Raw genomic sequence first — 55663 nt, 5'->3', positions numbered from 1 at the left:
CCCACTTTTTGACTTATGAGCGAATCCACAGAAATCACCGCGCATGCTGTAAATGACAGCGTCGACCTTGAAGCCTACGCAAAGAGCGCATACCTGGACTACGCGATGAGCGTGGTCATGGGGCGCGCCCTTCCGCTTCTGCCCGACGGCCAAAAACCGGTACAGCGCCGCATCCTGTTCGACATGTACCGACTGGGCCTTACCGAGCGCGCCAAGCCCGTGAAGTGCGCCCGTTTTGTGGGTGATGTGCTGGGTAAGTACCACCCCCACGGTGACAGCTCGGTCTACGACGCTGCCGTACGGATGGCCCAAAGCTTCTCCCTGCGCTACCCCCTGGTAGATGGTCACGGCAACTTCGGATCCCGGGATGGGGATGGTGCGGCCGCGATGCGATACACCGAGGCGCGCCTGACGCCCTTTGCCGAGTTGCTGATGGGCGAACTGGACATGGGCACGGTCGACTTCCTGCCTAACTACGACGGGACCACGTCCGAACCGAGCCTTCTGCCGGCCCGCTTGCCGGTGCTTCTGCTCAACGGCGCCAGCGGCATCGCCGTGGGCCTGGCAACGGAGATCCCGAGCCACAATCTGCGCGAAGTATCCCTGGCCTGCGAGCACCTGATCCGCAATCCTGAGGCAACGCTCGAGGACATCCTCACGATCATGCCCGGGCCCGACTTCCCCTGCGGCGCCCAGATCATCTCCTCCCCTGATGAACTGGCCAAGGCCTATGCCACTGGCCGCGGCTCGATGCGCACCCGTGCCCGGTGGACGGTGGAGAACCTTGCGCGCAGCCAATGGCACATCGTGGTGACCGAGCTTCCGCCTAACACCTCCACTGCCAAGGTAATGGCTGAGATCGAGGCGATCACCAACCCCCCGATCAAGGCCGGCAAGAAGGGGCTCTCACAGGAGCAGTTGAACCTGAAGGCGCTCGTGTTGGGCGTGCTCGAGCACATCTCTGACGATTCGGACGAAGCGCATCCTGTGCGCCTGGTGATCGAGCCGCGTTCCTCCCGCCAGAATCCAGAAGAGTTGATGCAAGTGCTGCGTGCGCACACCTCTCTGGAAAGCAACTTTCCGCTGAACCTGGTCACGATCGGCCAGGACATGAAGCCGCAGCAAAAGGGGCTGCTCCAGGTGCTTCAGGAGTGGGTGGCGTTCCGCTTCGAGACGGTGACTCGGCGCACTGTGCACCGCCTGGGCCAGGTCAAGGAACGCATGCATGTGCTGGACGGCCGCATGATTGCCTTCCTGAACATCGATGAGGTGATCGAGATCATTCGCGGGGCGGAGGACCCCAAGCAAGCTCTGATGGACCGGTTCGGGCTTTCCGAAGTCCAGGCGACGGATATCCTGGATATTCGTCTGCGCCAGCTGGCCAACCTTGAACGCATCAAGCTGGAGTCGGAGCTGGCCGACCTGCGCGCAGAGGCCGATTACCTCAATGGGCTGCTGGGCGATCGCAGCAAGATGACCGCCCAGATCCTGAAGGAGATCGAGGCCGACCGCGCGAAGTTTGGCGATGACCGCCGCACGCTCATTGAGGCGGAGGAGAAGGTAACGACGAGCACGGTGGTGGCGGTAAGCGACGATCCGGTGACCCTGGTCGTGTCCAAGCAGGGATGGCTGCGCGCGCGCACGGGCCACAAGGTGGATCTGTCGTCGATCGGCTGGAAGCCGGGGGACTCCGCTCAAGCGGTCTTCGAGACTCGCACCAGTGCGGTGATCGGCTTCATGACCACGGCGGGTAAGGTCGTGAACGTATCGGCGAGCGCTTTCCCCACGGGGCGCGGCGATGGGGTTCCGCTGTCGTCGCTTGCAGATCTGGGGGCGGCCAAGGTCGCGCATGTCCTGGCCATCGACGAAGCCAGCCTCTACCTGCTCGCAAACTCCGCTGGTTACGGCTTCCTCTGCCCAGGGGCGGACCTGCTGACCAGGCAGAAGGCGGGCAAGCAGGTGATGACGCTCAATGCGGGCGAAACGATCCTGGCGCCAACCCAAATGCCGGCGAACTCCAATGGCGGCACGATCTGCTTGGCCACCAGCGCGGGCAAGATGCTGACGTTTACCAGCGCGGAAATGAAGGTGCTGGGCAAGGGCCGTGGGCTAAAGCTGGTTTCGCTTCCGTCGGGTGCGAAGGTCAGCGCTATCGCCCTCTTCGACGGCGACGTCCAAAAGCTGACGCTGACAGTAGAGGTCAAGGGCAAGATGACGGAGGTCCTGCTCGAAGGTACGGAGTTGGCGAAATACAAGTTGTCGCGAGCGCTGGTGGGAATTTTCCTGCCAGGCAAGGCCGTGGCCAGTGAGTTTGCTGCCACCTGCGAGCCGTTCGCAGAGCCGTTGCGGTCCGCTGAGGCATCGGATTCGTCCGAAGCGGATGCGGGAGGTGAGGCGCCGGCGAATGCTGAGCCGCCGGCGCCGCCGGAGACACCCTCTCCGAGCTCCCCCGGAGTCTATGATGACGGGGATCTGATCTGAAAGACGAGGCCGGGCAACCGGCCTTTTTTGTGCCTTGGACGCCGTCAAGGAAGGAAGGGGTAGGAGAAAAAACCCTTTCTGTAGTGGCAAAAAGCAATAAACAAGATATACTACGACCTCGAACAAACCCTCTCGAGGACAACCGTGGAATTCTTGCAAAGCTTGGAATGGGGCGCCATTCTGAAAATCATCGGCATCGACATCATGCTCGGCGTTGACAATGCGATCGTGATCGCCTTGGCCTGCGCCGCGCTGCCATCGCATCTGCGCCGTAAGGCCATCCTTTGGGGTACGGCTGGCGCCGTCGGCTTGCGCGCCATCCTGTTGGTGTTTGCAGGCTTCCTGATGGGCGTGCCGTACATCAAGGCAGTCGCTGGCGCCTACCTTCTGTTCCTCGGCTACAAGCTGCTGGTCGAGAACGACGAGGAATCCCATGCTGTCGCTCCTGCTGATCGCGTGTGGACTGCCGTGAAGACCATCCTGATCGCCGACTTCATGATGAGCCTGGACAACGTCCTGGCCGTGGCTGGTGCCGCAGAGAGCGCTGGCGCCCACAGCACCCTGTACGCAATCGCCGGTATCGTGCTGAGCATCCCCGTCATCATCTTCGGTGCCACAGGCCTCATGGGCATCATGAAGCGATTCCCCGTGATCGTCTGGGTGGGCGGCGGACTGCTGGGCTGGGTTGGTGTGGAAATGGTCATCACCGACATCGTCATGTCCAGCGTCATCGCGTCCGTCGATGCTGTGCTCGGCTCCTACAGCCATCTGATCCTCAAGGCCGTCGGTTTCGCCGCGGTGGTGAGCATCGCCTACTTCATGCAAAAACGTGCAGCCGATGGCGCTGCGGTGAAGGCCTGATCCATGTCGCAACAACTGCAACCCATGATCGCAACGACTCAACCCACGGGCGCCCTGGCTACGGACACGGCCGCTCCCCAGCAACTGCTGGCAGGCCTCTCGGCTCCTGCAACCTTCCAGGTCGTGCTCGACGTGCAGCGCCAGCAGCGCGCACTGGATCGCCTCAATGCCACCCAGGTGTTCGAGATGCCAACGCAGGAGATCGCCCTGATCGGCGTGGAAGCTGCCACCGAACTGAACAAGACCCTGGACGGCATTCTGTCCCGCGTGGATCAGCAGAACTCGCCGCAGTTGTTCGCGCTGATCGAGCAGCTCGGTGACAAGGTCGCCGAAGAAGACCTGCCCGCGCTGGCCGAGCGTATCCGCAACGCCAAGCCCCCGCTGATGGCCCGCTTGCTCGGCGTCCTGAACGCCAAGAAGCTGCGCGACGCGACCAATCGCGCTGTGGCCGAGGTGTCGCGTTCGGTGCAGGGCAAGTCCAAGAACCTGTCGACCGTGGTCCTCGCGATGGAGCAGCAGCTGCGCGGCGAGATGACGCGCCTGGCCGACGAAGTGCGCCACATGGAAGCCATCAAGGCGAGCTACCGCCACCACTTCGAGTCCTTCGCCGAGGAAGCGCTCTTCCTGCACAGCCTGGTGGTCAAGGCCCGCGAGGAGTTTGTTCGCCGCGAGCCCGAGCTCAAGCAGGATGTCCAGCGTTACCACGAGGCCCAGGACAAGCTGCAAGCGCTGGAATCCCGCGCCCTGGCCGTCGAAGGCACCTTCACTCGTCTGCCCGCAGATCACGAGGCGATTCGCCTGCTGCAAAACGCCGGGGTGGCCACGCTGCAAGAACTGGCGACCACCGCGCAGGATCGTTTCGCTTCGATTCGCATGTCGCTGATCAAGCTGCAAGGCGCCGACCTGGTCAAGGGTGTGCAACGACTTGCCGCCCAGGGCGCCGCGCTCGATGCGAACCTGAACAAGATCGGCAATCAGCTGATGGCCGAAGTGACCACGACGGCCATGAATGCCGCCGGCGACAACCGCGTGGCGCAAGCCGACCAGGTCGCCTCCATTGTGGCCACCACGAAGGAGCTGCGCGTCATCGCCCAGACCGCCCGGGACGCCAACACCCGCAAGTTCCAGGAAGCGCGCGAGAAGCTCTCGAAGTCGCGCCAGGAGCTGCTGGAGCTGGACCGGCCCGCCCCCGCAAGCTCGGCACGCGCCTACTGATTTTCAACGGATGCCGGCGGATGGTCTGCCGGCACCAATACCCAGAAGACCCTGAAAGGAATTTTCCATGTCTGCTTTGACCCTGAACCTGACCAAGCCCGGCGACACCGCCGCCAAGTTCTCCCTGAACCTGAACAAGGGGGAGCAATTCAAGGCGCGCCTGTCCTGGGACGGCGGCGCTGACCTCGACCTGCATGCCCTGGTGGGCGTGAACCGTGGCGCCGGCGCCAAGGTGAGCTCGCTCGACGACATCCTGTCCACCTACAACGTGCAGCGCGTCATCCGCGGCCAGACCCAAGGCCACCTGCCCCTGGCCGCTGACAAGACCTTCTCCGTGCATGGCGGCGCGCTGGTGCACAGCCCCGATGCCACCGACGGCCACTCCGACGGCGACGACGAATACGTGCTGGTGAAGCCTGATCGCCTGACGCCGCCCGCCCAGGGCGTGATCGAGATCCCGCTGGTCGCCACGATCCACCCGCAGACCGCGGGCAAGAAGTTCCGCGACGTGCAGAACGCCCATGTGGTGATCGAGAACGCCGCCGGCCAGGTCCTGCTGGATGTCAGCCTGTCGGGCCAGTTCGGCGACTTCGTCGGCGTGCAGATGGGCGCCATCATGGTCGAGCCATCCGGCGCCTCGTTCGTGGCCATCGGCACGGGCTTCAACAGCGACTTCAACGAAGTCCTGAGCCACTTCTCCTAAGCAAAGGCCTGCCCTCGCATGAACGCCTCGATCACCGTGATTGGCCAAAAGCCCGCCGGCTTTGAGCCGACGAGGATCGGCCAGGCGCCCGGCGAGGGCATTAAGCCGACGATGTCGATCCAGCCTACCGTCATCAAGAGCAGCCCCGAGCCGGCACCCGCTGAAGCCGCGGCACCGGCTCGGGCGCCTACCCCCACGGTCATTGCGCCAACGCGGATCGCGCCGACTGCAATCGGAACCTCGGTCAGCGGCCCGCGTTTTGCTCCCACGGCAATTCCGGCCAGCCCCGCAGCACCTGCACCTGCTGTCCCGCCGGTTTCTCGCGCGCCGATCGCACCGTCCATCCTTCCGGGGACGCACGTCGCGCTCACGCAGATCGCGCTTGCTGACTTGGTCAGCCGGTTCCCTGGAGAATCGGAACAGGTTCTTCAGCGCGCTCGAGGCCTCTTGGCGGGGATCTCGTTTGCGAGCGAGGGAGCCTCGTTCTGGCTTGGGTTTGGCGTTCGTCCGCAGGAGGACCTGGCCAACGAGATCAAGGAGCGCCTGGCGCTGCTGGACAGTCCAACAGTGCGCTCGGTGAGCCAGCACATGGCCCGGCTGCAAGCGCTGCTCAAAGACGTGGTGGACGCCATGGAGGGGGGCTTTCTCCGGAAGCCCGCGCACAAGGTATGGGCCGACTGCCAGGCCGAGGTTCAGCAGCTGGAAGGCTTGCTGCGCAACGGAGCGGGCACTATCGGCACGCTGATCGACAAGCTGGGCCGCCTCATTGCTTCGAGCACAGAGATCGGCGTACAGCTGGCGGTCAATGCCCGTGTCCTGGAGTTCTCCATGGATAAGGTTCCCGATGCCCTTGGCAGCGTGGTCCTCGGTCGGTTGACTGCGATCTCCAGCTCTCAAGCGATGCGGCTTGAGCACCTGGCACACACGGAACTGCAAATCCAGCAACTGCAAGAGCTGGTGTCGCTGGTCCAAAACGGGATCTTGGTGAAGCTGCCGTCCCTCTACTCGAGCCTGGCCGCTTTGCCTGCGAAGCCCACCGAAACTCAGCGGTTCCTTACCGTCGAAAAAATCAACGAACTCTCTCAACTCCTCACTCGATAAAATCATGTCCCTGAAACTGAATCTCGAAAAGTCCGCCGGCAGCCTGACCCTGAACCTGGAAAAAGCCGGTATCGTGAAGCCCCCCGTTCTGGAACTGGGCTTCGCCCTGGATGTGTCCGGCTCGTTCGACGACGAGCACCGCGACGGTGTGACCGACAGCCTGCTTACGCGCCTGGTGCCCTGGGGCCTGGTCTTCGATCCCGACAAGAAGCTGGACGTCTTCACCTTCTCCGATGGCGCCGGCCGCGTCGCCCAGCCCGGCCACGTGGATGCGTCGAACCACTATGAGTACGTGCAGCGCAACATCATCGACCGCGTCACGGGCTACAACGGCGGCACGACCTATTCCCACGTCATCGAGCGCTCGCTTCAGCATTTCGGCTGGGCCGGCAGCGTGGTGAAGAAGGCCGGGTTCTTCGGCGGCCTGATGGGCAAGAAGGACCAGGTGATCGAGGGCGCAAAAAAGCGCTCGCTGGTCATCATCGCCACCGACGGGGATTGCCATCCGTCCGACAAGCCCCGCGTGGAGCAGGTCCTGAAGGACTCGCAGGATCGCAAGGATCAGGTCTACTTCCTCTTCCTGGGCGTCTCCAACCAGGGCTCGACGTTCCCGTTCCTGGAGCGCCTGGGCGACAAGTTCAACAACACCGGCTTCGTGGGCATCTCGAACCTGCACCGCTTCGTCGAGCTGTCCGACGATGACCTGAACGCCGCGCTGATCAGCGACGAACTGCTGACCTGGATGAAGAGCTGATCTTCAGCAAGCCTAAGGGGCGCCTTCGGGCGCCTTTTCTGCTTATAGGCGGGGGCGCCAGCGGCAGCGGCGACGCTATACGGATGTGGACCACTTGGGTTCGAGAGACTTACACCAAATAGGAAACACATCACATGACATCGGCACCTCAAATCGCAGCGACTGCCTTGCTTTTGCAGCTTGGCACGGGCGAACAACGCAAGACTCTGGATGAATACTTCGGCTACCCGGTTTCGGTCACCGAGGATTATGAAGGCGTGTACCGCGTTTGCCTGACCATCGAAGGAGTGGTCATGCCGGACGTGCGCAGCAGCGACTGCGGCCGCTTCCGCGTGGATCCACTGGCGGAGTATCAGCTGTCGCCGGAGCAAGTCCAATTCTTCGATGCTCTGCAAGGCCTGCTCGATTCGGCCGTCGAAGCCGCTGTCAACGCAGGATGCTTGGCCATCCAACAGCGACTGGGCGTCGACAGTGGCGATCTGGCTGGCGTCATTTTCAGCGGCGAAGACGCCAGGAATGACTTCCGCCGCGTCTTCGGCCAATACATCCTCGCCGAGTTCAACGCTGCCGGTTAATCCGGCTCACTCCAGGCATCCTCGCGGGGATGCCTTTCTTCCAAATTAGCCATGTGCCAACTACCTATGTCTCACCTCTTGCTGCTTACCAGAGCCGGTGTCCGTGTGGCCTGGATCCTCTTTTGTCGTAGCGCTTCGTGCATGGGATCAGGGCTTCGTTTGATCGGCGAGGGTATGGCCATGCTGGGTGGCCGGTGGGGGTCTTACCAGTCGTATGCCCGGGGCGAGGCGCAATTGCGCATACGAAAGCCCGCCCGAACCGATGCGAAAGCGATTGCGGAGGATTGGCGGACGGTGGGCGATGAGATGTATCGGGCCATGGGCATGAAGCGGCCTACACGTCCAACCCCTCGGCGCCGCAAGCACGGTCGGAGTAAACGTCGATTTTAAGGGTTAACCCCTATACTTAATGCATCTAGCGCGTTGCCGGGTGTATTCGTAGAGGAGCCCCCATGTCGTCGTTGTTCATCTTGGTTGCTGTCGGAGCGGTGGTCGCTGCTGGTACTTTTGTCCTGCGGGAGTACCTGGCACAGCCGCAGGCCTTCAAGGCCTATCAGCCTGAGCAGTAAAACCTGCTTTCTGTAAGAGGCATATTCTTGCCTCTTATGGCTACATAAGCCGCTAAAGGGCAGATTTATGCCTATAGCGGCTTTGTTTATTTTATCCTAGATGCTATAATTGTCCTAAATAGGGCGCTTGTCTCGAAACTATCGAGGGGTAGCGGCACGAAAGGGGCGCTTGTAGCAAGCAACTCTCCACTTTTCATCCAAAGGACTGTGCCATGGCCATGAAATCTCCGCAGGACATTGAGCTGGAGCTTGGTGAACGGCTCAAGCGACTTCGCCTGGTGAAAAATCTCGATCAAAAGACATTGGCCGAGCGCGCTGGCGTCAGCGTCCGTGCGCTGCGCAATCTTGAGGGTGGCCAAGGCTCCACGCTTCATACCCTTGTGCGAGTTGCTCGCGCCCTGGGCAGGGAGTCTTGGTTTGACACTGTAGCCCCTGTCGCCTCTGTCAGCCCTCTAACCATGACGCGCGGAGCAAAGCCTCGTTTGCGCGCGTCAAGCAACCCCTGACTCCTGGCATAAGGACCATATATGGCCACATCGCGATACGTCCCCGTTGATTCGGTCTCCGTCAACCTGTGGGGTAAGCAGATTGGCGCGGTAGCATTGGATCCGAACTATGGCTACTACGTGTTCGAGTACACGCCGGCTTTCACCGCCTCGGGCGTGGAGCCCTCGCCGCTGCACATGCCCACATCAGGTGGTCCGCTTTTCCTCTTTACGGATTTGCCGATTCCGACCTTCAAGCGGCTGCCGGCTATGCTCAGCGACGCGTTGCCAGACGATTTCGGTAATGCGTTGATCAACCGCTACATGGCCGAGCGGGGTATCTCCGCAGGCAACGTCACCGCCTTGGACCGCCTCGCGTACATGAGCAACCGCGCGATGGGTGCCCTTACCTTCCACCCTCAACGTGGGCCCAAAACAACCAAGCCGTCTGCCATTGAGATGGGGGCGCTGGTGACGCAAGCGCGGGCCGCCGTGTCTGGGCATTTGAATGATGAGGATGAGGCCAACCTGGCGCTGCGCAACATCATTGAAGTCGGCACGTCAGCTGGGGGCGCGCGCGCGAAAGCTGTCGTGGCATGGAACCCTAAAACGGATGAGCTGCGAACAGGGCAGTTGGATGCCGACCCTGGCTTTGAGCACTGGTTGCTCAAGTTCGATGGCATGGGCGCCGATCAAGAGCTTGGCGCCTCGCAGGATTATGGGCGGATCGAGTATGCCTACCACCTGATGGCCCGTGCAGCCGGCGTCGACATGATGGATTGCCGCCTGCTCACTGAGAACGGCCGTGCGCACTTCATGACACGCCGGTTTGACCGCGGGGATGGCCACGTGCGTCATCATATGCAGACCCTGTGCGCCATGGATCACCTGGACTACAAGCTCAAGGGCACGAACGCCTACGCACAGCTGTTCAGTGTCATTCAGCGTATGGGCCTGCCCTACGATGCGATGGAAGAGGCATTCCGGCGTATGGTGTTTAACGTGATGGCTCGAAATTGCGATGACCACACGAAGAACTTCAGCTTCCGGCTGCAAGAAGGTCAGCCCTGGGAGCTGGCGCCGGCCTACGACGTCACTTTCGCCCACAACCCTAATGGTGAATGGACTCATCAGCACCTGATGTCCGTGAATGGCAAGTTCAAGGGCCACGAATACGCGGACTTCCAGGCGGAAGCCGACCTGTGCGGTGTGGGCTCCGTGCGCAGCGTGGTCGACCGTGTGCGTTCGGCGCTGGCCGACTGGCCGAAGTTCGCGGACCAGGCCGGCCTTCCCGCCAAGGTCGTTGCCGAACTTCAGGCGATGCACCTGGACATCAAGTGAGAACAGCACAGGAATGAGAAGACCCCGCAGCGCGGGGTCGGGAGATCAGCTTGTGACCTTTTTGATCGAGATGATGTCGTCGCGGTCGGCTTGGCGGATGGGCAGGACCACCAGCAAGCGGTTGTCATGCTCTACGGTCGCCGACAGTTGACTGCGCCACTTTCCGCGTGTGCTGTAGTGGACCTTGGTATTGAGGTCGAAGACGGGACGATCAGTGTGACCCCCCTGGCAATGCTCCACCAGGCCTTGATCAAGCACCATAGTTAGCGAGTTGCGGTACTGGTCCAAGCGCAATTCAGAGATCACGCCTGAAATGCTCATCGAGTCCACTTTGTAACGTTGAGCCGTCATGGTCGGAACAGTTTTTCCACCCTTGAGCGTCGTGACTCCCGTTACTTTGTCGAAGTAGCACTCGGCATCGGCCATGGAGACTTGCGCGCGTTCGCCATACACGAAGCCCAGGTGCATCAGCCATTCCATCAAGACCGGCTCGGCCAGTGTCACCAGATCGGTACGCAATTGTTCGATCTGCTGCTGTGCCAGCGTCTGCGCGGCATTACTGTCGGCCATCAATTCCCTGATGCATACAGGCGTTGCGTTGAGGCGGCCCAGCGATCGGGCCACAGACTCGAGCGAGTAGCGGCGCGCGGAAATGTTGGCCAAAGCGATTTCGATGGTCTTTGCATTCATGGATGTTTCCTCTATGTGGTTAGTGACATCCACGTATAGGCATCCATGATGTGAAAAGCCCAGCCAGGAGGCTGGGCTAGAGGGGGCGCCGTCAGGATGGCTCGCTAGCAGACCTTGCGCGTGCTGGTCGAGTGGCGCAGCAGCAAGGCCGCGCACGTGGCCAGAATCTGGCGAGGGTCATCCACATACGCTTCGCAACTCGTGCCAGACAGGAAGGCGTGCGCGCTGTACCAAAAGCGAAATTTTCCTTCCTTGTCTTCACCTTCGTGCGTGCCGAAGACGAACTCGACGCCGGTCAGCAATGAGCCGAATGCATTCCAATCCGATGTGACGGCGAAGGGGGACCATTGGCCGTCCTTCATGATCATCGGCGGATCTTCCGCGCGAGCGGGCAGCTTCACCGCGGTGCGCAGCTCTGGCACCAGGTCGCCACAATCCACAGCATTTCGTTGATCCAAGCTCAACACCGGCCTGGCGTACAGGAGCGCGGCCGCCAAGTCCAGCTCTTCGACGGTCATATGATCGACCACCAGGCGGTTCACCTGCTCAATGGCCTCTTGCCATTGAGCGTATGTCTGGATGACGCGCTTAGGCATTGGCAGTCTCCGGCGGGCAAACCTTGGTGTAGAACTTGTCGTGGTTCAGGTTGTGCTGCATGCCGGCATCAGCGCGGTTGGCACCGTGCTCGTCCTTGCATGGGATGCTTTGCACCACCTTGTCGGTATCGTACTCGCGCACTTCGATACGCCAGCCTTTGGCTTTCTTGCTCATATGGGGACCTTTCTTGGCGATTTGCCGGGAATTTATTGAGTTGGAAGCTTGCCGGTAGCCAGGCCATCAGCAACGCGCTTTTCAACGGTTGCAATGGCTGTCGCCACATCTTGGTGGGCATCACCGCTTTCCTGGTAAGCCCGAGCCCAGTAGGGGCGCGCATCTTCCACGCCCTGGCCATAGCTGCGGCGCTGGACGAATTCGAAGGCGCCTTCACCGGATTGCGGGTCCCAACCCAGCTTGGTGGCAAAGTCGATGACGTACTGTCCGAGGCGCTCCACTGCGGGCGCGGCCAGGGCAGACGTGAGATCGTTCATCCGCTTTTTCAGCTCTGCATCGAGCTTCGATTGCGCGGATTCGTTGACCTGGCGATACTGCTCAATCGTCTCGAGCAAAGCCAGTGCGGCCGAACTTATGGTGCAGGGCGTGGCAGATTGCATGTTTCTTTCCTCTGTCTATGTGGTTCCTGAGCAAAGTCGCTCAGGACGTATAGCGTGAGCTGGCCTGGTCGCTGCCACTAGGCCCTGATTGCCGCGGGCCTCAAACACCCACTTCAGTTGATTGGGCGCACCCCACGAGGAACCCCTCCCATCGAGCCTGGAGTAGGCTGTCGACGTACGCACCGTCGGCAGCCTGAGCCGAACCCACACAAGCGAATGCAGACTCGAAGTCTGCTCGCCGGCTGGTCGGGTCGAGGGTTGCACGCTGGCCCGCGGTATGGGGCGTCCCGCCGAAGGCGCGCAGGTCATAGGCCCGGCGCAGTTCGCCCTCATCCCAGGATTTGATGGTAGCTCTGGAGAAGTGCGTGCCTCCAAAGCGGCGGCGCTCGACCCTGGGCAACTCAGACCAGAGGCGTGGAACCCCATTCGCGTCTGGGACGGGGAACTCATCAAGCAGGTAGGCCTGGATGGCTGAAAGCCGCTGTTGGCCGTCCAGCAGGATGTCGGAAAACTTGCGGTAGGTGTTGGGGCCCACCAGTTCATACTGATCGTTGACCAGGTAGGACCCGATATCGATGCCTTCCCAGATGGAGCTGATGAACCGTACGCTTTGCGCCCGCGTCCACACCAGGGGGCGCTGCCAGGACGGCAACGGCATGCCCATGACAAAGCGCGTGGCCCATGGATACTGCTTTCCAGTGTCGTTGGCCAGGAAATCCTCGAACTTCCCGATCAACTCCGCGACGCACAGCGCGGAGGCGCGTGCGGACAGGGCGGGCACGGGCATCATGAGGGACTCGTCGGCGGTATCCGCCTTGTCATAGCGATGGTATGTCATGGGTGTGATCTCTTCATAACAGTATATCGAAAAATCCTACTAATTACGATAACTTCTCGCACAGGCAACGGCGAAGCTATACAAAGAACAGCATTTGCTGTGCATTACCTTTGAGGAAACATCCATGAAAAAACTTACTGAACAGCAATTGATCATTGTGGCGTACCAGCTGGCGACCTTCCTCGGCTTCGGCACGGAGGGGTACAAGTCGCGAGGGAAAAGCCTGAGTATTCTCCGATCGCAGATCGGCAAGCTCACTGCATCGATCCTGGACGCGCCAAGCAGCAATGCGCTGGCAGTTCTCGATAGCCTGGTGAACTCGATCGTGCGAGAGGTCGTGACCGGGTATCCCGACAGCAAGTCGGTACTGAAGGCTCTGCGAGCACTCGGTGTCCCTGTGATATCGGCCGCGGGTCCGGAAAAGTTCTGGCGAACCCTGGGAACCCTGATCCAGGACATGTCGAAAGCGGTGAATGGCGCAATGGTACTTCCGCCGGCAGGTCCGGATGCGGACCCGGCGCTCGAGACCTCACGCCGCAAAGCTGCCCCCGCGCTGGCCCGTGCCAAGCGCTTCGAAGATCAAGGCAAGATGCTTGGGCTTGTTGCCAGTGTCGCGAACAATTCTCTGTGGGTGACCACACTGAATGTTCTGATGAATGGCGGTGCGAAATGGGCAACTGCTGACGTGCCTGCCATCCAGGATGAGCTCTACAAAAAGTCGAGTTCCCCTCAAGGCCGTGCGCAGCTGTCGGAAAAGCTGGCCCTGCTGTGGCCCAACACGAAGAAGCCTTCGTGGAAGGTCGATGACGCCATGCTGGTTCAGGTCTCCCTGGACCCGGTGGCGTTGTACCAGCATCCAGATCTTCAGAAGCTGCTGGAACATCCGTTGTCTGGTGTCGACGGGAAGGTTCCCATGTCCGAGGTCATCGCGACGCTGAGTGCCCCAGTCCCGGCTGGCGCTGATCCGATGGACGTTGCCAAGCAGTTGGTGGCGGACATCGTGTCCTTGGCAAAGAAGCGTCTCCGCAGCCTGGACGCCGAAAAGCGCACCCGCGCTGACGCAGCATCCAAGAAAGCCGAGCAGCAGCTCGTTGAGCAGCTCCGGGGCCTGCCCGAGCCGCTGCGCAACGCGCTGAAGAAGAACCCTGATCTGTTGAACAAGGTCTGACCGTCTCCAGCACCATCTCGCCTAGCGGATGGTGCTTTTTTGCGTCCGCCAAACGAAAGAAGCCCGGCAGGTGCCGGGCGGGAGAGTGAGTGCTGTCGATTATGCGGAAGGCAGGGGGGCGGATACCAGGGTCATGCTGCTGTGCCAACGGTGAAGCGGTCGCACCCAGGTCTTGCCGTTGTCCCCCACGTAAGCGACGCTCGTCGGGTATTCGTCTTGCCGCTCGGAATCCTTGTTCAGGATCGCGAAGACGGTGTAGCGATTACCGTTCTTGTGTCGCCAGGTCGATCCGACCGGTGGTACGCTGGCCAGGCCTGCGCCGATCAGTGCCTGGAAGCCATCCAGCTCCCTGACGGTGTCGGGGTCACGCGTAAACGGCGCCGGCATCGGATCCAGCATCAGGCTCAGGCGGTCCGCGGCGGCGTTTTGATCGCACGCCAGGAGCGCCGCGATCGCCGTCAACAGGATGTCGTTGCGCGACGGCTGGGCCAACAGCGACTTCACCGGCAGCCGGGCCTGACACCATACGCTGAATGCGAATTCGGTCAGATCGGCGACGCCCGTAGCCTCGCGGTGCGCAAGGTACTCGGGGCTGTAGACCTTCGAGAACGCTTCCTTTTCGTCGGTGGCCTCGTACTGGGCTTGCGCCTGGTTGTCGAGGTCATCGGCGATTGCCTGGATGTAGTCGGGCACCGATTCCGGATCTCCCACTGCATGAGACAGGGCCTGTTCCAGGTCGGAGCCAACCGGCGGATGTGGGAAAGCATCACGGCACTTGGCCAGCGCCGAGGTCAGTGCCAGTTCGCGTACCGTGGGCTCGCCATCGACCGGCGGGTTCGCCGCGGTAGCGGACTCCCCTGCTTCGGCCAGACGTTGCAGCTGATCGAGAAGCTTGCTGATATGCCTGCCCGCGCGTCCAGTCTCGGCATGGTCGCGGCGCGCCCAGGACGCGGCATAGTGCGATTGCTCGGAGCGGATCTGGTACGTCAGCCACTCCGCCACCGTGCAGGGGGCGTGCGCTGGCGGGAATTCGTCGTCTGGGCTGGTGAACGGGCGGATCACTTCGCTTGAGGCGAGTATGGCCGCCTTCTCGCGGTACTGCGCACCGCTGGTCAGCACCATCAGGATAGCTCCTGTGGATTTGTCCAGTACGTGCCATTGGATAGCTTGCTTCATGTGTTCCTCCGGGCCTGCGGCCGTTATGTCCTGAGCGACAGTGCTCAGAGGCGTATAGGTCTTAGGCTGCGTCGAACTGCACGTAGTGACGGTGTTTTGCCTGGATGGGGAGCAGAAATGCGTGGAGCTCTGCCGGGATCACGTGGGGGTCGTGCAGGAGGGCGAGTTCGATCCGATCCTTGGTCTGGCTTGGAAGCTCGCCAGTCACTCTATAGGCCAGATGCATTCCTTTATCATCTTGCGTTGGCATGGCATGGGGCACTGCCCTGCCAGCAATGGAAATTGTCGGCCCGCGCAGCAATACCAGCATGTACCCGAGCAGCTCGGCCGGCCAAAGGCCCGCGAACCAGCCCTCGAGCCCAAACTCACTCGTCGTTATCTTCGCCCTCACACCGCGGATGACATTGAAGTGGGCTGCCCAGTCGTCGGACCGGGCATAGACGGCGTTACCCGTCACCTTGAGTGCATTCGTAGTCTCCGTCTTGATGCACTCAACTGCGTGCGGAACGCCGTCCGCGCTCATATGTGCGCTAACCTGGCGGGTGACGCCGATTCGTTTCACCACCTTCTGAGCACGCAGAATGGCGCCGTGAGTGGTGCATGCAGAGCTCAACAGCCCTTCGATTTGAGATTGGTTCATCGCTGCGCTTTCCGAAGCTGCTGGCGCGTGATCCAGGCGGCCGCAAGCGCTGTGATCGCCAGGCCCGCTCCTCCGACACCGACGACCGCAAGCCAGCCATAGTCAACCAGCCACCGGCGCGCGCCCAGGATGTCCATCCAGAAGAACAACCCAGTGCCTGGCACCATGGCGACGGCGCCTCCGAACCATTGAATCTTGAACTCGAGCCAAAATCGCGAAGCGTCCGGTCTCGGATGCGGCGTGGTTTGACTATTGGGCATGGGGGCCCTTCGTCAATTCATGGAGAATCGTTTGAAAGCTCTTCGCCGGATCGCCACTGCTCTTGGCCGGCTGGCCATGGTGGTGGCGAGGCTGCTTTGGCCCTTGCTGGAACTGGCCGGCACGATGCCCATTTGAGCGGGGGATCCCTGTGATTGAGGCCCCTTCAGATCGCGTAGAAAAAAGCCGCATCAATCATTCCTTCTTGGCGCCGGCCGGCGCATGTGACACGAAGGGCACCCGCTTTTGGGGCGCCCTTCTCTACCGTGGGACGGGTTTAGAACCGCATCGACACAGTGACGCCGATTTCCTTGGTCTTGTTCTGGGGCTCGTAGGCGCCGACTGTCGAAGTCAGCTGCACGAACTTGGAGTCCTTGATGTCCCAGGTGCGCAGGTATGGCGTGACGGTCAGCCCATTCCAGGCGCCCTTGTGGGAGATGGCCACAGCCAGCTCGGTGCCATAGCCGTCGTCCTGCCGCATGGCCACGCCGCCCATGATGTCAGCATGCTGGACGCCGCGGATCACGTGCTTGTACTTGAACTGGGGTGTGAAGCTCCAGTCGCCGGCCGCGAACTCGCGCTCGACGCTCAACGTCAGGTAGAGGCGGTCGTTCTTGCGCTTGTAGCCGCCCGGGCCGCCTTGTTCGAGGTGGTCGACCAGACGACGGTAGCCGACGCCGGCGCCAAAGGTGATGTCGTTCCAGTCGCGCGAGGAGAGCTTGTACTCCAGCTCGGAAGTCAGCATGTAGCGATCGAGCCCGCCGATACGCAGGTCACCGTAGCTGCCGCCCATGTAGGAACCGGTGTAGTCGGCGTTTCCCGTGGCGAAGGTGCCGGACAGCTTGAGCTTGCCACCGTGCTTGAAGGCATGAGTCACTGCTCCTTGCACGCCCCACATCGGAGCGGTTTCCTGCATGAATTTCTGGCCGTTCACGTGCTCGGTGTACTTCTCACGGTAGGTGGTGAAGCCCAGCTCATAGGAGGTGGGGGTGGCCCCGGTGAGCTTGCTTTCCGCGGGCTCTGGGGGCGCGATGAACGGATTGGCCATGGCCGAGGAGGCAGCGAGAGTGGCGACGGCGGCCGCGAGGTACAGGGAGTAGCGAGTCTTCTTCATGATTCCGAAAAGGGGACTATAGGATCGTTGGTGGTTGGAAATGCAGTGTGTATAGCCAAATCAGCGCGAATTGACGACAAGGTATGCATGGCTCACGGCGCGACCCAGCAGGGGCGACTCGGCGTCGTACTTGCGCAGGCTGTCCATGAGCTGTTGCTTGTGCAGTTGGTGCTCAACTTGGCCGATGTGCATAAGACGAGTTGCCTCTTGCACGAAAGCTACGGGAAGCGGCTGCACCAGGCTGATGCGCTCGATGCTGGCCAGGGCACGAGCCACGGGCTCCTCGCCGGGAGTCAGTGTTGCGGCGCGCATTGCGTCGGCGACCTGATCAGTTGGTGCCGGCAGGCGATGCTGACTGGCCAAGGCGATTGCGCGGGCCCGGACTTGTTTGCTAGCTTGGGCGATATGGGCCTCCGCGGGTACCACCGTGCGCTCGTAGGCAGTCCAGCTCTTAGTCAGGTACGCACTGACAAAGAAGCCGCCGGCCAGGAACGCGGCGCAGGCGAGTACACCCTCAAGCATGAGGTGGCGGGCGGAGACTGGGGCCGGAATGGAACTGGTCATGGGAACTTCAGGAGGGATAGGATTCGATCGGCTGACGGGGATAGCCGGCCCAGCGCAACCACATGCCGGACCATTTCGAGTCCAACGCTTCTTGATAGGCGTCGCGCACCCCTCGGGCGCGCGCGACATCGTCCGAGATCGCCTGGCGCGCCTCATTCACCAGCGGCATCACGGTCTCGATGACGTCGGAGTTGGCTACAGCGGTATGGACGAGCAGAGCATGGGCGACCGGGGCGGCGTCGGAGACGCCGTCGGGAGTAGGAGCCTGGAGCGCATTTCCGATGGCCCACACCACTTCCGGCCGAGGTTCGACACCGACGACCTTCGCAATCTTCTTGGCGTGCCGCGTGAGTGTCTGCCCGCGGGCAGTAGATTCCTGCACCAGGGCAGCTTCGAAGCGCGCGCCTGCATGCACCGCGGCGGCGTACTGGAACCAGCTCACGGCAGCCAATGCGACCGGTATCGCGAGCAGCCACAGCTTGGCGGCGCGAGGCGCGGATTTTGAGCGGGGAGCTTCGTTGTTCATTTGCGAGTAGTCACAATGCAAGATTAGAAGTATACCAAACAGCGCGTGTTTGTCTACGCCTTCGTGACAATTCTTGTTGCAGATGGCAAATATTGGTACATTTGCACGATGATTAACACAGCTCTAACGATAGGTGCTCGACATGCTTCGCACACGATCCGAATTATGTGTTTCAGCCATGATGGAAAGGGAATTCCGGAAAAATCTGGGGCTTCTGTGCTGGCCATCATGATGATGTGGTGCGTGCTGCGAATGGCCTACACGGCACTTCGACTGGACGGGGACACCACCGCTCGTGAGGATTTTGTGCTCGCACTGGCGCTGTCGACGGCTACACCGTTGCTCATGCATGCGTTCCTTAGGACGCCCGCCTTCTTCGTGTTTGCGCACGCATCGCTGCTGGTCGAGGTAGCCTTTCTGCTGGACATAGTGTTCAGCCAGCTCACTGGTCAGCCACCTCGAATCACGGGATTGCGCACGCTTTTTCTGGTCACTTGGACGGTAGCGGCCACTGGATTCACCAGTTATCGACGACTTCAGCAAAAGTAGCTCCGTTATCACTGCGAGTTTCCCTATACGGAAATGGCTGGGCGCCGCCTGGCATCACATGGGGGCTGGCATGTCTATCTTCGAGTTCAATTGGGAGAGTCAGCGCGCCGCGCGCCGGCGCCTGCTTCATGACCGTGCGACGATGCTCGTCGTCGCCCTCCTGTTGGCGCTCGTGGGCACCGGCTTTCTCTACATGGCAGACCACCACATGTCGCCGGACATGGCGCGCTGGGCCCGGAATACCATCCTGGTTATGATCGGGATCCCCTACGGGGTTCTGGTCATCTACTTCCTGTGGAGTTATCTCTCGATTGAGAACCAGGAATACGGTGTGAAATGATAAAAAGGCCGATCACTGAGGGTCGGCCTTTGAGCGTCTACGCAATTTATCTATGAGCCGGGCTGCCGTCGGCTACCTCGCACAAGGTGTGCAGGACGTGACGGTTGTACCGGTTCCAGTTTTCCAAGGTCTTGCATTCGCCGTCCTTGATGCACGGCACCTCATATCGGCTGGCCAGGAACAGGGCGATGGCCGCGGAGCGCGACACGCCTCCATGACAATGCACGACCAGCTCTGGCGCAGGCACCGCATGGCGGTGTGCGAACTCCAGAACCAGCTGCGCATGTCGAACATCGAAGAGCTCCAGTCCCAGGATATCGGGTTGCACATCGTGAAAACGAAGATGCAGCACGGCGCCCCAGGGGTAGTCGAACTCCAATGGCGGTTCACTGCGATCGTAGATGCTAATCAATGCGGTGCCAGGGATGGCGGCATATTTCTGCACCTCGTGCCGAGACATGAATCGGACTTGGCGTGCCATCGCTCACTGCCCTTGCATTACGCGGCCTCGGTAGACCGCCAGGGGCGCAAAGCCCTTGTGCCAGGCAAGCGAGCGACTCACACCCAGACCACGAAAAATGTCATAGTCGACAGCCATGAGCATGGAGGTCCCTTTTAGCAGTAGCCTGCGTTGATCAGCTGGTCGGCCACAGAGAATGCGCGCTTGGCGCATTGCGCTGGTATACGGCGCATAGACACCTCAGCCAGGTTCTGTTGCAGCGTGTGCCGCGCCAGTTCCAAGCCCTCGATGCCGAGCGTCGCAGCGCAGAGGTATGCAGCTGCGTCAGCCTCGACTTCGCGCAGGTGGACGTCGGCCGGCACGTTTTTGCCCGGCGTTTCGTCGTTGTGTCCGAGCTGGATCCTGGCCATCTCGCGAAGACGCTGGAACTGCTGGTGCTGGGCGAGGCCCGACACCGACAGTTGGCGACCTTCGGAGTAGCTGGGACGCGTGTCGCTGACGTGGTCGTAAGCGAACGGCACTTCCTGCATCTTCAGGAAGTCCATCGCGGATGCGATGTTCCACTCGCTCACGGAGACCTCCTCCGGAGTGAAGTCCTCGCCCGCAGTCTGGTTCAAGTGGAACCAGTGACGGCGGAGCATGAACTTCGTGAAGGAGACGTCCTTGTCCTCGCCGTCGGCATCCTTCTTCTTGGTGCGGATCGGCACCGGCATGATCAGCTCGATCGCCGCCTTCTGACCGGCCTGGACCGGGCGGTTGACGCCCAGCCAGCCCTTGAAGGTGTTGATCGGTAGCAGAGGCAGGCCGGCGGCGCGCAACTGGGTGCTTGCAAGCCAGCGATTGGCCAGGCTGTACTTGCGAAAATGCTTGTACGCCGCCTGGAGTTCACCGGGCTCGTGAACTGCGGACTCCAGCAGGAGGTACCAGTCGGGAGCTTGGGCTTCGGTCTTAGCTTCGGTAGTGTGTGCCATGATGTTTCCTTCCGTGGTTGGTTTAGGGTGTTTCCTGCTGTCGTATAGGCATTCCAAGGGAGATTCGGCCAGGCAAAAAAAAAAGCCCGGGAGCTTTGAAGCTCACCGGGCTGAAGGTCGTCGGGCTCATCACTTCCCTAGACTGGGAGGAAACAACAGCAAAAACACAAAGAACCGTCTGTTGATGGTTCCCATTATACTTAGTTAAGCGCGAAATGCAAGTAACGAAATCTCAGATATCGAAAGTCGCAATAAAGCAACAAAAAGACCCCAAGGCCTTGCGGCGCATGGGGCAGAAAAACGATCCCTCGAGGTATTGGTCGGTGTCGACCCTTTCCGTCTATGTATAGGCACGCCACATAGTCATGACGCGGCGTACAAGCAAAAAAAGCCCGGGAGCTTTGCAGCTCGCCAGGCGAAGGTCATTGGGCTCATCACTTCCCTAGACTATGAGGAAACATCGCAAACCAAGAAACGCCTTACGATGTAAAGAATTATACTCAAGTTAAGTTAACTTTCAAGTCAAATGGAAATGTTAACTTAACTGTTGCGTTAAGCACACAGCAGGAGCTGGGCATCGCCCGTGCTGAACAGTTCGCGCACTGGCGAGACAATGCGTGCTTGAACGGCGTGCAGCAGGATGTCGTCCACGGACAGGGCGCCGATCAGTTCCTCCAGGATCGCGGGTGTTTCCATGATGGAGGGCTTCAGCTGGTGCTCGATGACCGTCTGCTCGCTGATCCCACCGACACACAGAGAGCGCGCGGCGTGAGAGAGCACGGTGGACAGTCGGACCGCCACCTTGGATCCATCGGGGAACTTGTAGATCACCAGAGAACTGTCTGGGGCTTCCAGCGCCATGGCGGCAACGTCCGAGGCGCTCGGCCCGCGGGCATTGGCTTGCGCCTGGAGGATTTCAGCTGCTGCGGCCGCAATTGCAGCGGCGGCCATGCTGGTGAGGCGCAAGTGTGGGGAGCTGAACATGAGTCGCGCGAGAGTGGGTAGTTGATCTTGGAAATAGTATATCTTATAAACTGCTTAAAAGCGACAAACCCGCCTCGACCGAAGTCGGGCGGGTTTAGAGATAGGCCTTAGCCGTTAGGCGGCCAGGCGCACGGAGTACCAGTTGCGAACGAATTCGACGACTTTGGCCTGCATGCCCGGGATGTTTTCCACACCAGGGGGGTTGATGATCTCGAGATCCACCGGATGATTGCGCACATTCTGTTCCGAGGAGTGCGACATCGTCGTGGTATCGGTCTTCGGCAGCCCAGGGTTCAGAATGCGGATCAGCGGGCCCCCGTAGTGGCGCACCAGTGCAATCTCGAGCTCCTCGCGCACGTCGGTGAATGCATAATCCGCATACGGCGCTGCCTGCACCGCGGCCGCGACCTGTTTGGTCCAGTAATCGTTGCCATAGTGCGCGCGACGATATTCGGTGCCCCAGGTCTGCATGATGAACCGCGGCGAGCGCGGCGCCAAAAGCGGATCCATGCCCGGCGGCACAGTTTCATCGGGACGCGTCAGGGCGACCTTGATGAATTCGGCGTTCGAGCAGTTGATCAGCGCCAGCTCCGGAAGCGGTGTTTCCTTCGTTTCGCGCCGGCCGAACAGCTCGCGCGGTACGCCGAAAGCTTCAGAGCACTGATCGTAAATGCCAGCTCCGAAGGCACGAGGCACCCATCCCAGCGCGGTCAGCGCTTTCGCCGCGGTGTCCTTGCCGGCGCCTCGTTCGCCCAAAAAACCTACTACTTTGGTCATTTCTTGCCTTTCCAGGAAGATGGTTGAATGCCTCTGATGAAGAGGATGGATGTGGGTCACAAGGGCGGATGCCCCTGTGCCTCAGTCGAACAGGTCGCGTTGACCAACCTGCGGCGGTGCCCACTCCCGACCATCAGCGACGGCAGCAACCACGTCTCCGTGGCACAGCCGCGCGATGTCCGGGCGCTTCTTGCACCAGCAGGCGATCGTTTGACCCTTCAGAGCTTTTGCTTCCGCCATGAGCTCAGGCGAGCTGGTGAGGTGCTTGTGAAAGCGCTCCACCACCTGCTCGAGCGTTCCGTCGACGCCGGACTTCCACTCGTTGCGCAGCTTGTGGCCAGGCAGATCACCGTTGGGACGGCCGATGTAGACATCGTAGGGCGCTTCGCGGACGTGAACGACGCGGGTTTGGGGCCCGCGGCCGGTCTTCGCCTTGATGTAGCCGAGCACCAGGTTGCGGATGAACCGCGACCCATTGCCCTGCCCTTCCCATGCCTGGAAGCGCTCGGACTTGGCGCCAGTGAAGTGCGAACACTTCTGGAGCCAGGCGGCGCCGCCGTTTTTGGTGGTCAGGTCGTAAAGCTTGGGGTTCTGCTTGAACTTCAGCGCGATGATGTCGATCATCAGGCCGTCGTTATAGGCGTCTTGCCCTGGGCACTTCAATTCCTGGTAAGCCTCCTCCGAATCCGGATACGTCTTGCCATTGATCACCACTGGGTAGGAGTGCTTGATGTTCCCGCGCTCCTTGGCACGCTCCGACATGTTCGTCAGTGCGCCGCCCAGGCCTTGGGAACCACTCCAGATGTTGATCGGCGCCGCCACCGGCGTACCGTCCGCCACCTCCAGTCGCTTCGGCAACCCCAGCCATGGCATCCAGGCGTCGGAGAACACGCAGTTCGCCGGCGCGAGGTCGAACATCGGAGCGATGTCCGAATCCGAATGGGCGGCGAGCGAGCACCCCAAGCGAGCCAGATAGAACGTTTCATCCGGGTGCGCTTTCGCGTACTCGATGAAGCGGTCTATGCCCACCTGGATCTGAGCGAGCGGCAGCGTGGCCGCGTTGTCAGCCAGTGGCGGTGTGCCCGGGCGTCCGTCCTTGGTGGCAATGCCGTAGCTTTGGCCCTGAGGGCCTTCGCCTTGGCCGTACACCGCCCCGAACTTCTCCCGGGCAACCAGTGCCGCCCCCTTGCCATGCCGACCTGCGAGGTTGGAGCCAAAGACGAAGGTTTCCCCACTCTTCGGCAACTCCCCTTCCGGATGGAATCGGCGATCACGCTGGCGCGCCAGGCGATGAGCGTAGGCAATGGCTGCCTCATAGGCTCCCGGGTTGTGCAGGTTGAAGATCGGCACACCATTGCGGTCTGCCAACACGATCGCGCTGGCCGTCCCCCCGGTGTCACGCCTACGCGTGGCTTCACTCGTGCACCCGTCAGGCGTCCAGCACACCAACATTCGCGAGGGCGACTTGGCATCGCGGCCAAGCACCTGCGCGACATTGCGGGTATGCAACGTCAGCGCGCCTCGGTACTTATCAGGCTGGGACTTCATGAAGGCCCAGTTCGGATGCACGGTCGCGGCAATCGCCTCGAACATTGGGATGTCCTTGGCCGGGATTAAGTACGCCTGATTCCCATTGTGGTTATTGAATCCCCTCCAAGGCAGATAGATGTCCTTCAAGGAGCCTGGAACTTGGTCCCAGCCTTTCTCAAAGGCGGCATCTGCGCCGTCAGCCGCACCGCTGCGCAGACGAAAGCCCAGGCGAGCGAAGAGCTCCCCCAGTGCGACGATCTGGGCATTAATGTGGGGCGGCGCAAGACGATGCTTGCGTGGGTAGTTCTCAGGTACGTCTTCGGGAGCGAGTGCTTCACGCGACCCGACTCCGGTAATAGCAACTTCAGTCATCATTCCGTCCTCCTAATTTGGTTTGACCTGCTCCGGTATAGGGAAATCAGGAGGAAATTGATGAGCAAGCGAGAGCGCCAGCAGATCGTGAAGCTGCCCAGGAAGAAGGATCGATTCCAGGTGTCGGAGCAGGCATTGGCGATCGGCTTGCAGCGTGGTGACGATCGCGTGCTGGAGTGAGTCCAGATCGACCCGAAATAGCTCGGCCTTTGCGTGCCATCGAGCGCAGGCTGTGTGGCAAGCCGCCTCCAGGCCCGGCGCATCGTAGACCGCCCAGACCAAGCAAGGGGTCCAAGGGGTGAGGACCGCCGTCCCGCTGAGCGCCTTCATGCGCCCTGGGACGCCTTTTCGGGTGCAGCCGACCTTGTACGCCGAGGGCCAGGCGTCGTTGCGCGCGACGTAAAGCCAGCCTTTGCGTGCGGCCACCCATTGCGGCAGGGTCAGCACCAGCTCGTCGCGCTGATCGTCGCCCAGCTGACCGTCTTCAAATGCCGGCGGGACGCCTCGACGAGCCATGCGTACGGCGAGCGTGGCTGCGCGGAGATCGATACGTTCGGAATGCATCCGAAGATTATACTGTGAAAGGAGCTATATGCCTACATTGGTTGTATAATTTCGATTCATTTCTAAGGAGAGCCATGTCGGCAACTGTGATTGTTGTTACTTCGGGCAAGGGAGGCGTCGGGAAAACCACCACGAGCGCATCCATTGCATCTGGGTTGGCCATGCGGGGCCACAAAACGGCGGTGATCGACTTCGATGTCGGCCTGCGCAATTTGGATCTGGTGATGGGGTGCGAGCGCCGCGTGGTCTACGACCTGGTCAACGTGATCCAAGGTGAAGCGAAGCTGACCCAGGCCTTGATCAAGGACAAGCATTGCGAAAACCTGTTCGTGCTGCCGGCGTCCCAGACCCGCGACAAGGATGCCTTGACCGAAATGGGTGTCGAGCGCGTCATCGAGGGGCTCAAGGACCTGGACTTCGAATTCATCGTGTGCGACTCCCCGGCCGGCATCGAATCGGGCGCGGTCATGGCGCTGAAGTTTGCCGACGTCGCTCTCGTGGTCAGCAATCCGGAAATTTCGTCCGTGCGGGACGCCGACCGAATCCTGGGCCTGGTCGACTCGAAGTCGCGGCGCGCTGAGCGCGGGCTGGCGCCCGTGGCGACCTACCTTCTGGTCACCCGCTACGATCCCGCGCGAGTGGAGAGCGGCCAGATGATGAGCTATGCCGACGTCCAGGAGATCCTGAGCATCAAGCTGCTCGGGGTTATTCCCGAGTCCAAGGCAGTGCTGGATGGCTCCAACCGTGGCGTGCCGGCCATCCATCTGGCCACGGAGCCCGTGGCTGAGGCCTACCAGGACACGATTGCGCGCTTCCTCGGCCAGGAGACGCCGCTGCGCTTTACGGACGTGAAGCCACGTAGCCTGCTGAATCGCCTGTTCAATCGGGGGGCCTGATCGCCATGATGTCCTCCATTGCACGCTTCTTCCAGGGCGCCAAGTCGCCCTCCTCCGCTAACCAGGCCAAAGAGCGCCTGAGGGTGATGATCTCCCACGAGCACCTGGATCAAGGTCGCCCCAACTTCCTGCCACAGCTCCAGACAGAGATCATGCAGCTGCTGAGCAAGTACCTGAACATGGACCAGGTCGAGGCCAGTGTGAAGGTGGCACAGGAAGACGGGACGGATCTGCTCCAAGTCGAAGTCATCCTGCCTCCGAAATGAGCCATCAAGACGTCCTCCAGGTCGAGCTGGCCGATCCGAGTCAGCCGCTGCCCTCCATGCGGCCATCCTGGCCACGCTTTGCTGTTGTCCGGATCAACGGGCAGCCCCTGTGTGGCTACCTTTCCCTGCTGTCCCTGGTGGCGTTTGCCGACATCGACGTCGACTACCCGCTCGCCACCTGCGACTGCGGCGAGCCGGGATGCGCCGAGGTTTTCGATGACATCTCCCAAGAGGTGCATCCTGACTTAGTGTTGTGGAACCCCGGCCCGACGACGGCGGCGGCGCTGGGTATCGGCGAGCGCGAATACGTGTTCGGTCGCGCTGCATTCACGGCGGAGATTGCTCGGCTGCGCGACTACCTGTTCGCGCACTGTCAGCATCTCGAGATCGGCCCCGCCATCGAAGAACTGACCTTCTCGATGGTTGATCAGGATGAAGAGCGAAAGCTCACTCCGGCCGAACTCGAGGAACACCTCACGGGCCTTCGGCAACAGGTCTTGCGACCTTGAAGTGAAAACGCCCAGTAGGAATACTGGGCGTTTGAGATCATCGCATGTGTTTGCGAGCCAGCAAGACGATTGCCAGGCAGGTGATGCCCCAGATAGCGATGGAGTAGAGGTTGTGGAACATGTGGCCTTTCAAAACAGAAGTTGTACCTGAAGTCGTATAGCCGGCGCGAGGTGCATCTGCAAAGCAGCGCCCCCATCGGGGCGCTGTTCTTTTTCAGGCCTGAGCCTTCCATTGCTGGCGGCGATAGCGCTTCCAGTTGTCGTTGCCGACGGTGGCGCGCCAGGGAGCGTCCATCGAATTGGCGAGATTGCGGGCCAGACGCCGGGCACGCGGCGGCACGTCATCCTCCAGGGCCACGGACATGCGCCGGGCGTTGTAGAGCTGCATACGGCGATGGCGGCGATCGCTGCGGCTGCGACCCGTGCCAGGCACAGGACCCTCGCCGTTCCACCAAAGCTGTCCGCGGGGGGCATGCATGGCCTCGTACGTCTCCCACAGGGCCTCGGGCGCCAGGATTTCACCGTGGACGCCCAGCAGCACGTACGCATCTGCGTTGCAAACCCGGTCAATCAAGACCCGTCCGGGGCTGCCGTCGGCATTGGTGTACGAGAGGTAGATGTGCCCATAGTGTTGCTTGAAGGAGTCCCCGAGCTCGCGGCTCAGGTGCCAGTAGCCGTAACGTTGGATCAAGGCTTCCTGGTTGCGAAACACTTCACGGCGGCCGCCGCGGTGGACGAGAGTCACCGCCTCAAACGGCGGGATTTGATGCATGGTACTGTTTTTCACGAGTTTAGTATATCAAGAAAGAAGAAAGCCCGGAATAAATCCGGGCTTTCGTTTTCACCTTGCAGTGATCATCTCGCCGCTTCGTAGCGCGCGCACTCGCTGTTGTCGATCACGTACTGAGTCATCTTCATGTACTGGACCTGAAGTTGGTAGTTGCAGTAGCTTGGACCCTTGTTATTGAAGCATGCCATCTGGATCACGTTGTTGCCGTCGCGCAGAAATTCCACCGGGATGGCGATGTCGACGTTGTGGTCGGCGGTGGTGACGCAGTGTGTGTTCGTGCAGGCATCGCTATAGTTGGCACGCACGCGTTCGCCATTTTGCATGGTGCATCGAACGCCGGTCACCATCATTTTGAGCTGATTCCCGTCACTATCGTAGTAGGTTTCTTCGTAGGTGTCGTTGTCGCAGTTTTTGACAAGATCCGGGATGCCCCAGTCATCGGTCTTCACCTGGTGCAGGTTGTTGTCGTAGCTTCCCCAGATGCGCCGACCATTGAGTCGAATATCGGCCCAGTTGTCAACGTGGATGTACGAGATCCTGGCCGCGATAGGGGCGGCATTAACCTGCGTGGTGAAGACGCGGTCGAACTTCAGGACAGTCTGTGCGTTCGTGCTCCCGGCGGCAGACAGGTCTGTGGCCGGCGCCCAGTAAGTCTCGGTCGCACCAGTCGTGGCCTTGGTATTGCAGGAGTATTCCGCGGTCAGGCGCTTCTCGTGACAGATCTCGGTCGTTTTCGTCCGGGTGTAGCTGATCTTGTCCTTGGTGAAGTCCTGGGTGGTCGTGCAGTCGCGCATGGCCAGCGGCACATCAGCCTGGCAGGTCTCGGTCCAGGTGTTCGTGTTTACGACCTCCTGCAAGCACTGCGGCATGGACCCGCACTCCTGGCCGGCGGCGGCAACCTGGGCGGAAATGGCCAGGGGCCGGATTCCAGCCTCGTTGTTATACCCCTGCTCGCAGACGTAGATGACGCCGTCAGACGCGACGCCCTCCTGAATCTGCTGGAGGCATTCCGAGCCGTTGGCTGCGTACTTGGCTTGCAGCTGCGGGATCATCGCGTTGCTCTGGAGCTTCATCAGCGTGTCCCATTGCGACGTATGCTGGCCCGGGTTGGGGACCGAACCCGATTCGGTCAGCATCTCCTTCGTCAGTGCGGTCTTGTGGCGGTACGCCACGCGCAGGCCCACTGCCGTGGCGCCCGTATCCTTGTTGATGAAGGACTGGATGACCTTCACAGCCGTCATGTTGTCCGAGTCGGTGGCGAAGCTGAGTTGGGTGCCGGCCGCCGGATTGGGGTAGAAGATCAGGCCCAGGCCATTTTGCGAGCGCTCTTCCTCAGAGGCGGAGTCGCCCATGCTCGCATCCCAGGAGATGTTCTTTGGCGAGCTCCAGCCGTTCAGGCTGTTCAACGGCTCGGTGTCACACGAAGGCCGAATGCACACCTTCCCCTCCGGCGCGGTGAAGTTGGGATCCTTGGGGTTGTTCGAGCAGGCGACGGCGTTTTCTGGTGGCGTGATGGGATTGCCACGCTCAGGCGCCGTGCAGACCTGGACGGTGATCTTCGCATTGCCGCTCGGCTGGACGGCGCAGCTCAGCAGCTTGACCGCCAGTCCGGCAACTTGCTTGACTTTGGTATCGCCGCAGGCCACGGCCAAGGTACCCATCTGGGTGGCAATCGAACCCGTATCCTGGTTTTCTGTCTGGAACGAATAAGCTTCGGTCCCCGTGGTGGCTTGACCACGGAACTTCAGAGCCGTGTAGTCAGGGGTGTCGTCGGCTCCGAACAGGCTTCGGCAGTTCGTGCCATCGGCGTCGCACTCCTGAGCACCCTTCGACATGAAGGAGGTGATCGCGCCCACGGCCTGGGCCTTGGCGATGTCCGAGTTGCGCACCAGATTCGGGTCGCCAATTACCCCGCCGTTCGTCGTGGGAGGGCCCTCGATGGCACGGGCAGGTGAGGCGCCGGCAAACAGGAATGCCGCTGCCGCGAAGACCAAGAGGAATTTTTGGTTAAGGGATGAATTGGTCATGAGTATCCGCGCCGCGTGTTGCAGGGGATTAAAATTGAAAAGCGGAACCCCAAGCGAGGTTCCGCTTAGTATATTAATAATTGATATTTTGGTGCTTACTTACACCTATCGCGCATTTTCATATTGAGCGCAGTCGTTGCGAATGACGGTATCGCAGACCGGCTTGTACGCGGAGATATTAAAGTACGCCCACCCTTCACCTTTATCGACTACGCCGGTGTCGATTCGGATCACATTGCGACCCTCCCGCAGATAGGGCTTGAAGTCGACATCTACAGCATAGTTCCAGCTAGTTTCGAGTTCCCACTGAGTTTCCCAGGTGCGCTTGATCGTCCACGCCGCGTCGCCATAGACCCATTCGAGGCAGGTGTCACCACTGTCGCCACCACCTCCGCCCCAACGCAGGCACTTTTGGCAATAATTGCTGTCCTCCTGGTAACCCTCGCAGATTCGGGTTTCACGCCAGCGTCCCCAGGTGTCTTCTGCCGCGTTGAAAAACCCTTCTTTGTAATCCTTCCAGATCCAATTTCCGTTGATCTGAACCGCCATCAAGTCGTCAAAGCCAACTTGGTAAAGCTGAAAGGTTGCAACATCCTTCACGTCTTTGATGTCGACATAGAACACGCGCTTATAGTAGCCAGTCCTCCAATAGTTGTCCCCCACTGTTCCGTAGAGGTATTGGCCAGTCAAGCCATCAGGCGAGAGGCCGACCAGCTGAACTTTCGTGTCGGGACTTGCGGCGATCATGTCCAGGCCGCCCTGCCCGATCACTGACTCTTTACGGCATACACCAGGCTCGGCCCAGGTGTTGCAGCTGTACTCGGCTGTCAGACGCTTCTCGTGGCAGATTTCAGTGGTTTTGGTGCGCGTGTAGCTGATCTTGTCCTTGGTGAAGTCCTGGGTGGTCGTGCAGTCGCGCATGGCCAGTGGCACATCGGCCTGGCAGGTTTCGGTCCAGGTGTTCGTGTTTACGACCTCCTGCAAGCACTGCGGCATGGATCCGCACTCCTGGCCGGCGGCGGCAACCTGGGCGGAAATGGCCAGTGGCCGGATGCCCGCCTCGTTGTTATACCCCTGCTCGCAGACGTAGATGACGCCGTCAGACGCGACGCCCTCCTGGATCTGCTGGAGGCATTCCGAACCGTTGGCAGCATACTTGGCTTGCAGCTGCGGGATCATCGCGTTGCTCTGGAGCTTCGTCAGCGTGTCCCACTGCGACGTATGCTGGCCCGGGTTGGGGACCGAACCCGATTCGGTCAGCATCTCCTTGGTCAACGCGGTCTTGTGGCGGTACGCCACGCGCAGGCCCACCGCCGTGGCGCCCGTATCCTTGTTGATGAAGGACTGGATGACCTTCACGGCCGTCATGTTGTCCGAGTCGGTGGCGAAGCTGAGCTGGGTGCCGGCCGCCGGATTGGGGTAGAAGATCAGGCCCAGGCCATTTTGCGAGCGCTCTTCCTCAGAAGCGGAGTCGCCCATGCTCGCATCCCAGGAGATGTTCTTGGGCGAGCTCCAGCCGTTCAGGCTGTTCAACGGCTCGGTGTCGCACGAAGGCCGAATGCACACCTTCCCCTCCGGCGCGGTGAAGTTGGGATCCTTGGGGTTGTTCGAGCAGGCGACGGCGTTTTCTGGTGGCGTGATGGGGTTGCCGCGTTCAGGCGCCGTGCAGACCTGGACGGTGATCTTCGCATTGCCGCTCGGCTGGACGGCGCAGCTCAGCAGCTTGACCGCCAGTCCGGCAACTTGCTTGACTTTGGTGTCGCCGCAGGCCACGGCGAGGGTGCCCATCTGGGTGGCGATCGAACCCGTATCCTGGTTTTCTGTCTGGAACGAGTACGCTTCAGTCCCCGTGGTGGCCTGGCCGCGGAACTTCAAAGCCGTGTAGTCAGGGGTGTCGTCGGCTCCGAACAGGCTTCGGCAATTCGTGCCATCGGCGTCGCACTCCTGCGCACCCTTCGACATGAAGGAGGTGATCGCGCCCACGGCCTGGGCCTTGGCGATGTCCGAGTTGCGCACCAGATTCGGATCGCCGATTACCCCGCCATTAGAGGTAGGGGGGCCCTCAATGGCGTGAGCCTGCGGGCTGGCAGCCAACAGGCACATCGCGGCTGCTGAGGCCAAAAAGCGCTTGGTTTTCAGTGTGATTTTTGTCATAACCATCCGACTCCGCCGCCGGCGAGCTGGGCGAGAAAAAGAAAGCAGAGCCTCCAAAAGAAGCTCATTCTAGTATAGCTTCAAACAGGATATTTGCACTTTCGTTCAATTGGACTTCAGCTAATCGTCGCGCGTACGCACTAACCGCTTCCGTTGCGGGTGCCGGTGTTGCGGCATGATTTGTAGGCGGAAATCTCGAAGCACACTCACTCTACGCCGCCGCGGCGACACGGACGGTTCGAAAGGACGCCAGGTTTTGGGCTACCGGTGCATAACGCCATACCGGAACTTGATTCAGGTATCGGACTAACGTGTGGGCAGAGAATTTGTCTTTGTACAAGACTTGCCGGATAGCCGTCGGCTCAAATGGTCTCTTCTGCGGGCACTTCCACCCGTAACCAGATGCCGGAGGCGACCCCAGCGCTGGCCAACCGCGCAACCTTCTTCATTGGAGGGTCCGCACTGGGCTCGGCACCCACGAATTGCGGCATTTTCTTGAGAGCCGCCTCGTACGGCTGACGCCAATATTCGCGCACCGGCGTGAGCGAAACGACCTCCAGACACTTGCCCTTGGCCAGCAGCTTCTTCTGGGCAGGATTCAGCCGAGTCCCGCTACTGAGCTCGCACGCATCGACCAGAAGCGCTTCATTGCTGCCCGGCCGCAGGTAGATCCATACCTCTGGCGCGCCGCCAAACCCTTCAGGGGGTTTGACGGGCTCATGGCGTTCGGCGAAAGCACGCTCGAAATCTGGGGAGTCGTCTCGGCTCACCGCCTCCGCGATCACCGCGGATTCGGACTCCGGCGCCGAACCCCAGCCCAGGAGGCGAAAGCGTTTCAGCATGAATTACCTCTCTTTTTACGGGCGCCAGAAGCTGAACCGCTCCTGATCCAGCAGATCTCGATTCAGCACGGCCTTCAGGTCCATGACGACGACACGGCCGCCACGCTTTGCACAGATGTTGATCAAGTTCTCGAAGCTGCCATGTTCTTCGGCAAAGCGTCGATGCGGGACCGTCAGCAGCAGAGCATCAGCGGGACGCGTCTGGCTCACCGGCGTCAGCTCGAGTCCGTATTCATGCGAAAACCCGGCGGGATCGGCATGGGGGTCCACGATTTGGGGAGTGACGCCGTACTTGCCCAGCTCGCGCACAAGATCCACCACCTTGGAGTTGCGAATGTCGGGCACGTCCTCCTTGAAGGTGGCGCCGAGGACGGTGACCACCGCACCGGGCCGCAGGAGACCTTCGCATGCCATACGCTTGATGGCGAGATTGGCAAGGAAGCCGGCCATCGAGTCGTTGGTTTCGCGCGCCGCCACAATCAGCCTGGCCGGGTAGCCCTCGGCGGCCGCCTTGTGCATGAGGTAGTAGGGGTCAACACCGATGCAGTGCCCGCCAACCAGGCCCGGGCGGAACGGAAGGAAATTCCATTTTGTGCCGGCGGCCGCAAGGACATCATGCGTGTCAACGCCCAGGCGAGTGCAGATCTGGCACAGCTCGTTCATGAACGCGATATTCACGTCGCGCTGCGCGTTTTCTGCGCACTTGGCAGCTTCCGCCACCTTGATCGTGGGGGCCCGGTGGACCTGCGTGATCGAGCCGTACAGGCTGGCCAGGAGGTCGAGCGTTGCAGGGCGGTCGCCGGCGACGATCTTGGTCGTGTTGTGCAGGGTATGCACGCGATCGCCCGGGTTGATGCGCTCGGGCGAGTAGCCGATCGAGAAGTCTGCGGGGTACGACAACCCGGCACCACGTCCGATTTTCTCGAGCAGCGGCAGGCACTCTTCCTCGGTCGCCCCCGGGTAGACCGTGCTCTCGTACACAATCACGGCACCCTTTTTCATGTGTGAGCCGGCCGTATGGGTGGCGCGCAGCACATAGCTCATGTCGGGCACGTGGCCCTCGTTGACCGGCGTGGGCACGGTGATGATCATCACGTCGGCATCGAACAGGTACTCCGGAGAGGCCGTCAGGACCATCTTCGAGCGCAGGGCCAGTTCACCTTCTGAGATTTCACCGGTCGAATCCACGCCAGCTTTGAGCTGGTCCACGCGGCCTTGGTTCACGTCGTAGCCGATCACGTTGACGTTTTGGTTCTTCGCGAGTGCGAACGCCAGAGGGGCGCCGACATAGCCCAGACCGATTACGGCGACAGTCTGGACGGCTTGTTGGGTACTGCGGGTCATACGGGTACTGCGGTGTTGCGGTTGTTGATTACTGGGCGTCGTTGCGGTCCAGCCAGTTGGTCAGGTAGCTGACTCGCGCGTTGGCGCCAGCGAGGGTAGCCTCGATAGCCAGCAGCTCGACGGCCAGGGTGCGCTTCATGCGTTCGCCATCGGTCGTGGCAATGTTGGCAACGCGGCCGTGGGCTTCATCGAGCATGGCCTTGCGCTTGACCAGGCTGTCGCGAGTCAGCTTCTCGGCGGCGATCAGCCCACGAATGGAGTCCTTGGCGCGCACGAAACTCTGGGTTGCCCCGTCGCGCTGCTCTCGCAGCAGCTGGGCGCTCAGGTCCGCCACGCGGGCGGCTGCCTGGTCCGAGGCTTTCTTGCCCAGGCTGTAGGTCGCAGTCACGGCCACGAAGCCCTTCTGGCCGTTGTCGCGCAGGTCGGCGCGCATCCCGGCGGCATAGGTCACGTCCCAGGCGCTGGACTTGGCCAGCTTGGCGGTGAGGTTGGCGACCTCGACCTGGGTGTTGATGGAGTCTTGCAGCAGCCCGTTGAGCGATTCCTCGACGTCCGGCAGTTGGTTCTGGATGCGCGCGCGGCGGGCTTGGGCGCTGGCCATCTCACGGCCCAGGGCGTCGTACTGCTCGAATGCGGTCTTCAGGTCGGACAGGCGGGCATTCTTGCTCTCCAGCAGCTGTTTTTCGATCTGGACGTTCTTCTCGGCCTGGTCCAGGGCAGCCGCCAGCTTATCCTGCATGTGAATCAGCGACAGCAGCTCAGCGCGCGCTTCGACACCGGAGACCTGCTCCGTCAGGCGCGTTTCGGCCCGGTAGGCGGCGCATTCGGCCTCTGCCAGCTGTTCGGTGAGGCCGGCGCGGCGTGTGCGGGCGATGGAGTTGCGCATCCCGATGGTCATCGAGCGCTCGGCCGTGACCGGGTCGCCGATGTTGCCGAAGACTTCGGGTGCCGCCAGGATGGCGCTGGAGGTCTTGGCCTTGGCCTGGGCCAGTTCGCAGAAGGTGTCGGCTTCGCCGGCGTGAGCCGAGACGCTCACGGCCAGGCAAGCCAAGGCGGTAGCAATACGGAGCGAAGGTGTGTAGGACTTCATTGCTTGCTTTCTGTACTTCGGATAACGCGGGGTGGCTTACAGGAACAGGGGGCCAGAGCCGAGGAACAGGACCTTGTCCTTGGCTGCGGCCGGATCCTTGAGCTCCAATTCAATCAGGACACCACGAAGGTCGCGCTTGAAAATGGGGTGAAAGCCCTTCTCTTCGTCACGGCCAACCCACTTCACCGTGCCCACCTTGGAGCACAGGATCACCTCCGCCCAGCAAGAGTAGACGCTCTTGCCTTCTTGAACGGCGGACTCGTTGCTGTAGGGTACGAAAGCAAACTGGCCGGCATCGCCGCCGCGCTGCGCCAAACGGAAAAACGGTGTGGATTCGACGGTATCGACGATGGCTTGGAGCTCGGTCGCCTCACGCTTCTTGTTCTCGAGTTCCTTGGTGCTCTTCGCCAGTTGAATTTGGACTTCAGAGAGCTGGCGCTTCAGGGCGGCAACGTGGGCCAGTGTCTCGAGGGCCTTGGTGGACTGGGCCTGGCCTTTCATCGTAGCCACGCCGCCGGAGAGCTCATGCACCTGGTGGTCCAGAGATGCCGTGCTCAGCTTGCCGGTAGTCACGGCCGCTTCCATGGACACGATCTGCGCACGGGCTCGGACCGCGGCTTCCTGGGTAATCAGCCCGGCGGCCAGCTCGGCGTCGATGCTGCGCTCGAGGGCTGCATTTGACTGCGCCATCTTTGCGGCCTTGGCGTCGTCAGCACGCTTGGATGCCTGGAGACCACTCAATCGGCCGGCAAACACGGCACCCGCCTTGGTTTCCGCTTTCATGGCGTCATCGTAGCGCCCCAGAAGGTCGGTGAGCGTGCCTTCCTGCTCATCGAGCAGCGCAACTTCGTTGGTCAAGCTGTCCACTTGCACCTGGATCGCCGACAGCCCTTGGCGGGCACGGAAGGCTTCGGCGGACGTGGCCATGACGCGCGGCGAGGCCTTGGAGAGGATGATGGGCGCGACCCAGCTGCTGTTGACTGTGTACAAAATGATCGTCAGAACATAGCCGAAAGCGCCGAGCAGGATGCCGCCCAAAATAAGTCCGCACAGCGAGCGATAGGAGAAGACCCAGGCGTTCTGGAGGCGGGCGTGGAGCTGCTTAAAAAGTGTCATGATGTGTCCAAAATGTGCTGTAAGTATAACTCGTAATGTGCAAATCGACTACTTAATTAAGCGTCTTTTTGATTTTCCTCTGCGGCAGGAGCCGCAGGCGACGTATCCGATTTGGGCAGTTCGCGGGTACCCCAGGAACCGACATCGAAGGTGCACAGCGCCAAGGTGGTCACGATGATGGAATCCATGAAGAACCATGCGCCGGCCAGGCCCGCCGCCAGCGGATTACGGATCGGTTCGGAGCCCACTGCGATCGTCTTGATGCAGTGGTTATAGGCCAGCGCGGCGATCATGAACGCCGAGCAGAACGTGACGAATGCCGTGAGCACCGCGTCAACTGCCACACCGATACCCATTACCGGAATTGCAGTCAGCAGGTACATCGCCCAGATCACGGTGAACAGCTCCGGCAGGATGGCTGAGAACAGCGCGCGCACGCCCATGATTCGGAAGTGCTGTGGGAGTCGGGCCAGGGTCCAGAACAGGTCGCGCAGACCCGAGCGGCGCCAGCGAACCTGTTGACCGAACAGCTGCGACATCTGTGCCGGCGCTGCCGTCCAGCAGACTGCCGAGGGATTCAGGATCGTCTTCCAGCCGCGCATCAGGATTGCGTGGGTCATGAAGCGGTCTTCGCCGTCACGGACCTTCATCCCGAACCAGTTGCGGTTGCGCACCTCCTCTTCAACTTCCTCGAAGATGTGCCGGCGCACGGCGAACAGGCAGCCGCTGATGCAAAACAGCTTGCCCAGGACGTTCTGGAGCATCTTGCCGATCTGGAAGGACATGAAATAGATCACGGCCTGGCACAGGGTGAAGACGTTGTCGTTCACGTTGGTGATGCCGACGTGGCCGCCGACTGCGCCGACCTTCGGGTCGCCAAAGCAGGCGACGAGCTCGCGGATAACCTTCTTGTCGAAGATGCAATCGCTGTCGATGCAGATGACGATCTCCCCGGTGGACTGCGCTAGCGCTCGGGTCAGGGTCACATGCTTGCCAGAGTTGGAGGGGTTCTTGCTCGCGCGCAGACGATCCGGATGCTGGGCCTGGGCTTGCAGCAGATACTGGAAGGAGTCGTCTGCGCTGCAATCGTCGATCGCCACGATCTCGAGCTTGTCGTGCTGCCAGTCAGCGGCCAGGATGCTGTTGATCGTGTCCAGGACGTGGGCGCCCTCGTTGTAGACGGGCAGCAGCACGCTTACCTTGGGCTGGTAGCTGTAGTCCTTGGGTGGCGTTGCCGCGTTCGTCGTGAGGCGCACCAGCAGCCCGCCCCCGAAGACGTAAAAGATGAGCAGAATGGGCAGCATGTGCCAGAGGTAGAAGAGTCCTTCGAGCATGGGGTGTGGCCTGGTTGTTGGCAGATAGATCAAATATAAGTATACCAACAAAGGTGTTTTTGCTGGAGCGGTTAGACGCAAGGTGCGAAAAAGCGGCAAAATTCGCGCCTTCGTGGGCATTAGCGCCACACGGGGCTGAGTGCCTTCAGGTGGTAAATACCCGACGGCGCATGCGGGCTTTTGCGCGAATGGGCTGAGCGAGGCCCTATACAACTACGTCTGTCACTTACTGCTTTGCGCTATGAACTCCTCGCTTCAGACTCCGGACCTTGATGCCTCGACGGCCGACTGGAAAGCTTGGGCGGATGAACTCCGAGAGATGCCGACCACCCCGGAAGTGCGCGCCGCGCGCCGCCAGGCCGACCAGGTCCTGGCCCGGCGAAAACAGCCAAAGCACCCTGTCATCACTGTGCGCAGCGCCAACGCGTTTGCGTTTGCCTGAGCCGCGGCCGCCGGCCATGGATGCTGGGTTGGCGGGCGCCGCGCCGAGCATGCGCCGGCCGATGTCTGGGCTCCTCCCCTGGTCAGCAGGGGGAAGCCCAATAACTCAAAAATCAATTTACGGACAGCGCAGGCCCTACACCCAGGGTCGCTCGATCGAGTGAACGCCTGCTCTGAAGACGCTTTTATGGAAATGCCATATCCGGCTATTCCATAAACCCGCGCGCCCTCGCAGCTACCCCAGCAGCCCGAAGAAAAGGACGGCTCGCCAGGGAGAGTGGTCTCGGGCAGGCCCGTTGTCCGTAAATTGATTTTTTGCTGTCCGGCGCAGAAAGCTGTCAACCGCGTCAGCTAATTGGACGTCTAGTAGGTATTGCCCTTACCTGAAACGAAAGCCCATCATGTTCAATTGGCCCACGGACGCACGCGACCGCAAGCGATAAGCCATGTCCGAGTGCGCCGGCACTTGGCGTGCCCTGCCTTGTCCGTAAATTGATTTCCTGGCCGTGGACCTATACTTAGCAAGCGATCCGCTTACTCTACGAAGGAAACACGCATGGCCAATACACAGGAAAACGTCGCCGACATTCTGCAACACCGCATCGTCTGGCACCTGGCTGGCGATACGCCGGCACCAACCGAGCTTCCTGAAGCCCAGCTCGAGCACCTCGAGCGCATGATCCGCAAAGGTTTCAACCAGGGCGAGCTCCTGGAATTCGACGCTGACGGCAAAATGACCCACCGCGGCTGGTGGCAGATCCGCAACGACGGCTGATCGCCCTCCCCTCGACCCCGACTGCTCGATGAGCGGCCGGGGTTTTCTTCGCCTGGCACGGACCGCTGAGCTGTCGCCCATAAAAAAGCTCCCCCACTAGGTGAGGGAGCTTGAGGTACTGGTTCAGCCAGTCACGAGATTACAGGGTAATCTCGCACACACCGCCTGCGCAGGCCTGGGAGGCCAGCGTGTCGACATCAACGTAGCGCTGTTGACCCAACTCCATGGAGAAGTCGATGTCTTCCAGCGCGCGCTGGATGCTGACCCACTTGTGCAGGTTGAAGCTGTCCTTCAGACAGTTGGTGGTCTGATCCACGTCGCCGCCGAAGAAGCTAGCGAACTTGTGGAAACGACGCACCCAGTCACGTTGCAGCGGATCCTTGATCGAGCTGGCGGCCACCGAAGCGACGCCAGGCTCTTCCATGTTCACCGCCATCAGCGAGCCGCTCTCCGACTTCGCCGCGAACGAGCGTGCCTTGTCGCACGCCGCCCACAGGTTGTCATTGAAGGCATGCAGCCCATCGACGATCAGACCCGATGCGAACATGCTGGCGTCACCGTAGTTGGCCAGGATTTGCTCGGCCGTGAAGACTTCCGTGAAGGGAGCCTGCACGTAGGCCTTGTCACCGCTGGCGGCCAGCAGGGAGATCCCTGCGAACCACTGGCGGTTGTCGAAGATGTACTGCTCGACGGCAGCCCAGTCGTCCACGGTGATCGTGTTGGAGATGTTGTGACGCAAACCGGGGTTCACGCACAGCTCCACGTTCGTACCGTGCTCGACCCAGGACTGCTGAGCCCTCTTCACGTACTCCAGCTGCTTGACACCCAGCAGATCCCGCTTAAAGACGGAACCCTGCTTGGAGACCACCGGGAAGCTCACGACGATGTCGGTGCCGCCATTGCTCCACACGGATTCTTCAACCATTTTCGGGTTGCGCTCCATGATCAGCTTGGCAACTTCGTCTTCCTTGTTGATCTGCACGTTGCGGAAATACATGGGAGCATGCTCGCCATGAATGCCCGAAGCCGTGCCCAGCAACACCGACGCATTGCCCGAAGGCTTTGCGCAGGTCGTACGCGCGGCAGGCTTGATGCCGATCAGCGCGGCCACCTCGCGGTTGACCTGGCGGACCAGCTCGGCCGCTTCCTTCAGCAGTGCCTCGTCGAACAGCACGTCCGGATTGTTCATCCAGCCGGTGATCGACACCCCGATCAGGGACTCGTGCTCGGTGATGCGGCGCGTAGCGTCCGACAGGTAGTTGAAGTCGGTGTAGCCGGCTTGCAGGGTACCCAGGATCGCGCCGGCGCGTGCGGCGCGCAGAAGCGCTTCACGCGAGATGCACTTGCCACCGTTGATCTCGGTCAGGTTGCAGAACTGGAAGCCAGATTCGCCTGTTTGCACGCAGATGGGACGCATGCCGATTTCCACGCACGGGTTGTACATGGTATCCATGTCGTCCACGAACACGAAGCCGGGTTCGCCGTAATCACGCACCGCCGTCATGATCTTGGCCCACTCGTCGCGGGTCAGATCAGCACGGTTCAGCACCACGGAGTTGTTGCTGCGGCCGCGCTGCGGGTTCTCTTCGAACCAGTTGCCCGTCTTGGCGTTGAGCATCTGCTCATCATCCTTGTCGAACATGCAGATCGTCGCGGAGCGACGAACGCCGCCAGCCAGGACCGCGTCGGACATGTGCATGACGAAGTCGTAGGCCACGATCGGGGAGATCGAAACACGGGCTTCGTCATCCAGGGCCTTCTCGAGCAGCGCTTCGCACTTTTGGAGTGCGGCACGCAGACCGTCAGGACCCGGCGCCTTGAAGCCGCCCGAGATCATGGCACCCTTGGGGCGGATCTTCGAGAAATCGAAGTGCACCTGCACGCCACGGTACTCAGGGAATGTGCCACCGGAACGGAAGTACGACGACAGCAGCACACCGAAAGCGTCGGCCCAGCCCTCGATCGAATCGGGGATCTGGAACGGCTTGACGCGCTTGGCCGAGCGACGCTCGATCTGCGGCAGCTTGGAGATGTGGCGTTGTTGGACCGAGAAGCCCACGCCGCAACCGCACAGCAGCAGATACATGCATTCCTGGAAGAAGGCCGGGCGATCGACGTGGCTCGTCGAGCAGTTGTACATGCGAGCCTCGTGCTTGCGCAGCTGCTCGCCGCCGAACTGCAACGCGCGTTGCGCGCCCAGCACCAGCTTGTCCTTGTACGCCTGCTCGGCTTCGACCATCAACTGATCGAGCTCCGGGGACAGCTTTTCCGCGTACTTGTTGCGATGCATCTGCATCACACGATGGACAGCCTCGTCCCAGGTTTCGTAGCCGTTCTTCTGGTCGGACCAGCGGGCATAACCCATGAAGAACTTGCTTTCAGCGAGCATGCGCGCGCCCGAGGCGATGGAGGTGATTGCGGTGGAGATTTGTGTTTGGATCATGATGATGTTTCCTCTATAGTGAAGTGCAGCTTTTGCTGCAAATCAGTATAGAGAGGAAGGGTTGGAAAAGCCCCGTGTTTACCGTAAAACCCTAACTTCGATAACAAAATAAGCCAGATATTGCACCTGGCTGTCACACTGCGGGGTCGATTTAGTATAGCCCGAAACATGCTTCATGCCTGCTTTGCGAAGCCATGTCCTCCCTATCAATCGGTGTATGGCCGGCGCGGCAGCGCCGGCCTAAGGTCAGGCATCCACCAGGGTCAGCATCGCGTCCTGGCCAGCCGAAGCGATCACGTCTTGCGGGGCGAGAATGTTAATCACCGAGAGCGCAAACCCTTGCCCGGGACCGTCGCGCCAGGCCCGGTAGCCGCCGGTGTCCGCGAAGCAGATGTTGCCCTGCCAGCGGGGCATAGCCGCCCGGATCGTGTGGCCGCAGAAGATGCGCCACACGCCAGGGACCGAATCCCCGATCTTGTACTGCACCCGGATACGGCCCCAAATGGCGCTTTCGCAAACCTCGGCATTCTGGTAGCCAAGCTCCCTCGTGAACGCGTCCCAGCTCATTGAAACGGGCACCTCGGCATGGATGACGCCGACCAAGCCCTGCGGCGTGGGAATTTCGATGGCCAGCGGCAGGGCGCGAAAGGCACGCAGGAGCTGGACCCTCCGATCCACAGGCTCCTTCAAAAACCATCCGCCCCCATTATCGATGGAGATCTGGGCCCAGTAACCATCTGGTGGGTTGGGCTCGAAGCCATCGAGCAGCATCTGCTCGTGGTTGCCTCGAACAGCAAATACCCATGGTTCTCGGAGAAATTCCAGGGATTCCGTGCTCTGGTCGCCACGATCTACTAGGTCGCCGGCGCAGATGAGCCGGTCGACCCTCGGGTCGAAGCTCAGTCGTGTCAGCGCCTCAACAACCAGCCCGAAGGCCCCATGGATGTCGCCAACGAAGAAATCACGGCCATGCGCGGGCGGCAGTCGCAGAACAGAAGGCGCAGGCCCGGCGGGGCCCTGCGTAAGGTAATTTGGCACAAGTGACAGACATGAAATTGCGATATGGTGTATAGCGTTTTTGCTGCTATTGTGCCGAGAGATGGTACACACCCTTCACTTATGCAACTTGACACTCAGGTGTAATATTGCAAAAATCGCGTGAAACGCGTTTCTTTTCTTAACAGCAAGTTGAGGGACATATTGGAGCGACACGGCAACATCCGCGCCGCGACTGCCCATCCCGCGGAAGCAGACTTTTGGCCTGCTGACAGTTTGGCATCTTGGCGAGACTCGGCCGAGAGTACGTTCGTCTCGTGGCTTGCACAGCAAAGAATCCTCGGCACCCGGCACTTTCGAGAGTCGTCGAAGGAGACCTATTTCACGATGTTCGCGGCATGGTCAACTTTCCTCTCCGCCAAAAAAATGACGCTGCTGGAAGCTACTGAAAAGGAGGGAACAGAATTCTTCGGTGATAAACAACTTTTGCCGGTATCCCGCCGCCGATACTTGCAGTTGCTAGACAAGGTTTATCTGCACCTATTGGCAATCGGTTGGCCTGGCGAACATCCCTTGAAAACGCTGCTGCGCCAAGAACGGGAGCTTGCTATTGCGCTGCCTAAGGGCCTGACGCAAGCGCAACTTCTGAAGCTTCAAAATGTGTTGGAACATATGGAGGGTGCGAAAGCGCCGCGTGACCGTGCACTGGCTGCACTCATGGTCGGCGCCGGGCTACGAAATAGTGAAGTCATTGGCCTGAAATGTGCTGGAATACAGCCTGGATTCAGCATAGAAGTGAAGTCGCAGACCGTGCATCCCGATCACAGTACGATTGTGCTGCCGGACGGGCCGTGGCGTGACTGGCTTACCGCCTGGCAGACAGAGCGATTGAAACGTCGAATTCCAGGGGAATTGTTTTGCCCATCGACCTCCATGGGAAAGGGCTATACGCCGTCTGGCTTGTTCCGGCGGATTGATTATTGGTTTGAACTGGCAATGATCGATCCGGAACAGGGTGGTGCAAATGTGCTTCGAAATACATTTGCCAATTTGGCATTAGCCAGTGGCCGATATACGCTCGAGCAGGTCAGAGGTTTCATGGGTCATGAAGAGCTCAGAACAACCCAGCGGCACGTGACAATAACCATGCCGGCGCTAAACGAGGCAAATGCCAAGGTCTTAGGGTCAAACAAGAATTTTATTGAGAATGCGACTGAAAACAGGCCTGCGCAGGTTGATTTACTTCGTAGTGGTAGCCCTTGGCGCTAAGCTGACATTCCTAGCTTCGATAAGCATGATGCACCCCATTTTGCAGGGGCTTGACGAGACGACAGCATACAGCGAGGTATTTTCAGTACATCTTTGGGCCTCTGCCCTGGCCGGCATCCTACTGGCCGGAGTCGACCTGGTACTGTTTACCCTGGCGCTAAGGCGATTTCCCAAACTTCACAACTTCATCTCCGACGGCTACAGCCCTCGCTTTGGCACGCTGGGCTTTTTACTCAGCCGGTCGGAGTTCTCCGCTGGCAATGGGCTTTGCGTGAAGGACAGCGACGGACTGATCCTCATATGTAATGACACGTTGCTAAAACCTTATGATTTGCAACAGAGCAAGGTTCTTGGCAGGCGCAGCGAGGAAGTCTTCCCGCCAAGGGTGGCTGCCGCTTTTGCTGACGTGGAGCGCCGAGCCATAGAAGCACGTGCGCCGGCCATCTTCGATTTGCAGCGCCATCGGGATGTACCTGATCGCGGCATCTCAGCCATCCGCATCACCGCAACACCCATTTTCTACGAAAACGATAAGGGCAATCTGGCCGGGCTCACGCTGATCACCCGTGACATCACCGAAATCAAGCTGATCGAGCAGGCTGCCTTCAAGAGCCGAATGGACTACAGGCACCTGTTGGACAACATCCCGATGGCTATCTCTGTCTGTGAATTCTTGACGAAAAGTGGTGCCGCTCTACCGGAGTTCGTCATTGTGGAGACCAATAAGGCGGGCCTCCCCATGCTCGATGAGATGCAGTTGCGCTTAGGTGCACCCATGTTCGAGCAGTTCCCTTTCCTGGCCCGGGCCACCGAGCTGGTGACCGTACTCGAATCAATCCGTGTTGATGGGCCGCAAGCATGCGTTGATTTGTACTGGGAACCAATCGGTCGGACGTTCGAATGCCTGTTTGCCAGCTGTGGAGATGGCTGCTTCACCATCATGAGCAAGGACATCACCGAGCCACTGCAATCTGAGATGCAGCTGCTGCGTCTAAACGATCAGCTGTTCCGAGCAAAAGCCGAATGTAGTCAGGCGATGGAGGATTTGCTGACAGACCACAATGCGTTCATGCACGCAGTGGTAGAGGTGGTTCAGGAGCCGCTGTCAAGGCTGCGCAACACCACACAGCACATTCCCCAGGCGGAGAAGGTGGCTTACCAGACGGCGACGCTTCTGATTCAGAAGACGATGGAGCGTATGCAGCGGTATGCCAATTCCAGCTTGTTACCATTCTCACCCGGCCTGCTGGACCTTAACATCACGGCCCGTCATATCGTGAACACCTACCAGCATGTCCATCCAGACACCGTTTTCAACCTGGCACCGCTACCGATACTGCGTACCTCGGATCCCGTGTTTCGCAGCATCCTGAGCTGCCTGCTGGGCATTATGGTCAGTGGCGAACAGGGACAGGTGATCAACATTTACGCCGAGTCGCGCGTTATGGACACCCTGGTGTGCGTGGGCCCGATCCCCGCCGGCTGTCCCATTCTTGGCAGCCTCATCGAAGAACCAGACCTGTTGGCGTGGACCGCGCTGACTTGGGAGTTGTCCGACGACCTGGATCTGGCCCTGGTGCGGCGCCTGGTGGCCTACCACGGAGGCCAGCTGATGATTCGGCATATCACTCCTGGCCAAACCTATATGGGCTTTTTCCTCGGCGCGCCGGTGCCGTATTTATTGGGGGGAAAGGCGGGATTTTGAGCCTGAACTGAATGTGTCATATATGCATTTTCTGGTATACTGTAGTTCACTTTTTCCAGAATTTTCCTTATGACCCAGAACCCCGCTCTGCTGGCTGTCGATCTCGTCTCCGTCGAAGCCTACGTTCGCCTGAAGGATTACGTAGCCCAGTTGGCTCACGAGTATTACGTGCTGGACGCGCCGACCGTACCTGATAGTCAGTATGACTCGATGTTCCGCCAGCTCCAGGAGGTGGAAGCAGCGCATCCGGAGTGGGTTGCAGCGGACTCGCCAACGCAGCGCGTTGGGGGTGCTCCCGTGTCGGGATTGGCAGAAGTTCGTCATGCGGTGCCGATGCTGTCGATCGACAACGCCATGGATGCCGAAGAAGCGGCCGGCTTCTGCCGCAGCATGGCCGACGAGCTGGGCGTAGCTCTGGAAAGCTTGGAGCTTACCCGCGAGCCCAAATACGATGGTCTGTCGTGCTCCCTGCGTTATGCGCATGGCATCTTCATGCAGGCCGTCACCCGCGGCGATGGCGAAACCGGCGAGGATGTGACCGCGCAGGTCCGTACGATCCAGTCCGTGCCGCTGCGCCTGCCTGAGCCGTTCACGGGCGAGATCCGGGGCGAGGTCCTGATGACGATCGCCGCGCTGGCACGCCTGAACGATCGGCAGCGTGCACTCGGTGAAAAGGAATATGCCAACACCCGCAATGCCGCGGCCGGCAGCCTGCGAACCCTGGACCCGAAGGTCACGGCATCACGCCGCCTGAGCTTCTTTGCCTATTCGCTGGTCGATGCAGCCGCGCATGACTTCGACAGCCAGGCCCAGGTGCTGGCGTACCTGAAGAAGCTGGGCTTCCAGGTCAGCGGCCTGTTCGAGGTCGTGACCGGCATCGAGGGAGTGCAGAAATCGTTCGAAGCTGTGGCAGACGTGCGCAAGGCCCTGCCCTTTGAGATCGATGGCGTCGTCTACAAGATCGCTCGCTTTGACCAGCAGGATGCGCTGGGCTGGAACACGCGCACGCCTCGCTGGGCCTTTGCGTACAAGTTCCCGGCCGAAGAAAAGACCACGCTGCTCGAGGCGATCGACATCCAGGTCGGCCGCACGGGCAAGCTGACTCCGGTTGGCCGGCTGACGCCGGTCCACGTCGGTGGCGTGACTGTCACCAACGTGACCCTGCACAACGAGCACCAGGTCAACAACATCAAGGGCGTGCGTGTCGGCGACACGGTGGTCATCCGGCGCGCAGGCGACGTGATCCCCGAACTGGTCAACCCGGTTCTGGAGCTGCGTCCCGCGGCGACCGGCCCCTTCACGATGCCGGAGCACTGCCCGACATGCGGCTCAACGGTGAAATTCATCGCCGGCAGCGAAGAAGGTATGGGCGAGCACTACTGCACGGGCGGCACCAGCTGCTCGGACCAGCGCCTGTTCCGCCTGACCCACTTCGGCTCGCGCCTGGGCATGGACATCGACAGCCTGGGCGAAGGCAGCGTGCGCGACCTGCTGGCCGCCAGCCTGATCGCGAAGGCCTCCGACCTGTATCGCCTGGATGCCTCGCTCGTTGCCAACCTGGAAGGCTGGGGCAAGTCGTCCGCCGCCAAGCTCGTGACGGGCATTGCTGACTCGGTTGGCCGCCCGCTGCGCCGCTTCATTTTCGCCCTGGGTATCGAAGGTGTCGGTGAAGGCACCGCCAAGCGCCTGGCTCAACACTTCGGCACCTGGGAAGCCGTCCGCTCAGCGACCTACGACGGTCTGCTGGCGATCCCGGATGTGGGCCCGATCACGGCGGGTTCGGTCGTCGCCGCGTTTGCCGACGAGCATTTCGGCCCCGAGATCGACCTCCTGGCCAGCTATGTGAAGCCCGAGCCGGAAGCCAAGATCACCGGCGGCGTGCTCTCCGGCAAGACCGTGGTGGTGACGGGCACCTTGCCCTTCCTGTCGCGCGAAGCAGCGAAGGCCCTGGTCGAAAGCCTGGGCGGCAAGACCTCGGATTCGGTCTCCAAGAAGACATTCGCAGTGGTGGCAGGCGAAAACGCTGGCAGCAAGCTCACCAAGGCAAGCGATCTGGGCATCCCGGTGTATGACGAAGCCTGGCTGCTGGCTCAGAAAGGCGAATGATGACGCGCGGTATGTTGAGCCGGCACTGGCTCATCCTCCCTCTCATGGGTGCGGTTTGTGAAGGGGGCTCGGCTCTGCTGGCCAACGTCTTTGGCCCTATCCTTGCCGTCTACGCAGTGTGTCTCAGCGCAGCAGCATTCGTGGCGCTCACGTGTGCGTGGGCAAATGCTGCCGAACCCGGGGGACACAATATCGAGCTGGCCGCGGGAGGCATGTGGGGTTTCTATGCGGTGGTGATCGGTGCCGTGTACTACCTGGTGCGTTGGCTCGTTTCACCGGACGCCGCCATCTGGGTTCGATTGGGTGCCGAAATGCTGGCCACCCTGGCGATTCTCTTGGGGATTCTGTGGCGTCCAAAGCCGAAGACCGCCCGACAGGCGACCTTTCTGGCTTGAAATCCTGTGTATCATGAAAAAAGGCGTTTTCTGGCGCCTTTTTTCGTTTTCGCGCCGCCATTGGCTTGACGCTTCACATGTCGCAAAGCTCGATGGCGGGCACACCTCGTCTTTGGCGAAACTGGCCATTAAGGACTAACTTCCTCGGGGGTGAGCTTGTTTGCACTTTCGCCATTACCCAGTTGGCCCAGAGTCCCAAGACCCCAGCATTTTGCGCTACCAGCTTGGATGGCGCACGAGTGATTGTTCCCCGCTGAAATCTGCACCACTCGACTGCTCAGCCCAACAACGCCTTGGGGAGTATTTGATTCTGACGTGTTTCCATTTCCGAGCTGGCCATACCGGTTGTTTCCCCAGCAGTAGGCGGCTTGATTACTTACGGCACACGTGTGATAGCTACCCACATTGACCTGAGTGACCCCACTGGACATGCCGACAACAGGTGTGGGCGTCCCAACCGGACCTGCCAAGCCCACCCCCGCTGAGCCGTTGGCATTTGCACCCCAGCAGAACAAGGCGTCGTTCTTCAGAGCACAGGTGGTAGCAGAGTTTCGGTTGCTGGAGATATCGGTCACGCCCGGCGTCAGCGCGACAAGTTGCGGCGTAGTGAACCTGAATGTGGCTCCGTCATCCCCCGTGCCCAGCCGGCCATTGTCGTTAGCCCCCCAGCACATAGCTCGGTCAAATACGACCGCACAAGAGTGGCCGCCCCCTGTGGCGACTCGTGTCACGCCACTCGTCAGCCCCGATACCTGGACAGGAACCCCAGAAGAGGTAGTTGTTCCGTTCCCCAAGGCTCCGTCAGTATTCCATCCCCAGCAGTACGCGGCACCATTGCGAACTGCGCATGAATGACTGTCTCCAACAGACAGATGGGTGACATTCGATTCCATCCCGCTGACCATGACAGGTGTGGAGGACCCCTCAGTGCCGGCCAGTCCAGCCCCCAGCCTGCCACCTTCATTGCTTCCCCAGCAATAGACAGCTCCCGATTTGAGCGCGCAGGCATGCATAGTCCCAGCTCCAACATAGGTCACACCGCTACTCAGTTGCGGAACAAGGCTGGGGGTTGAAGATGGCGCAGTCGTCCCGTTACCGAGTTGGCCATTCGAGTTGAAGCCCCAGCAGTAAAGGGCGCCAGCCGGTGTCACAGCACAGGAAAACAGACCACCGGCAGCGGTCACCGTAGATGCTTGGAAAGCGACTCCATCGATGATGATCGTGTAGGTCTGCTGTGCCGATTTATCTTTGTACGAGGCTGTAACGACGAACTCAGTGCCAGGGTTTTTGGCGGTCGGGGTTCCACCAAGCATTCCGGATGCTGAGATTGTCAGTCCGGATGGCAGATCCTGATCGGCACTCCATGTCGCTTTCGCTGGGTCATAGGCTGGATCTCCAGTGACTTGAAGATATGGCGCTAGGTTATGGCTGTAGGGCTTCCCCACCTGACCGGCTGTCATGGCTCCTGCATTGAGCGTGAGCGTGATGTCTTCCGCCGGCAGCTCGTTACCTTGTTTTCCAGGGCTTGGAACGACGGTGAAGAATTGTGCCGCGTGCACAGCAACGGGCACCGTCAGAACGAGTGCGGAGATGAGTGCTTGGATTGGTATGACTTTCATGCTGGTGCTTTCTGACGCTTCACGCACGTCTTAAAGCCCGTATAGCCAAAACGTAATGGAAAGTAAAAAGCGCCCGAAGGCGCTTGCTCCTACAACTCGTATCACCGAGCTACAGGCACAGGATACAGAGAATCAGCGTCTTTCCCGGTGCCGAGCCGTCCACCGCTGCCAACTCCCCAGCAGTGGGCCACGCCGCTAACAAGCGCACATGTGTGATAGGCGCCAGCGCTGATCTGGGGCGTTCCATTCAGGATAGCTATTGGGGTAGGTGCGTTTGTAGTGTCCCCGGTTCCAAGCCGGCCATTGCTTCCATCACCCCAGCAGACGGTAGTCATACCCGTAATTGCGCAGGTATGGGTTCCACCTACGCTAATCTGAGTGACATTTGAAGTCAAACCGGAGACCTGGACAGGAGTCAATGCATCGGTAGTGGTTCCATTGCCCAGAGCGTTGACCGAGTTTTGTCCCCAGCATTTTGCTGCCCCATTATGGATTGCACACGTATGCGCCGCGGTAGCGTTGCCCGCGACGGCTGTGACTCCTGAACTCAAACCAACAACAAGCTGTGGTTGAAGCTCCCTCCAATTGGCGGTACTGCCCGAGCCAAGTCGACCGTTGTAATTGTCACCCCAGCAATAGGCCCGGCCCATATCGACCGCACACGCATGCGAAGGCCCGGCTGCCACCATAGAAGCGGTGTTGAGTCCATCAATGCGCGTTACTCCATTGATGCCTGGGTTTCCACCGTAGCCCATCTGCCCAGAACTATTGGAACCCCAGCAGTAGACAGCGCCAGACTGCGTCGCACAAGTGAAGCTGCTTCCCAGAGCAAAGGAACTGATATTTCCATGCAAGCCAGACACTGTGTAAGGCGACGTTATCGGGGCACCAGACGACAGGCCATCGCCGGTCACCTGGCCGGAGTCATTTGAACCCCAGCAACGAAGCACACCCGATTGCAGGGCGCACGCGTGGTCGTTTCCAACGGCGATGTCGCTTACGCCTGAAGTCAAGCCGACGACCTGGGTTGGGCTGTAGGAAGTGGCAGTTGTTCCGTTCCCCAGCTGACCGGAATGATTGATGCCCCAGCAATAGACTGCGCCCCCGCCAGTCAACGCGCAGGAAAACGCGCCGCCCGCAACGACCTTCGACGCCGTCAGCGTGACGCCGTTGATGACGATCGTATATGTTTGCGACTGCGACTTGTCCGCATAACCTGCGGTTACGGTGAAATTAGCCCCGTCGGTCGTACTTGTAGGCATCCCAGAGATGAGCCCCGTGGCGCCGATGCTCAATCCCGAAGGAAGTTCGGCGCTGGCTGACCAAGTTGCCTTTGAGATGTCAAACGCCGGGTCGCCGGTTACGCGCAAGAATGGCGTCATGTCCTGGCTGTACGGCTGGCCCTTCTTGCCCACGGCCAGTGGGCCTGTATTCAGTACGATCTCGAGTTCTGCGCCAGGCTCGGGCGGCATGCCTTGCCTGCCGGGCGACGGAACTACAGTGAAATATTGAGAGGCGGCCGCAAGCAATGGGGCCCCGAGGGCACCCGCAATGAGCGTGGCACCGATGAGGTGATTTACGTGTCGATTTTGCATGATCGGGGGTCACTACCGGCACACTGGGCGGCGCCGTGTTCCGTATAGCCCCGAAGACGCAGATCTATGCAGTTGTGGTCAAAATGACCACTGTTGACCGCTTACCGGACCAGGTTTTGACCGAAGTCTGTGAGAGGCTCGACCAGGCGGTACGCTTGCGCCGGCCGAAACGCCGCAGGAACCATGCGGGTCTCCGTGAACGCGCCTGTCTCGAGGATCTTGCGCCGGAAGTTGGCTGCGTTCACGCGGTGGCCGGTCACTGCTTCAAAGGCAGCCTGGACTTGCGGAATGGTGAACTCGCTTGGCAACAGGTGGGCGACGATCGACGTGTAAGCCGCCTTGGCGCGCAGCCGCTGCACTGCCAGGGCGACCAGCTGCCGGTGATCGAATGCCAGCTCCGGCAGCGCATCGACGTCGTAGAGCTGGATGCGGCCGTCTTCGGCCAGCGTTTGCAGCTCTTCGGCAGCGTGCAGCGCCAGGTAGACCACGGATGCGGACCAGCCGCGCGGATCGCGCTGGGCCCCGGACTCGGTGAAGGCTTGCTCGAGGTGCGCGGGGTCAAACCCGATTTTCGAGCGCAGCACCCGTCGAGCCGTTTGGCCAGTGTCGGAGTCCTCCTCGACATGCACATAGCCGCCGGGCAGCGCCAGCTGGTTCTCGAAGGGCGCGGCCGCGCGCGTGGCCAGGGCGACGTGCAGGCGGTCGTCGATCAGAGCAAGCAGTACGACGTCCACCGTGAGGATTGGGCGTTCGTAGTGGTCAGTGGTCTTTGTCATCCTGAGAGTCTCGCAATTTTGGGGTTGGCCAGGAGGCCCGCTCATGCAAATTCATGTCGGCGCCACAGCGGCAGCACAGGTCCGTTTCCTTCGCGCAGGCCTTGCAAAGGACGTCGGTCAGCGTCGAGCCGAAGTTCATCACTTTGCCGCAACACATGCAGGGACGCGAGGTGCAGGCCGCACCCCCAACCCGCCCATAACGCTGTGCATGGTAGTAGCAGACTGGGCACAAGCATTCCCCCTTGCGCTTATCCGCCTCGGGGTCGGTCGTCAGCACCTGGGCATACTTGATCGCGTCGCTAACGCTGCGTCGTGCATATTCGGTAGCACGCTGCATCGTCGCAGGGATCATTTTTTCGGGGGGTCTTTGCATGGGGCACTCCTTGTCCCTAGTATAGCAGACTTACTTTCATTATGCGACAAAGTTTGAATGAAAAAACCCCGCCACAGGGCGGGGATGCATGACGCGCAGGTCGAGTTATCCGCCGTTACGCACGCGGGCACGGATCTCGGCCAGGGTGTGCTCACGCACCAGCTTGCCATCGACGAAGACGTCTTCCAGCAGGCCTTGGGCTTCTTGCTCGGGCGTCTGGCGGTCGTAGAGGACATAGTTGTCGCCCTCGCGCTCGACACGCAGCAGGCCCACGGCCGACTTCTTCGTACCGCTGTCGGTCTTGGGGTCCTTGGACAGCTCGCGCGCCTCACCGTTGACCATGCCCCAGGTAGCCTTCATCGCCATGCCGAAGCTGTCGCGGGTCAGGTACTGGTAGCTGTAGGAGCCGATGCCGAACACGCAGTTGGTCGAGGCGAACTGCTTGTTCTTCAGGCGCTCGAGGATCTGCTCGGCACGAGGCAGCGTGATCGAGTCGCCGTAGATCAGGCCCACGCGCTGGTTCAGCACGCGGTAGCCCTTGTCGGTGTAGGTGCCGCCGAAGATATCCCACAGGCATTCCACAGCGCCCTTCTGCTCCGCCTCGGTGATCTTCTGGCCGGTTTCCTTGACGGTGAACATGCCGTTCTCGTCACGATCGGGGCCGTAGGGGCCGCGCTTGAGCTCTTCCCAGGTGTAGCCGGTCAGGATCTTGACCGGATCGCCGGAGTCCGGACGGAACACGACCTTGGCCTGGCCCAGCGCATTGGGCGTACGGGCCAGGATCTCGGCCTTCAGCGTCTTGGCGTACTCGGTGATCACCTGCCAGAAGTCCCAGGTATCGGACACGATGGACACGATGCCCGAGGGATAGACCTCGGTGATCAGGCGGCGGAAGGTGCCGATTTCGTCCAGCTTGCCGCCCATGCTCATGACGCTGTGTTCGGTGGCGGGCACGCTGCCGCCGACCAGTTCCTTGTCGGAATCGGCGCCGTAGAAGGCTTCGGCGTAGTCGATGGCCGCCACGGTGTCGGTGCCAGTGAACGACAGCAGGTGCGCGAAGCCAGCGCGCATGGAGTCCTCGGGGCCCGACAGACCGCGGGCCGAGAAGTCGTGCGCCTGCCAGTCGATGAAGGTCGTGTCTGCGCCGGTCACTTCGGCGTAGGCTTCCAGCAGCCGGCGATACTCGTAGGCGAGGGTCGCCACCGTGATCGGCTTCCAGTTGAAGTTCGACAGCACGGTTTCCAGGTAGTTGGTGAGCCAGGCGAACTCCTTCTTGGTCTCGCGCACGGTGAACAGTGGCACCTTGATGTTGACGCGGGAACCTTCGGGCAAGGCCTTGATGCGAATAGGCAGGTAGCCCAGGTCGTGCAGCGCGGCGATGTGATCGGCCGGCACAGCGCCCGGGCCCAGAGCATTGTCCATGCGGCGCTGGTACTGGCGCACGGCCTGCGCCTTGGGCTGTTGGAAGAAGCCCACGTTGAAGGCATTGATCAGGAATTCCTTGCAGAAGCCTTGCAGACCAGTGAACACCACCTTCCCTTCGAAGGGAGCCAGGCCGGCGCGCAGCACGGGCGCCAGACGATCGGAGCGTGCAGTGAAGTTCGAGTAGACGCTCTCGGTGCCGGCCGGGTACTGGAAGATGTGGCCGCTCTTGTAGAAGTCGATCTGGGTCAGGGGGTTCAAGGTAGACATAGTGCTGCTCCGGTGAAGAAAGGTGTTAGTTGCGATTTACGATTTAGTATAGCGGGAAAAGCGATCCATGCAATGGTTCCGCTAACTGTTACATTTCAGGCGTGTACGGCTGAGACATGAACGCGCGTGTTTCCCAGTACGTGATCACGACTTCAAGCTCGTGCGGGATCTGCGCCGGCAGCATGTATGCGCCGCCGTGCTCTTCACGAAGAATCGTTGCAGCGGTGGCCCTCCACTGGCTGGCCAGGGCGCGCAGGTGCTCGAGGGTGCGCAGATCCTGGGCATGCTCTCGTTCGGCGACTTGCTGATCGCGGCGCGCCTCGGCGCCGGCGCGTTGCTCGGCATTCATGCGGCCACCGGCAGTTGCGTTGTGTCGATGGCCTGGAAAACGCCACCGCGGCGGGTCCACAGGTCGGTATCGCGGGGATAGGCGGTGAACACTTGATCGTAGTCCTTGAGCGGCGCCAAGCCTTTGGTGCACAGGCCGTGGGTCACGTACAGGCTGATCGGCTGGCAGGTGTGCTGGCGCAGGATGGGTGCAAGGGCCGCAAAGGTCCCTCCCCCATCGCAGATGTCGTCAACCACCAAGAGCGGCAGAACCGGCAAATCGTCCAGCACTCGCGCGCCGCCCAGCCGGCCTGTAGCCGTGTCGCGGACCTTGGCGCAGAAGACCACCGGCAACCCGAACTTCTCGCCCATGGCTTGCACCCGCTTGTGTGCGCCGGCGTCGGGCGCCACCAGGGCCACACCGCCTGCGAATTCAGGCAGCGCCAGCAACTGGCCCATGAAGGCTTCGGCCGATTCGATCTCCAGGCGGTCCAGCAGCGCTGGGCCCACCGTGCTGTGAGGGTCGGCGACCACCACGCGATCGACCTTCATGGCGTTGATCAGGGTGCAGAACACCTTGACGGACAGGGGCTCGCCTTCGACCGTGACACGGTCCTGACGAGCATAGGGCAGATACGGCAGGCGAAGCGTCACATCCGCACAGTCGCCGACGGCGCGGCGCAGCGCGTCGTTGAGCAGCAGCAGGTCCATCACTGCGTCCGACGAGTAGATCCGGGCGTCGATCGTGTACGTGCGCCCCTCACCCTTCACGCCCTCGCTGATCCAGACATGACGCTCGCCGCCGGGAAAGCCCAGGAATCGGATAGCGTGATTGAAGACCTGGCCCTCGCGGTCGGTGTAGAGGAGCTCGATGCGGGAGAAGTCGGACATGGCTGTTTGGTGTTAGTTGCGAGTTACGATTAAGTATAGCGCGTGATTCAGCTTTGTCAAACGATCCCGTAGGCCGCGTGTTGGTTTCTTCTCGCCTGTGCCACCGCCTTCTCCTGGTTAGCAACCAGGCGCCGGGCCGGCGTGACGCTATACCTATTCGACTCTCTGAACTGCGCGCCATTCGGCGTACGGAGCTGTCATCTCTCTAGGAAATACCTACCAACCTTGTTCTGACATAGCGCAGAGCCTTGTTGGCAACGCAGTTCCCCACCAAACCCCTATGGCTCTGCCAATCTGAAAGGACATACTCATGAACGACACCAACAAGCACGCCCACACAGCCAACATCTATGCCCGCGCGGACAAGTTGCTGGCACGGGCCCACGAACTGGGCCTCGGCAAGCGCGGCAAGCCGCTCAAGCGCGACCAGGCCGTGGAACTCGTCTCCGCTGAAGAAGGATTCCGGAACCGGCACGTCATGGACGCAACGCTCAAGGCGGCCTCGGTATCGGATATCCCCTGGTCGAAGCTGGCTTCCAAGCCTGAAGTGGTAGGCATGTTCTTGCGCAAGCATGGCTTGTTGCACGAATTTGCCTTGCACGTCGAGCAACTCAGCCAGCAGGAGCCGCCGGCGGTGTGCCCTCAGTGCGCTGATACCGGCATGCGGGATACTGGCGGCACTTACCCCTGGGGCGAAGGCGTCAACGCGGCTTGCGATTGCAACCTGGAGGACAATCTGGCGCAGGTGGACTGGTCCAATCCTGCTTCAGTTGTCCACATCGAGGCTTACGTCACCCGACGGAACCTTTTGGATGCCTACCTGGATGCAGCGGGGATTCTGATTCACCGATCGGATCTCCATGGCTACTACTGGGAGCTGGATGATGACGCTTCGGAGGACTTCAATCACCCCTACGAAGCCAAGCTCAATGCGCTGCGATCGCTGACGGACGCTAATGCCCATAAGGCGATCATGGCGTTGCTGTCCAGCCTGAATCCTCGCTGGCAGATGGATGCCGCTGTCGAAGCGCTTGAACGTCGTTGGGGCCATGAGCACGGCTACTACGACCGGGAG

Annotated in this window: 56 protein-coding genes (1 of these 56 cut by a window edge); 22 read left to right on the top strand and 34 right to left on the bottom strand. The window is 60.6% G+C overall.

The features are described 5' to 3' along the window. Positions 1 to 15 precede the first annotated feature (15 nt). The 9 genes from parC to HWY37_RS19260 all read left to right on the top strand — a co-directional run bounded on the left by parC (position 16) and on the right by HWY37_RS19260 (position 10085). Positions 16 to 2481 (top strand): DNA topoisomerase IV subunit A, encoded by a 2466-nt coding sequence (gene parC / locus HWY37_RS19300; protein ID WP_176089653.1) that lies wholly within the window; start codon positions 16 to 18, stop codon positions 2479 to 2481. Between the two features lie 144 nt (positions 2482 to 2625). After that, positions 2626 to 3342, top strand: coding sequence for a YjbE family putative metal transport protein (locus tag HWY37_RS19295; RefSeq protein ID WP_176089652.1), 717 nt, complete (start codon positions 2626 to 2628; stop codon positions 3340 to 3342). A gap of 3 nt (positions 3343 to 3345) precedes the next feature. Then, on the top strand, positions 3346 to 4557 hold the full coding sequence (locus HWY37_RS19290) for a coiled-coil domain-containing protein (protein ID WP_176089651.1): 1212 nt from the start codon (positions 3346 to 3348) through the stop codon (positions 4555 to 4557). 67 nt (positions 4558 to 4624) lie between these two features. Then, entirely contained in the window at positions 4625 to 5260 is a 636-nt protein-coding gene (locus HWY37_RS19285; RefSeq protein WP_176089650.1) for a TerD family protein, read from the top strand. Between the two features lie 18 nt (positions 5261 to 5278). Continuing rightward, positions 5279 to 6361: a hypothetical protein gene (locus tag HWY37_RS19280; protein WP_176089649.1), complete on the top strand. Its 1083-nt coding sequence runs from the start codon at positions 5279 to 5281 to the stop codon at positions 6359 to 6361. A 4-nt stretch (positions 6362 to 6365) separates the two neighbouring features. Next, positions 6366 to 7115: a vWA domain-containing protein gene (locus HWY37_RS19275; protein ID WP_176089648.1), complete on the top strand. Its 750-nt coding sequence runs from the start codon at positions 6366 to 6368 to the stop codon at positions 7113 to 7115. Between the two features lie 134 nt (positions 7116 to 7249). Continuing rightward, positions 7250 to 7690 (top strand): hypothetical protein, encoded by a 441-nt coding sequence (locus HWY37_RS19270; protein ID WP_176089647.1) that lies wholly within the window; start codon positions 7250 to 7252, stop codon positions 7688 to 7690. Between the two features lie 781 nt (positions 7691 to 8471). Continuing rightward, positions 8472 to 8765 carry a helix-turn-helix domain-containing protein gene (locus HWY37_RS19265; protein ID WP_176089646.1) on the top strand — a complete coding sequence of 98 codons (294 nt, stop codon included), beginning with the start codon at positions 8472 to 8474 and terminating at the stop codon, positions 8763 to 8765. 21 nt (positions 8766 to 8786) lie between these two features. Then, positions 8787 to 10085, top strand: coding sequence for a type II toxin-antitoxin system HipA family toxin (locus tag HWY37_RS19260; protein ID WP_176089645.1), 1299 nt, complete (start codon positions 8787 to 8789; stop codon positions 10083 to 10085). A 45-nt stretch (positions 10086 to 10130) separates the two neighbouring features. Here HWY37_RS19260 and HWY37_RS19255 read toward each other — a convergent pair whose 3' ends face one another. The 5 genes from HWY37_RS19255 to HWY37_RS19235 all read right to left on the bottom strand — a co-directional run bounded on the left by HWY37_RS19255 (position 10131) and on the right by HWY37_RS19235 (position 12824). Then, complete coding sequence (locus HWY37_RS19255) at positions 10131 to 10775, bottom strand: hypothetical protein (RefSeq protein ID WP_176089644.1); 645 nt, start codon at positions 10773 to 10775, stop codon at positions 10131 to 10133. 104 nt (positions 10776 to 10879) lie between these two features. Beyond that, on the bottom strand, positions 10880 to 11371 hold the full coding sequence (locus tag HWY37_RS19250; protein ID WP_176089643.1) for a hypothetical protein: 492 nt from the start codon (positions 11369 to 11371) through the stop codon (positions 10880 to 10882). Beyond that, complete coding sequence (locus HWY37_RS19245; protein WP_176089642.1) at positions 11364 to 11546, bottom strand: hypothetical protein; 183 nt, start codon at positions 11544 to 11546, stop codon at positions 11364 to 11366. Before HWY37_RS19245 ends, HWY37_RS19250 begins: the two co-directional genes overlap by 8 nt. A gap of 32 nt (positions 11547 to 11578) precedes the next feature. Then, the gene (locus HWY37_RS19240; protein WP_176089641.1) at positions 11579 to 11986 is read right to left on the bottom strand and encodes a hypothetical protein; all 408 of its coding nucleotides are present in this window, start codon (positions 11984 to 11986) and stop codon (positions 11579 to 11581) included. 100 nt (positions 11987 to 12086) lie between these two features. Beyond that, entirely contained in the window at positions 12087 to 12824 is a 738-nt protein-coding gene (locus HWY37_RS19235; protein ID WP_176089640.1) for a DUF262 domain-containing protein, read from the bottom strand. A 124-nt stretch (positions 12825 to 12948) separates the two neighbouring features. On the opposite strand from HWY37_RS19235, the gene HWY37_RS19230 reads away from it, so the two are divergent. Next, positions 12949 to 13992, top strand: a complete 1044-nt coding sequence (locus HWY37_RS19230) for a hypothetical protein (RefSeq protein WP_176089639.1) — start codon at positions 12949 to 12951, stop codon at positions 13990 to 13992. A 99-nt stretch (positions 13993 to 14091) separates the two neighbouring features. Here the strand turns inward: HWY37_RS19230 and HWY37_RS34550 are convergent, their stop codons facing one another. The 6 genes from HWY37_RS34550 to HWY37_RS19200 all read right to left on the bottom strand — a co-directional run bounded on the left by HWY37_RS34550 (position 14092) and on the right by HWY37_RS19200 (position 18270). Next, entirely contained in the window at positions 14092 to 15168 is a 1077-nt protein-coding gene (locus tag HWY37_RS34550; RefSeq protein WP_217706398.1) for a hypothetical protein, read from the bottom strand. 61 nt (positions 15169 to 15229) lie between these two features. Beyond that, complete coding sequence (locus tag HWY37_RS19220) at positions 15230 to 15808, bottom strand: hypothetical protein (protein ID WP_176089638.1); 579 nt, start codon at positions 15806 to 15808, stop codon at positions 15230 to 15232. Next, on the bottom strand, positions 15805 to 16068 hold the full coding sequence (locus tag HWY37_RS19215) for a hypothetical protein (RefSeq protein WP_176089637.1): 264 nt from the start codon (positions 16066 to 16068) through the stop codon (positions 15805 to 15807). The genes HWY37_RS19220 and HWY37_RS19215 overlap by 4 nt, the downstream gene beginning before the upstream one ends. A gap of 275 nt (positions 16069 to 16343) precedes the next feature. Then, complete coding sequence (locus HWY37_RS19210; protein WP_176089636.1) at positions 16344 to 17180, bottom strand: hypothetical protein; 837 nt, start codon at positions 17178 to 17180, stop codon at positions 16344 to 16346. A gap of 60 nt (positions 17181 to 17240) precedes the next feature. Continuing rightward, on the bottom strand, positions 17241 to 17744 hold the full coding sequence (locus tag HWY37_RS19205) for a hypothetical protein (protein ID WP_176089635.1): 504 nt from the start codon (positions 17742 to 17744) through the stop codon (positions 17241 to 17243). A gap of 7 nt (positions 17745 to 17751) precedes the next feature. Continuing rightward, positions 17752 to 18270 carry a hypothetical protein gene (locus HWY37_RS19200; RefSeq protein ID WP_176089634.1) on the bottom strand — a complete coding sequence of 173 codons (519 nt, stop codon included), beginning with the start codon at positions 18268 to 18270 and terminating at the stop codon, positions 17752 to 17754. 45 nt (positions 18271 to 18315) lie between these two features. Between HWY37_RS19200 and HWY37_RS19195 the strand changes: the two genes are divergently transcribed. Together HWY37_RS19195 and HWY37_RS19190 are read left to right on the top strand one after the other, a co-directional pair. Continuing rightward, positions 18316 to 18819 (top strand): hypothetical protein, encoded by a 504-nt coding sequence (locus HWY37_RS19195; protein ID WP_176089633.1) that lies wholly within the window; start codon positions 18316 to 18318, stop codon positions 18817 to 18819. 70 nt (positions 18820 to 18889) lie between these two features. Further along, positions 18890 to 19159 carry a hypothetical protein gene (locus HWY37_RS19190; RefSeq protein WP_176089632.1) on the top strand — a complete coding sequence of 90 codons (270 nt, stop codon included), beginning with the start codon at positions 18890 to 18892 and terminating at the stop codon, positions 19157 to 19159. A 46-nt stretch (positions 19160 to 19205) separates the two neighbouring features. Here HWY37_RS19190 and HWY37_RS19185 read toward each other — a convergent pair whose 3' ends face one another. From HWY37_RS19185 to HWY37_RS19160, 6 genes are all read right to left on the bottom strand, one after another. Further along, positions 19206 to 19640 carry a hypothetical protein gene (locus tag HWY37_RS19185; RefSeq protein ID WP_176089631.1) on the bottom strand — a complete coding sequence of 145 codons (435 nt, stop codon included), beginning with the start codon at positions 19638 to 19640 and terminating at the stop codon, positions 19206 to 19208. 134 nt (positions 19641 to 19774) lie between these two features. Continuing rightward, entirely contained in the window at positions 19775 to 20590 is an 816-nt protein-coding gene (locus HWY37_RS19180) for a hypothetical protein (RefSeq protein WP_176089630.1), read from the bottom strand. Positions 20591 to 21142: 552 nt separating this feature from the next. Beyond that, entirely contained in the window at positions 21143 to 21574 is a 432-nt protein-coding gene (locus tag HWY37_RS19175; protein WP_176089629.1) for a hypothetical protein, read from the bottom strand. A 114-nt stretch (positions 21575 to 21688) separates the two neighbouring features. Next, positions 21689 to 22351 carry a deoxynucleotide monophosphate kinase family protein gene (locus HWY37_RS19170; protein ID WP_176089628.1) on the bottom strand — a complete coding sequence of 221 codons (663 nt, stop codon included), beginning with the start codon at positions 22349 to 22351 and terminating at the stop codon, positions 21689 to 21691. A gap of 81 nt (positions 22352 to 22432) precedes the next feature. Then, the gene (locus HWY37_RS19165) at positions 22433 to 24256 is read right to left on the bottom strand and encodes an A1S_2505 family phage non-structural protein (RefSeq protein WP_176089627.1); all 1824 of its coding nucleotides are present in this window, start codon (positions 24254 to 24256) and stop codon (positions 22433 to 22435) included. Between the two features lie 9 nt (positions 24257 to 24265). Continuing rightward, positions 24266 to 24817, bottom strand: a complete 552-nt coding sequence (locus HWY37_RS19160) for a GIY-YIG nuclease family protein (RefSeq protein ID WP_176089626.1) — start codon at positions 24815 to 24817, stop codon at positions 24266 to 24268. A gap of 74 nt (positions 24818 to 24891) precedes the next feature. On the opposite strand from HWY37_RS19160, the gene minD reads away from it, so the two are divergent. From minD to HWY37_RS19145, 3 genes are read left to right on the top strand one after another with little or no spacing between them, the layout of a single operon-like run. Further along, positions 24892 to 25713, top strand: coding sequence for a septum site-determining protein MinD (gene minD / locus HWY37_RS19155; protein WP_176089625.1), 822 nt, complete (start codon positions 24892 to 24894; stop codon positions 25711 to 25713). A gap of 5 nt (positions 25714 to 25718) precedes the next feature. Continuing rightward, a complete protein-coding gene (minE, locus tag HWY37_RS19150) occupies positions 25719 to 25979 on the top strand; it encodes a cell division topological specificity factor MinE (protein ID WP_176089624.1) in 261 nt (86 codons plus the stop codon). Next, positions 25976 to 26488 carry a hypothetical protein gene (locus tag HWY37_RS19145; RefSeq protein WP_176089623.1) on the top strand — a complete coding sequence of 171 codons (513 nt, stop codon included), beginning with the start codon at positions 25976 to 25978 and terminating at the stop codon, positions 26486 to 26488. The genes minE and HWY37_RS19145 overlap by 4 nt, the downstream gene beginning before the upstream one ends. 214 nt (positions 26489 to 26702) lie before the next feature. On the opposite strand, the gene HWY37_RS19140 is transcribed toward HWY37_RS19145, so the two are convergent. The 8 genes from HWY37_RS19140 to HWY37_RS19105 all read right to left on the bottom strand — a co-directional run bounded on the left by HWY37_RS19140 (position 26703) and on the right by HWY37_RS19105 (position 37185). Further along, positions 26703 to 27260 (bottom strand): hypothetical protein, encoded by a 558-nt coding sequence (locus HWY37_RS19140; protein WP_176089622.1) that lies wholly within the window; start codon positions 27258 to 27260, stop codon positions 26703 to 26705. Positions 27261 to 27343: 83 nt separating this feature from the next. Next, positions 27344 to 29305: a hypothetical protein gene (locus HWY37_RS19135; protein WP_176089621.1), complete on the bottom strand. Its 1962-nt coding sequence runs from the start codon at positions 29303 to 29305 to the stop codon at positions 27344 to 27346. A gap of 105 nt (positions 29306 to 29410) precedes the next feature. Continuing rightward, positions 29411 to 31459: a hypothetical protein gene (locus HWY37_RS19130; protein WP_176089620.1), complete on the bottom strand. Its 2049-nt coding sequence runs from the start codon at positions 31457 to 31459 to the stop codon at positions 29411 to 29413. Between the two features lie 362 nt (positions 31460 to 31821). Further along, on the bottom strand, positions 31822 to 32301 hold the full coding sequence (locus HWY37_RS19125) for a hypothetical protein (RefSeq protein ID WP_176089619.1): 480 nt from the start codon (positions 32299 to 32301) through the stop codon (positions 31822 to 31824). A 15-nt stretch (positions 32302 to 32316) separates the two neighbouring features. Then, on the bottom strand, positions 32317 to 33645 hold the full coding sequence (locus HWY37_RS19120) for a nucleotide sugar dehydrogenase (protein ID WP_176089618.1): 1329 nt from the start codon (positions 33643 to 33645) through the stop codon (positions 32317 to 32319). 28 nt (positions 33646 to 33673) lie between these two features. Beyond that, positions 33674 to 34735: a hypothetical protein gene (locus HWY37_RS19115; RefSeq protein ID WP_176089617.1), complete on the bottom strand. Its 1062-nt coding sequence runs from the start codon at positions 34733 to 34735 to the stop codon at positions 33674 to 33676. 36 nt (positions 34736 to 34771) lie between these two features. Beyond that, the gene (locus HWY37_RS19110) at positions 34772 to 35851 is read right to left on the bottom strand and encodes a hypothetical protein (protein WP_176089616.1); all 1080 of its coding nucleotides are present in this window, start codon (positions 35849 to 35851) and stop codon (positions 34772 to 34774) included. Between the two features lie 56 nt (positions 35852 to 35907). After that, complete coding sequence (locus HWY37_RS19105; protein WP_176089615.1) at positions 35908 to 37185, bottom strand: glycosyltransferase family 2 protein; 1278 nt, start codon at positions 37183 to 37185, stop codon at positions 35908 to 35910. A gap of 241 nt (positions 37186 to 37426) precedes the next feature. Between HWY37_RS19105 and HWY37_RS19100 the strand changes: the two genes are divergently transcribed. Together HWY37_RS19100 and HWY37_RS19095 are read left to right on the top strand one after the other, a co-directional pair. Then, positions 37427 to 37627, top strand: a complete 201-nt coding sequence (locus tag HWY37_RS19100; protein WP_176089614.1) for a hypothetical protein — start codon at positions 37427 to 37429, stop codon at positions 37625 to 37627. Positions 37628 to 38182: 555 nt separating this feature from the next. Further along, on the top strand, positions 38183 to 38401 hold the full coding sequence (locus HWY37_RS19095) for a hypothetical protein (protein ID WP_176089613.1): 219 nt from the start codon (positions 38183 to 38185) through the stop codon (positions 38399 to 38401). 139 nt (positions 38402 to 38540) lie between these two features. Here the strand turns inward: HWY37_RS19095 and HWY37_RS19090 are convergent, their stop codons facing one another. Further along, on the bottom strand, positions 38541 to 40844 hold the full coding sequence (locus tag HWY37_RS19090) for a glycyl radical enzyme family protein (RefSeq protein ID WP_176089612.1): 2304 nt from the start codon (positions 40842 to 40844) through the stop codon (positions 38541 to 38543). 246 nt (positions 40845 to 41090) lie between these two features. After that, a complete protein-coding gene (locus HWY37_RS19085; protein ID WP_176089611.1) occupies positions 41091 to 41882 on the bottom strand; it encodes a metallophosphoesterase in 792 nt (263 codons plus the stop codon). Positions 41883 to 42002: 120 nt separating this feature from the next. On the opposite strand from HWY37_RS19085, the gene HWY37_RS19080 reads away from it, so the two are divergent. The 4 genes from HWY37_RS19080 (at position 42003) to HWY37_RS19065 (ending at position 47315) form a co-directional block, all read left to right on the top strand. Continuing rightward, on the top strand, positions 42003 to 43109 hold the full coding sequence (locus tag HWY37_RS19080) for a tyrosine-type recombinase/integrase (RefSeq protein WP_217706397.1): 1107 nt from the start codon (positions 42003 to 42005) through the stop codon (positions 43107 to 43109). Between the two features lie 25 nt (positions 43110 to 43134). After that, positions 43135 to 44814: a PAS domain-containing protein gene (locus HWY37_RS19075; RefSeq protein ID WP_176089610.1), complete on the top strand. Its 1680-nt coding sequence runs from the start codon at positions 43135 to 43137 to the stop codon at positions 44812 to 44814. A 69-nt stretch (positions 44815 to 44883) separates the two neighbouring features. Next, positions 44884 to 46920 carry an NAD-dependent DNA ligase LigA gene (gene ligA, locus HWY37_RS19070; RefSeq protein ID WP_176089609.1) on the top strand — a complete coding sequence of 679 codons (2037 nt, stop codon included), beginning with the start codon at positions 44884 to 44886 and terminating at the stop codon, positions 46918 to 46920. After that, the gene (locus tag HWY37_RS19065; protein ID WP_176089608.1) at positions 46917 to 47315 is read left to right on the top strand and encodes a hypothetical protein; all 399 of its coding nucleotides are present in this window, start codon (positions 46917 to 46919) and stop codon (positions 47313 to 47315) included. The genes ligA and HWY37_RS19065 overlap by 4 nt, the downstream gene beginning before the upstream one ends. A 128-nt stretch (positions 47316 to 47443) precedes the next feature. On the opposite strand, the gene HWY37_RS34905 is transcribed toward HWY37_RS19065, so the two are convergent. The 7 genes from HWY37_RS34905 to prs form a co-directional block, all read right to left on the bottom strand. Continuing rightward, positions 47444 to 48775 carry an RCC1 domain-containing protein gene (locus HWY37_RS34905; RefSeq protein WP_425485028.1) on the bottom strand — a complete coding sequence of 444 codons (1332 nt, stop codon included), beginning with the start codon at positions 48773 to 48775 and terminating at the stop codon, positions 47444 to 47446. A 260-nt stretch (positions 48776 to 49035) separates the two neighbouring features. Beyond that, complete coding sequence (locus tag HWY37_RS34900; protein ID WP_176089606.1) at positions 49036 to 50406, bottom strand: RCC1 domain-containing protein; 1371 nt, start codon at positions 50404 to 50406, stop codon at positions 49036 to 49038. A gap of 224 nt (positions 50407 to 50630) precedes the next feature. Then, a complete protein-coding gene (locus tag HWY37_RS19050) occupies positions 50631 to 51305 on the bottom strand; it encodes an NUDIX hydrolase (protein WP_176089605.1) in 675 nt (224 codons plus the stop codon). Next, on the bottom strand, positions 51289 to 51678 hold the full coding sequence (locus HWY37_RS19045; RefSeq protein WP_176089604.1) for a hypothetical protein: 390 nt from the start codon (positions 51676 to 51678) through the stop codon (positions 51289 to 51291). Before HWY37_RS19045 ends, HWY37_RS19050 begins: the two co-directional genes overlap by 17 nt. Before the next feature lie 105 nt (positions 51679 to 51783). Continuing rightward, positions 51784 to 53370 (bottom strand): nicotinate phosphoribosyltransferase, encoded by a 1587-nt coding sequence (locus HWY37_RS19040; protein ID WP_176089603.1) that lies wholly within the window; start codon positions 53368 to 53370, stop codon positions 51784 to 51786. Between the two features lie 88 nt (positions 53371 to 53458). Continuing rightward, the gene (locus HWY37_RS19035; RefSeq protein ID WP_176089602.1) at positions 53459 to 53719 is read right to left on the bottom strand and encodes a hypothetical protein; all 261 of its coding nucleotides are present in this window, start codon (positions 53717 to 53719) and stop codon (positions 53459 to 53461) included. Next, positions 53716 to 54588 (bottom strand): ribose-phosphate diphosphokinase, encoded by an 873-nt coding sequence (prs, locus tag HWY37_RS19030; protein ID WP_176089601.1) that lies wholly within the window; start codon positions 54586 to 54588, stop codon positions 53716 to 53718. The genes HWY37_RS19035 and prs overlap by 4 nt, the downstream gene beginning before the upstream one ends. Positions 54589 to 54898: 310 nt before the next feature. Between prs and HWY37_RS19025 the strand changes: the two genes are divergently transcribed. Further along, positions 54899 to 55663 carry the 5' portion of a hypothetical protein gene (locus HWY37_RS19025; protein ID WP_176089600.1) on the top strand. Its footprint extends 417 nt past the window's final position, so only the first 765 of its 1182 coding nucleotides appear in the window; its start codon is at positions 54899 to 54901; its stop codon lies beyond the right edge, outside the window.

Source organism: Achromobacter anxifer (assembly GCF_903652925.1).
GTDB lineage: Bacteria > Pseudomonadota > Gammaproteobacteria > Burkholderiales > Burkholderiaceae_B > Achromobacter > Achromobacter anxifer.
The sequence above is the reverse complement of the archived record's forward strand: the minus strand, read 5'-3'. Positions and strand labels throughout refer to the sequence as shown.

What these genes read in the sequence shown, in the direction of transcription:
- parC (WP_176089653.1), top strand. Translation starts at nt 16, where the DNA reads ATGAGCGAATCCACAGAAATCACCGCGCATGCTGTAAATGACAGCGTC.
- HWY37_RS19290 (WP_176089651.1), top strand. Translation starts at nt 3,346, where the DNA reads ATGTCGCAACAACTGCAACCCATGATCGCAACGACTCAACCCACGGGC.
- HWY37_RS19285 (WP_176089650.1), top strand. Translation starts at nt 4,625, where the DNA reads ATGTCTGCTTTGACCCTGAACCTGACCAAGCCCGGCGACACCGCCGCC.
- HWY37_RS19280 (WP_176089649.1), top strand. Translation starts at nt 5,279, where the DNA reads ATGAACGCCTCGATCACCGTGATTGGCCAAAAGCCCGCCGGCTTTGAG.
- HWY37_RS19275 (WP_176089648.1), top strand. Translation starts at nt 6,366, where the DNA reads ATGTCCCTGAAACTGAATCTCGAAAAGTCCGCCGGCAGCCTGACCCTG.
- HWY37_RS19270 (WP_176089647.1), top strand. Translation starts at nt 7,250, where the DNA reads ATGACATCGGCACCTCAAATCGCAGCGACTGCCTTGCTTTTGCAGCTT.
- HWY37_RS19265 (WP_176089646.1), top strand. Translation starts at nt 8,472, where the DNA reads ATGGCCATGAAATCTCCGCAGGACATTGAGCTGGAGCTTGGTGAACGG.
- HWY37_RS19260 (WP_176089645.1), top strand. Translation starts at nt 8,787, where the DNA reads ATGGCCACATCGCGATACGTCCCCGTTGATTCGGTCTCCGTCAACCTG.
- HWY37_RS19255 (WP_176089644.1), bottom strand. Translation starts at nt 10,775, where the DNA reads ATGAATGCAAAGACCATCGAAATCGCTTTGGCCAACATTTCCGCGCGC.
- HWY37_RS19250 (WP_176089643.1), bottom strand. Translation starts at nt 11,371, where the DNA reads ATGCCTAAGCGCGTCATCCAGACATACGCTCAATGGCAAGAGGCCATT.
- HWY37_RS19245 (WP_176089642.1), bottom strand. Translation starts at nt 11,546, where the DNA reads ATGAGCAAGAAAGCCAAAGGCTGGCGTATCGAAGTGCGCGAGTACGAT.
- HWY37_RS19240 (WP_176089641.1), bottom strand. Translation starts at nt 11,986, where the DNA reads ATGCAATCTGCCACGCCCTGCACCATAAGTTCGGCCGCACTGGCTTTG.
- HWY37_RS19235 (WP_176089640.1), bottom strand. Translation starts at nt 12,824, where the DNA reads ATGACATACCATCGCTATGACAAGGCGGATACCGCCGACGAGTCCCTC.
- HWY37_RS19230 (WP_176089639.1), top strand. Translation starts at nt 12,949, where the DNA reads ATGAAAAAACTTACTGAACAGCAATTGATCATTGTGGCGTACCAGCTG.
- HWY37_RS34550 (WP_217706398.1), bottom strand. Translation starts at nt 15,168, where the DNA reads ATGAAGCAAGCTATCCAATGGCACGTACTGGACAAATCCACAGGAGCT.
- HWY37_RS19220 (WP_176089638.1), bottom strand. Translation starts at nt 15,808, where the DNA reads ATGAACCAATCTCAAATCGAAGGGCTGTTGAGCTCTGCATGCACCACT.
- HWY37_RS19215 (WP_176089637.1), bottom strand. Translation starts at nt 16,068, where the DNA reads ATGCCCAATAGTCAAACCACGCCGCATCCGAGACCGGACGCTTCGCGA.
- HWY37_RS19210 (WP_176089636.1), bottom strand. Translation starts at nt 17,180, where the DNA reads ATGAAGAAGACTCGCTACTCCCTGTACCTCGCGGCCGCCGTCGCCACT.
- HWY37_RS19205 (WP_176089635.1), bottom strand. Translation starts at nt 17,744, where the DNA reads ATGACCAGTTCCATTCCGGCCCCAGTCTCCGCCCGCCACCTCATGCTT.
- HWY37_RS19200 (WP_176089634.1), bottom strand. Translation starts at nt 18,270, where the DNA reads ATGAACAACGAAGCTCCCCGCTCAAAATCCGCGCCTCGCGCCGCCAAG.
- HWY37_RS19190 (WP_176089632.1), top strand. Translation starts at nt 18,890, where the DNA reads ATGTCTATCTTCGAGTTCAATTGGGAGAGTCAGCGCGCCGCGCGCCGG.
- HWY37_RS19185 (WP_176089631.1), bottom strand. Translation starts at nt 19,640, where the DNA reads ATGGCACGCCAAGTCCGATTCATGTCTCGGCACGAGGTGCAGAAATAT.
- HWY37_RS19180 (WP_176089630.1), bottom strand. Translation starts at nt 20,590, where the DNA reads ATGGCACACACTACCGAAGCTAAGACCGAAGCCCAAGCTCCCGACTGG.
- HWY37_RS19175 (WP_176089629.1), bottom strand. Translation starts at nt 21,574, where the DNA reads ATGTTCAGCTCCCCACACTTGCGCCTCACCAGCATGGCCGCCGCTGCA.
- HWY37_RS19170 (WP_176089628.1), bottom strand. Translation starts at nt 22,351, where the DNA reads ATGACCAAAGTAGTAGGTTTTTTGGGCGAACGAGGCGCCGGCAAGGAC.
- HWY37_RS19165 (WP_176089627.1), bottom strand. Translation starts at nt 24,256, where the DNA reads ATGATGACTGAAGTTGCTATTACCGGAGTCGGGTCGCGTGAAGCACTC.
- HWY37_RS19160 (WP_176089626.1), bottom strand. Translation starts at nt 24,817, where the DNA reads ATGCATTCCGAACGTATCGATCTCCGCGCAGCCACGCTCGCCGTACGC.
- minD (WP_176089625.1), top strand. Translation starts at nt 24,892, where the DNA reads ATGTCGGCAACTGTGATTGTTGTTACTTCGGGCAAGGGAGGCGTCGGG.
- minE (WP_176089624.1), top strand. Translation starts at nt 25,719, where the DNA reads ATGATGTCCTCCATTGCACGCTTCTTCCAGGGCGCCAAGTCGCCCTCC.
- HWY37_RS19145 (WP_176089623.1), top strand. Translation starts at nt 25,976, where the DNA reads ATGAGCCATCAAGACGTCCTCCAGGTCGAGCTGGCCGATCCGAGTCAG.
- HWY37_RS19140 (WP_176089622.1), bottom strand. Translation starts at nt 27,260, where the DNA reads ATGCATCAAATCCCGCCGTTTGAGGCGGTGACTCTCGTCCACCGCGGC.
- HWY37_RS19135 (WP_176089621.1), bottom strand. Translation starts at nt 29,305, where the DNA reads ATGACCAATTCATCCCTTAACCAAAAATTCCTCTTGGTCTTCGCGGCA.
- HWY37_RS19130 (WP_176089620.1), bottom strand. Translation starts at nt 31,459, where the DNA reads ATGACAAAAATCACACTGAAAACCAAGCGCTTTTTGGCCTCAGCAGCC.
- HWY37_RS19125 (WP_176089619.1), bottom strand. Translation starts at nt 32,301, where the DNA reads ATGCTGAAACGCTTTCGCCTCCTGGGCTGGGGTTCGGCGCCGGAGTCC.
- HWY37_RS19120 (WP_176089618.1), bottom strand. Translation starts at nt 33,645, where the DNA reads ATGACCCGCAGTACCCAACAAGCCGTCCAGACTGTCGCCGTAATCGGT.
- HWY37_RS19115 (WP_176089617.1), bottom strand. Translation starts at nt 34,735, where the DNA reads ATGAAGTCCTACACACCTTCGCTCCGTATTGCTACCGCCTTGGCTTGC.
- HWY37_RS19110 (WP_176089616.1), bottom strand. Translation starts at nt 35,851, where the DNA reads ATGACACTTTTTAAGCAGCTCCACGCCCGCCTCCAGAACGCCTGGGTC.
- HWY37_RS19105 (WP_176089615.1), bottom strand. Translation starts at nt 37,185, where the DNA reads ATGCTCGAAGGACTCTTCTACCTCTGGCACATGCTGCCCATTCTGCTC.
- HWY37_RS19100 (WP_176089614.1), top strand. Translation starts at nt 37,427, where the DNA reads ATGAACTCCTCGCTTCAGACTCCGGACCTTGATGCCTCGACGGCCGAC.
- HWY37_RS19095 (WP_176089613.1), top strand. Translation starts at nt 38,183, where the DNA reads ATGGCCAATACACAGGAAAACGTCGCCGACATTCTGCAACACCGCATC.
- HWY37_RS19090 (WP_176089612.1), bottom strand. Translation starts at nt 40,844, where the DNA reads ATGATCCAAACACAAATCTCCACCGCAATCACCTCCATCGCCTCGGGC.
- HWY37_RS19075 (WP_176089610.1), top strand. Translation starts at nt 43,135, where the DNA reads ATGATGCACCCCATTTTGCAGGGGCTTGACGAGACGACAGCATACAGC.
- ligA (WP_176089609.1), top strand. Translation starts at nt 44,884, where the DNA reads ATGACCCAGAACCCCGCTCTGCTGGCTGTCGATCTCGTCTCCGTCGAA.
- HWY37_RS19065 (WP_176089608.1), top strand. Translation starts at nt 46,917, where the DNA reads ATGATGACGCGCGGTATGTTGAGCCGGCACTGGCTCATCCTCCCTCTC.
- HWY37_RS34905 (WP_425485028.1), bottom strand. Translation starts at nt 48,775, where the DNA reads ATGACAGCCGGTCAGGTGGGGAAGCCCTACAGCCATAACCTAGCGCCA.
- HWY37_RS34900 (WP_176089606.1), bottom strand. Translation starts at nt 50,406, where the DNA reads ATGCCGCCCGAGCCTGGCGCAGAACTCGAGATCGTACTGAATACAGGC.
- HWY37_RS19050 (WP_176089605.1), bottom strand. Translation starts at nt 51,305, where the DNA reads ATGACAAAGACCACTGACCACTACGAACGCCCAATCCTCACGGTGGAC.
- HWY37_RS19045 (WP_176089604.1), bottom strand. Translation starts at nt 51,678, where the DNA reads ATGCAAAGACCCCCCGAAAAAATGATCCCTGCGACGATGCAGCGTGCT.
- HWY37_RS19040 (WP_176089603.1), bottom strand. Translation starts at nt 53,370, where the DNA reads ATGTCTACCTTGAACCCCCTGACCCAGATCGACTTCTACAAGAGCGGC.
- HWY37_RS19035 (WP_176089602.1), bottom strand. Translation starts at nt 53,719, where the DNA reads ATGAATGCCGAGCAACGCGCCGGCGCCGAGGCGCGCCGCGATCAGCAA.
- prs (WP_176089601.1), bottom strand. Translation starts at nt 54,588, where the DNA reads ATGTCCGACTTCTCCCGCATCGAGCTCCTCTACACCGACCGCGAGGGC.